General features: G+C 49.9%; 42 protein-coding genes, 3 tRNA genes, 1 other RNA gene and 1 pseudogene (2 of these 47 running past the window's edge). 19 read left to right on the top strand and 28 right to left on the bottom strand.

What is annotated here, in order from left to right; genetic code table 11:
- Together mfd and FM042_RS03815 are read left to right on the top strand one after the other, a co-directional pair.
- Positions 1-2240 carry the 3' portion of a transcription-repair coupling factor gene (mfd, locus tag FM042_RS03810; RefSeq protein ID WP_143234490.1) on the top strand. The gene continues 1252 nt to the left of window position 1, outside the view, so the window shows 2240 of its 3492 coding nt (coding positions 1253-3492); its start codon lies off the left edge, out of view; its stop codon occupies positions 2238-2240.
- Between the two features lie 51 nt (positions 2241-2291).
- Entirely contained in the window at positions 2292-3524 is a 1233-nt protein-coding gene (locus FM042_RS03815; RefSeq protein ID WP_143234493.1) for a CsiV family protein, read from the top strand.
- A 69-nt stretch (positions 3525-3593) separates the two neighbouring features.
- Here the strand turns inward: FM042_RS03815 and acnA are convergent, their stop codons facing one another.
- Entirely contained in the window at positions 3594-6308 is a 2715-nt protein-coding gene (gene acnA / locus FM042_RS03820) for an aconitate hydratase AcnA (protein WP_143234495.1), read from the bottom strand.
- Between the two features lie 230 nt (positions 6309-6538).
- Here acnA and tesB point away from each other — a divergent pair, with 230 nt between their 5' ends.
- Complete coding sequence (tesB, locus tag FM042_RS03825) at positions 6539-7399, top strand: acyl-CoA thioesterase II (RefSeq protein ID WP_143234498.1); 861 nt, start codon at positions 6539-6541, stop codon at positions 7397-7399.
- An 88-nt stretch (positions 7400-7487) separates the two neighbouring features.
- Positions 7488-8360, top strand: a complete 873-nt coding sequence (locus tag FM042_RS03830; RefSeq protein ID WP_185960689.1) for a DUF1028 domain-containing protein — start codon at positions 7488-7490, stop codon at positions 8358-8360.
- Here the strand turns inward: FM042_RS03830 and FM042_RS03835 are convergent.
- The 4 genes and pseudogenes from FM042_RS03835 to FM042_RS03845 form a co-directional block, all read right to left on the bottom strand.
- Entirely contained in the window at positions 8337-9263 is a 927-nt protein-coding gene (locus tag FM042_RS03835) for a hypothetical protein (protein WP_143234504.1), read from the bottom strand. The genes FM042_RS03830 and FM042_RS03835 overlap by 24 nt on opposite strands.
- Positions 9264-9350: 87 nt before the next feature.
- Complete coding sequence (locus tag FM042_RS03840) at positions 9351-10283, bottom strand: M14 family metallopeptidase (protein WP_232366380.1); 933 nt, start codon at positions 10281-10283, stop codon at positions 9351-9353.
- Positions 10284-10340: 57 nt separating this feature from the next.
- A pseudogene (locus tag FM042_RS11900) lies at positions 10341-10685 on the bottom strand (DUF2784 domain-containing protein); the annotation flags it as partial.
- Positions 10686-10835: 150 nt separating this feature from the next.
- Positions 10836-12239 carry a M20/M25/M40 family metallo-hydrolase gene (locus FM042_RS03845; RefSeq protein WP_143234509.1) on the bottom strand — a complete coding sequence of 468 codons (1404 nt, stop codon included), beginning with the start codon at positions 12237-12239 and terminating at the stop codon, positions 10836-10838.
- A gap of 198 nt (positions 12240-12437) precedes the next feature.
- On the opposite strand from FM042_RS03845, the gene ssrA reads away from it, so the two are divergent.
- Positions 12438-12792: a transfer-messenger RNA gene (ssrA, locus tag FM042_RS03850) on the top strand.
- 424 nt (positions 12793-13216) lie between these two features.
- Here the strand turns inward: ssrA and FM042_RS03855 are convergent.
- Together FM042_RS03855 and FM042_RS03860 are read right to left on the bottom strand one after the other, a co-directional pair.
- Complete coding sequence (locus tag FM042_RS03855; RefSeq protein ID WP_143234511.1) at positions 13217-13645, bottom strand: type II toxin-antitoxin system HicB family antitoxin; 429 nt, start codon at positions 13643-13645, stop codon at positions 13217-13219.
- 31 nt (positions 13646-13676) lie between these two features.
- Positions 13677-13859, bottom strand: a complete 183-nt coding sequence (locus FM042_RS03860) for a type II toxin-antitoxin system HicA family toxin (RefSeq protein WP_143234513.1) — start codon at positions 13857-13859, stop codon at positions 13677-13679.
- A 510-nt stretch (positions 13860-14369) separates the two neighbouring features.
- On the opposite strand from FM042_RS03860, the gene FM042_RS03865 reads away from it, so the two are divergent.
- The 3 genes from FM042_RS03865 to FM042_RS03875 all read left to right on the top strand — a co-directional run bounded on the left by FM042_RS03865 (position 14370) and on the right by FM042_RS03875 (position 16799).
- On the top strand, positions 14370-15137 hold the full coding sequence (locus FM042_RS03865; RefSeq protein WP_143234515.1) for an AbaSI family restriction endonuclease: 768 nt from the start codon (positions 14370-14372) through the stop codon (positions 15135-15137).
- Positions 15138-15252: 115 nt separating this feature from the next.
- Complete coding sequence (locus FM042_RS03870; protein ID WP_143234517.1) at positions 15253-16032, top strand: hypothetical protein; 780 nt, start codon at positions 15253-15255, stop codon at positions 16030-16032.
- 131 nt (positions 16033-16163) lie between these two features.
- Entirely contained in the window at positions 16164-16799 is a 636-nt protein-coding gene (locus tag FM042_RS03875; RefSeq protein WP_143234519.1) for a membrane-associated protein, read from the top strand.
- A 58-nt stretch (positions 16800-16857) separates the two neighbouring features.
- Here the strand turns inward: FM042_RS03875 and FM042_RS03880 are convergent, their stop codons facing one another.
- The 3 genes from FM042_RS03880 to FM042_RS03890 all read right to left on the bottom strand — a co-directional run bounded on the left by FM042_RS03880 (position 16858) and on the right by FM042_RS03890 (position 21862).
- A complete protein-coding gene (locus FM042_RS03880; protein WP_143234521.1) occupies positions 16858-19884 on the bottom strand; it encodes an ExeM/NucH family extracellular endonuclease in 3027 nt (1008 codons plus the stop codon).
- A gap of 162 nt (positions 19885-20046) precedes the next feature.
- On the bottom strand, positions 20047-20646 hold the full coding sequence (gene wrbA, locus FM042_RS03885; RefSeq protein WP_143234524.1) for an NAD(P)H:quinone oxidoreductase: 600 nt from the start codon (positions 20644-20646) through the stop codon (positions 20047-20049).
- Between the two features lie 19 nt (positions 20647-20665).
- Positions 20666-21862, bottom strand: coding sequence for a GNAT family N-acetyltransferase/peptidase C39 family protein (locus FM042_RS03890; RefSeq protein WP_143234526.1), 1197 nt, complete (start codon positions 21860-21862; stop codon positions 20666-20668).
- Positions 21863-22071: 209 nt separating this feature from the next.
- On the opposite strand from FM042_RS03890, the gene purM reads away from it, so the two are divergent.
- Positions 22072-23112 (top strand): phosphoribosylformylglycinamidine cyclo-ligase, encoded by a 1041-nt coding sequence (gene purM / locus FM042_RS03895; protein WP_143234528.1) that lies wholly within the window; start codon positions 22072-22074, stop codon positions 23110-23112.
- Positions 23112-23768, top strand: coding sequence for a phosphoribosylglycinamide formyltransferase (gene purN / locus FM042_RS03900; RefSeq protein WP_143234530.1), 657 nt, complete (start codon positions 23112-23114; stop codon positions 23766-23768). Before purM ends, purN begins: the two co-directional genes overlap by 1 nt.
- Here purN and FM042_RS03905 read toward each other — a convergent pair.
- Complete coding sequence (locus FM042_RS03905; protein ID WP_185960691.1) at positions 23765-24550, bottom strand: DUF3108 domain-containing protein; 786 nt, start codon at positions 24548-24550, stop codon at positions 23765-23767. The genes purN and FM042_RS03905 overlap by 4 nt on opposite strands.
- A 197-nt stretch (positions 24551-24747) precedes the next feature.
- On the opposite strand from FM042_RS03905, the gene fadE reads away from it, so the two are divergent.
- A complete protein-coding gene (gene fadE, locus FM042_RS03910) occupies positions 24748-27210 on the top strand; it encodes an acyl-CoA dehydrogenase FadE (protein WP_143234534.1) in 2463 nt (820 codons plus the stop codon).
- A gap of 352 nt (positions 27211-27562) precedes the next feature.
- Here fadE and FM042_RS03915 read toward each other — a convergent pair whose 3' ends face one another.
- On the bottom strand, positions 27563-28495 hold the full coding sequence (locus FM042_RS03915; RefSeq protein WP_143234536.1) for an isopenicillin N synthase family dioxygenase: 933 nt from the start codon (positions 28493-28495) through the stop codon (positions 27563-27565).
- Positions 28496-28770: 275 nt separating this feature from the next.
- On the opposite strand from FM042_RS03915, the gene FM042_RS03920 reads away from it, so the two are divergent.
- The gene (locus FM042_RS03920) at positions 28771-29253 is read left to right on the top strand and encodes a hypothetical protein (protein WP_143234539.1); all 483 of its coding nucleotides are present in this window, start codon (positions 28771-28773) and stop codon (positions 29251-29253) included.
- Positions 29254-29386: 133 nt separating this feature from the next.
- Here the strand turns inward: FM042_RS03920 and FM042_RS03925 are convergent, their stop codons facing one another.
- Positions 29387-31834, bottom strand: coding sequence for an alpha/beta hydrolase family protein (locus FM042_RS03925; RefSeq protein ID WP_143234541.1), 2448 nt, complete (start codon positions 31832-31834; stop codon positions 29387-29389).
- Positions 31835-32042: 208 nt separating this feature from the next.
- Between FM042_RS03925 and FM042_RS03930 the strand changes: the two genes are divergently transcribed.
- The 4 genes from FM042_RS03930 to FM042_RS03945 all read left to right on the top strand — a co-directional run bounded on the left by FM042_RS03930 (position 32043) and on the right by FM042_RS03945 (position 36588).
- Positions 32043-33599 (top strand): AbgT family transporter, encoded by a 1557-nt coding sequence (locus FM042_RS03930; RefSeq protein WP_143234543.1) that lies wholly within the window; start codon positions 32043-32045, stop codon positions 33597-33599.
- 121 nt (positions 33600-33720) lie between these two features.
- A complete protein-coding gene (gene argE, locus FM042_RS03935) occupies positions 33721-34887 on the top strand; it encodes an acetylornithine deacetylase (RefSeq protein ID WP_143234545.1) in 1167 nt (388 codons plus the stop codon).
- Positions 34887-35486, top strand: coding sequence for a ribonuclease HII (rnhB, locus tag FM042_RS03940; RefSeq protein WP_143234547.1), 600 nt, complete (start codon positions 34887-34889; stop codon positions 35484-35486). Before argE ends, rnhB begins: the two co-directional genes overlap by 1 nt.
- 82 nt (positions 35487-35568) lie before the next feature.
- Positions 35569-36588: a hypothetical protein gene (locus FM042_RS03945; protein WP_143234549.1), complete on the top strand. Its 1020-nt coding sequence runs from the start codon at positions 35569-35571 to the stop codon at positions 36586-36588.
- Positions 36589-36661: 73 nt separating this feature from the next.
- Here FM042_RS03945 and FM042_RS03950 read toward each other — a convergent pair whose 3' ends face one another.
- From FM042_RS03950 to dnaQ, 14 genes are all read right to left on the bottom strand, one after another.
- Positions 36662-38287: a dihydrolipoyllysine-residue acetyltransferase gene (locus FM042_RS03950; RefSeq protein WP_143234551.1), complete on the bottom strand. Its 1626-nt coding sequence runs from the start codon at positions 38285-38287 to the stop codon at positions 36662-36664.
- An 11-nt stretch (positions 38288-38298) separates the two neighbouring features.
- Positions 38299-39276, bottom strand: coding sequence for an alpha-ketoacid dehydrogenase subunit beta (locus FM042_RS03955; protein ID WP_143234553.1), 978 nt, complete (start codon positions 39274-39276; stop codon positions 38299-38301).
- Positions 39276-40469, bottom strand: a complete 1194-nt coding sequence (locus FM042_RS03960; RefSeq protein ID WP_408608839.1) for a thiamine pyrophosphate-dependent dehydrogenase E1 component subunit alpha — start codon at positions 40467-40469, stop codon at positions 39276-39278. Before FM042_RS03960 ends, FM042_RS03955 begins: the two co-directional genes overlap by 1 nt.
- Before the next feature lie 325 nt (positions 40470-40794).
- Positions 40795-41844, bottom strand: a complete 1050-nt coding sequence (gene astE, locus FM042_RS03965) for a succinylglutamate desuccinylase (protein WP_232366354.1) — start codon at positions 41842-41844, stop codon at positions 40795-40797.
- Between the two features lie 9 nt (positions 41845-41853).
- On the bottom strand, positions 41854-42582 hold the full coding sequence (locus tag FM042_RS03970; protein ID WP_143234555.1) for a DUF599 domain-containing protein: 729 nt from the start codon (positions 42580-42582) through the stop codon (positions 41854-41856).
- Positions 42583-42696: 114 nt separating this feature from the next.
- Positions 42697-45870 carry an efflux RND transporter permease subunit gene (locus FM042_RS03975; protein ID WP_185960692.1) on the bottom strand — a complete coding sequence of 1058 codons (3174 nt, stop codon included), beginning with the start codon at positions 45868-45870 and terminating at the stop codon, positions 42697-42699.
- Positions 45870-47084 (bottom strand): efflux RND transporter periplasmic adaptor subunit, encoded by a 1215-nt coding sequence (locus FM042_RS03980; RefSeq protein ID WP_143234559.1) that lies wholly within the window; start codon positions 47082-47084, stop codon positions 45870-45872. Before FM042_RS03980 ends, FM042_RS03975 begins: the two co-directional genes overlap by 1 nt.
- 150 nt (positions 47085-47234) lie before the next feature.
- The gene (gene tilS / locus FM042_RS03985) at positions 47235-48302 is read right to left on the bottom strand and encodes a tRNA lysidine(34) synthetase TilS (RefSeq protein ID WP_143234562.1); all 1068 of its coding nucleotides are present in this window, start codon (positions 48300-48302) and stop codon (positions 47235-47237) included.
- Positions 48289-49245: an acetyl-CoA carboxylase carboxyl transferase subunit alpha gene (gene accA, locus FM042_RS03990; protein ID WP_143234564.1), complete on the bottom strand. Its 957-nt coding sequence runs from the start codon at positions 49243-49245 to the stop codon at positions 48289-48291. The genes tilS and accA overlap by 14 nt, the downstream gene beginning before the upstream one ends.
- 15 nt (positions 49246-49260) lie before the next feature.
- Positions 49261-52740 carry a DNA polymerase III subunit alpha gene (gene dnaE / locus FM042_RS03995; RefSeq protein WP_143234565.1) on the bottom strand — a complete coding sequence of 1160 codons (3480 nt, stop codon included), beginning with the start codon at positions 52738-52740 and terminating at the stop codon, positions 49261-49263.
- Positions 52741-52994: 254 nt separating this feature from the next.
- A tRNA-Asp gene (locus tag FM042_RS04000) sits at positions 52995-53071 on the bottom strand.
- Between the two features lie 80 nt (positions 53072-53151).
- Positions 53152-53228 (bottom strand) — tRNA-Asp (locus FM042_RS04005).
- 35 nt (positions 53229-53263) lie between these two features.
- Positions 53264-53340: transfer RNA gene (locus FM042_RS04010), tRNA-Asp, on the bottom strand.
- 210 nt (positions 53341-53550) lie between these two features.
- Entirely contained in the window at positions 53551-54303 is a 753-nt protein-coding gene (gene dnaQ, locus FM042_RS04015; RefSeq protein ID WP_143234567.1) for a DNA polymerase III subunit epsilon, read from the bottom strand.
- Between the two features lie 91 nt (positions 54304-54394).
- On the opposite strand from dnaQ, the gene rnhA reads away from it, so the two are divergent.
- Complete coding sequence (rnhA, locus tag FM042_RS04020) at positions 54395-54874, top strand: ribonuclease HI (protein WP_143234569.1); 480 nt, start codon at positions 54395-54397, stop codon at positions 54872-54874.
- A gap of 24 nt (positions 54875-54898) precedes the next feature.
- Here the strand turns inward: rnhA and FM042_RS04025 are convergent, their stop codons facing one another.
- Positions 54899-55636, bottom strand: coding sequence for a class I SAM-dependent methyltransferase (locus FM042_RS04025; protein ID WP_185960693.1), 738 nt, complete (start codon positions 55634-55636; stop codon positions 54899-54901).
- Positions 55637-55687: 51 nt separating this feature from the next.
- Here FM042_RS04025 and gloB point away from each other — a divergent pair, with 51 nt between their 5' ends.
- Complete coding sequence (gene gloB, locus FM042_RS04030) at positions 55688-56467, top strand: hydroxyacylglutathione hydrolase (RefSeq protein ID WP_143234573.1); 780 nt, start codon at positions 55688-55690, stop codon at positions 56465-56467.
- A gap of 194 nt (positions 56468-56661) precedes the next feature.
- Positions 56662-57671: the 5' portion of a lytic transglycosylase gene (locus FM042_RS04035; RefSeq protein ID WP_143234575.1), read on the top strand. The gene runs 607 nt beyond the window's last position; 1010 of the gene's 1617 nt are visible here — the first part of the coding sequence; its start codon is at positions 56662-56664; its stop codon lies beyond the right edge, outside the window.

A 57671-nucleotide genomic window follows, 5' to 3' on the forward strand; every position in this document is an offset into this window, starting at 1 on the left:
ATCCGATTGAGCTAAACCATTTTGCCGATGCCCTCACTCACGAAGCCCCGATTACGATAATGGTCAGTCCGTTGGAGCACTCTTTCTACGCTGATCTGGGCGATCTGCCGGGTTTGTGGGTGATCACAGAATCTGATTTACTCGGCCACCGTGCGCCACAACGCCGCAGAGTTGATAAGAAGAACGCCCAACAAGCCGATGCCCTGATTAAAAACCTAGCCGAACTAAGTCTGGGTCAGTTGGTGGTACACATTGATCATGGTATTGGCCGCTACCAAGGATTAACCACATTAGAGGCGGGTGGAATTACCACCGAGTTTCTCACTCTGGATTATCACGGCAACACCAAGCTATTCGTACCTGTCGCCTCGTTGCATCTAATCAGCCGCTACAGTGGTGGCGACCAAGATAAAGTGCATCTTAGCAAGCTGGGTAACGATAGTTGGGAAAAAGCGCGTAAGAAGGCTGCGGAGAAAGTGCGCGATGTGGCGGCTGAGCTGCTTGAAGTATATGCCCAACGCGAAGCCAAGCCCGGTTATGCATTCCAAGTGAACGATGACGACCAAATACGCTTTGCTGCTGGCTTTCCGTTTACTGAAACCGATGATCAGCAGGAGGCCATCGCCGCAGTGCTGAATGACATGCAAACCCCGCGCGCGATGGACCGTCTGGTATGTGGTGATGTGGGCTTTGGAAAAACCGAAGTAGCCATGCGTGCAGCCTTTACTGCGGTAAACGATGGCAAACAAGTGGCGGTGCTGGTTCCTACCACGCTATTGGCGCAGCAGCATTTTGATAATTTCCAAAATCGTTTTGCTGATTGGCCTGTGCGCATTGAGCTGTTGTCCCGTTTTCGTACCGGAAAACAAACCACTTCAACGCTGGCTGCCCTCGAAGAAGGCAAAGTCGATATCGTGATTGGCACCCACAAACTACTGCAAAACGACATTAAATTTCATGATCTGGGCTTATTGATCGTGGATGAAGAACACCGCTTTGGGGTGCGTCAGAAGGAACAAATTAAACGCTTACGTGCCGATGTGGATATCTTAACCCTCACCGCCACACCCATTCCGCGCACCTTGAATATGGCCATGAACAATATTCGGGATTTATCTATTATTGCCACACCACCCGCCCGCCGCCTTGCGGTAAAAACCTTTGTTCGGGAGTACGACAAGGCGACCGTACGCGAAGCCGTGCTGCGAGAGATCCTGCGCGGTGGCCAAGTGTATTTCTTGCACAATAATGTAGACACCATTGAAAAAACCGCGCGCGAACTTTCTGAGCTGGTACCGGAAGCGCGAGTTCATGTGGCCCACGGCCAAATGGGCGAACGTGAACTTGAGCAGATCATGGCGGATTTCTATCACCAGCGCTTTAATGTGTTGGTTTGTACCACCATTATTGAAACCGGTATCGACGTGCCCACCGCCAACACCATCATTATGGACAGAGCCGATAATCTTGGCCTAGCCCAATTGCACCAATTGCGCGGTCGGGTTGGACGTTCACACCACCAGGCCTATGCCTATCTGCTCACCCCGCATCCACGCCGCATGACTAAAGATGCTGTAAAGCGCCTTGAAGCCATCTCGCAACTCGAGGATCTTGGCGCTGGCTTTGTATTGGCCACGCACGATTTAGAAATCCGTGGTGCCGGTGAATTGCTCGGCGACGAGCAAAGCGGGCAAATTGAAACCATTGGTTTTAGTTTGTATATGGAAATGTTGGAAGAAGCGGTACAAGCACTTCGGGAAGGCCGCGAGCCGTCGCTAGATCAGTTGCTGCGGCAACGCACTGAAGTGGATTTACGCATCCCAGCGCTACTGCCAGAAGCGTACATTCGCGATATTAATATTCGCTTATCGATGTATAAACGAATTGCTGGGGCTGATTCGACACACGCATTAGAGCAGTTGCAAGTGGAACTCATTGACCGCTTTGGACTCTTACCTGAGCCAGCAAAAAATCTGATTCGTGTGAGTGAAATTCGCTTACAGGCAGACCCTTTGGGTATTCGAAAAATCGAACTGGGACCACAAGGGGGTCATGTCGACTTTGCCGAGCGCACACCGGTGGAGCCCGCCACCATTATTCGCTTGATTCAGCAAGAGCCCACGGTGTACGGCATGGAAGGGGCGCAACGATTAAAAATCCGGCAAGCCACCAGTGATACACAGGAACGGATAAAACTGATACAGTCGCTGTTGAACACCCTCACAGCAGAACAACGATAACCCTACAGGTGCACTAACGGTTCGCCTGGTTAATTGTGGAGATGGAAATTGATGGTAGATGGCAGACGCATTCGTCAGAGTGCCGCGGTTCTATCCACAGGATTGGCACTGCTGTTTAGCACGCTCGCGTTCGCGCAAACAGGGTCTGAAACAATCCCCGATCGTGGCTATCGCTGGTTCGAAGTGGAAGTCTTGGTGTTTCGCTATACTGAGCCCGAAGCTACCGACCCAGAGCAATTTTCGCTGTCGGTCAATCCAATTCCGGTCGAAGGAAGTCGCGATCTATACACGCCACGTCTCACGCCAGATATTTCGCCCTTGTATTACGCGTTGCCTCAATGTGAGGATACCCGTGCACTGATCCGCCCTATTCGTCAGAAATTTCTCACCGCCGATGTATTGCGTGCAGAAATTCAACTCCCTCCCGAAGAACTTCTCGGCTGTCGTCGGTTACCGGATTTGCCCATCGTTTCGGAGTTTTATGACGACATTAATGAAACCATCGCCGTAGCGCCAAGTCGCCTACCGGTAGTTATCAGTGGCGATAAGCGGGGTACTCGAGAAGAAATGCTCGCAGCGGAAGCGCCCTTTCTCGTTCCCGAAGACCATTTCGCACTCAGCCCGTTGCGCCAACAACTGCAGCGTCGCCGAGATGCAGAGCCTATTTTACATACTGCATGGCGGCAACCGGTGTTTGCTCGCACCAGTGGGCGTAAACACCGGCTGATTGGCGGCCGCAACTTTACCGATGAGTTCGATTATTTTGGTTTTCCTAAGCCCTCAAACAAGGCCGATGTTATTGCGCAACTTGAATCGGGTTTTCAGCATCACGCACAAGGTGGCTTTAGCAATGATGAGCAAGTTGGCCCCGTCGCTAATGTAAAAAAGTTACTGGCTGCTATTGAACGTAACCAATTTAACTTTGCCGCTGACAGTACCCTTGAAGCACAAGTACCACGACGTCCAGAACGCATGCCGCGCGGACTACCGGAGCACGTATGGGAGTTTGATGGATTACTGCATATCTATTTGGTGGGTAACTTTTTGCACATCGATACCGACTTTAATTTACGCGATATTATTCAGCTAGATCCCGCTGCCCTCTCAGTGTCAGAGCAAGTCAGTGATTTCTTAGAACCGAATGCGCATAACTTGGAGTTTTTACGCGCCTATCCGTTTAAGCAGGTGCGACGGGTCATTTCCCATGAAACCCATTATTTTGACCATCCAAACTACGGTGTTGTAGTTCAAATTCGACGCACTGATTTGTCGAATCGTCGCTAGATAAACTTGCACAAGTAAACCGGCGGGCCAAAGGCGCGCCGGTTAACTCTCATGCACACTGAATCTACATTACGCGATGAGCTGTCGCAGCACGTGATGCAGAATCCCGCCACTGAGGAAGTAGCGCGCTTCATTCGCAGTATCAATACGACAGGTCACCACAAACTCTACGGTATCGCCATTGTCTTTCTCAGCGGTGACTTTAATTTGCTGTCCGGGCTTAATGTCGTTGCTGAGGCCTTTCAAGGTAAAGCGTTCCGTGCCTTTTAACCCCAGACTTTGGGCACTGTCGCCTTGATCAAACTGCAACGGCAACACACCCATACCTACTAAGTTTGAGCGGTGAATACGCTCAAAACTTTCTGCAATCACAGCTTTCACACCGAGTAAACGTGTGCCTTTCGCGGCCCAGTCACGGCTCGATCCGGTACCGTACTCTTTACCCGCCAATACAATCAGCGGCGTATCATCTTCTTGATAACGCATGGCGGCATCGTAAATCGACATGGATTCGCCACTGGGCACATGCACGGTGTAGCCACCCTCACGGCCATCGGCCATCAAGTTTTTAATACGAATATTGGCAAAGGTGCCGCGCATCATAACTTCATGGTTACCCCGGCGCGAGCCATAGGAGTTAAAGTCGCGTATATCCACTCCCTGTTCTTGCAGATATTTACCCGCAGGTGAGTCTGGCTTAATCGCACCTGCAGGCGAGATATGGTCAGTGGTAATAGTGTCGCCAAATATCGCCAACACATGAGCCCCTTCGATATCCTTCAGTTCCTCAGGCGCTTCATCAATACCCAAGAAGAACGGTGGATTTGCCACATAAGTAGAATCATCATTCCATTCGTAGGTTTGGCTATCTGGAATTTCCAGCGCCTGCCAGTGCTCATCCCCATCAAATACATTGGCGTATTGATGACGGAACATATCGCTCACCACTTTTTCTACTTCTGCTTTAATCTCTTTCGTGCTTGGCCAGATATCTTTTAGATACACAGGGTTTCCATTGCTATCTTCACCCAGTGGCTCTCTACTTAAATCAATCCGCGTGGTGCCGGCAAGCGCAAAGGCAACCACCAAGGGCGGCGACGCCAACCAGTTTGCTTTCACTTGTGGATGAATCCGCCCTTCGAAGTTTCGGTTTCCTGAGAGCACCGATGAAACCACGAGATCACCTTTATCAATGGCGGTGGATACATCATCAGGCAGCGGACCAGAATTACCGATACACGTGGTACATCCGTAACCGACCAAATCAAAACCGAGTTTATCCAAGTAGATGTTTAAGCCCGCAGCTTTAAGGTAATCGGTCACAACTTTTGAGCCTGGGGCCAATGATGATTTCACCCATGGCTTGCGTTGCAGCCCTTTCTCCAAGGCTTTCTTAGCGACCAAGCCCGCGGCCAACATGACGCTGGGGTTGGATGTGTTAGTACAAGAGGTGATCGCCGCGATCACCACATCGCCGTGGCGTAAGTGATGCTCAGTACCTTCTAGCGGCACTAGCGTATCGTCGCTCACTTCGGCACGACTGAAGGATTCTGGTGCGCCCATTTCTGGGTCTTCAGCCACACCAATGGAATCTAACAGCAAATCAAAGCTATCGGACAACTGACTTAAACTGACACGGTCTTGTGGGCGCTTAGGGCCCGCTAAAGACGGTACAACTGTGCTCATATTCAGTTCAAGCGTATCGGTAAACACAGGTTCCTTGGAGGCGTCGCCCCACATACCTTGGGCTTTCGCATAGGCCTCCACCAAGGCAATAGTGTCTTCATCCCGCCCCGACAGTTTTAAATAAGTAAGCGTTTCTTGGTCAACCGGGAAGAAACCACAGGTGGCACCATATTCTGGGGCCATATTGGCAATGGTTGCGCGGTCTGCCAGGGGTAAATTAGCCAACCCTGGGCCGTAAAACTCAACAAACTTGCCGACAACGCCTTTTTTGCGCAGCATTTGCGTAACCGTGAGCACTAAATCCGTTGCGGTGACGCCTTCGGGCAAGGCGCCATCGAGGCGAAAGCCCACCACTTCTGGGATCAACATGGAAATAGGCTGCCCTAACATGGCCGCTTCCGCTTCAATACCACCAACGCCCCAGCCCAACACACCCAGACCGTTAATCATGGTGGTGTGTGAGTCGGTTCCTACCAATGTATCTGGATAGGCATAGGTGTTGCCGTCTTCTTCGCTGGTCCAGACCACTTTGGCCAAATACTCCAAGTTTACCTGGTGGCAGATACCGGTACCCGGGGGCACAACGCGGAAATTATTAAACGCCTTTTGCCCCCAACGTAAGAACTCATAGCGTTCTTTATTGCGCTCCATTTCAATCTTCACGTTCTCTTCAAACGCTTGCGGAGAAGCAAATTTATCCACCATTACCGAGTGGTCAATCACCAAATCTACTGCGGATAAAGGGTTGATTTTATCCGCCGGTAAACCTGCTTTAGCTACCGCATCGCGCATGGCGGCAAGGTCAACTACTGCTGGAACCCCAGTGAAGTCTTGCATAAGCACGCGCGCTGGGCGATATTCAATTTCCTTGTCGGATTTACGTTCTTTGAGCCAATCCACAATGGCATTAAAATCTTCTTTCTTTACGGTACTGCCATCTTCATGGCGCAAAAGGTTTTCCAACAGCACCTTCATGGATACCGGCAAACGATCAATATCACCAAGGGATTCCGCTGCCTTTGGGAGACTATAGTAATGATAGGTGGCGCCATTCACCTCAAGTGAGGAACGGGTTTTAAGACTATCTTGGCTAGCCATGATTCTCTCCTGTCGTGACTGTATGCAATGTTCACGGGTGGCAACAATGCTTTATGATCCTATGCTCTTAAGCTTGGGCTGTTTTTGTAAAAATTCAAGCTATAACCGATATATAGGAAACGAATAGCGGTCAAAGCGTGCGGACTTTTTTCGCTAAGTTTCCTCAAAATCTAACAAATTCACGGTATACTAAACACGTGTTTGAAAACCTTTAGAGCGAAACCATTACTATGAGCCAGGTACTAAACGACTTATTGGAACTGTTACACCTCGAGTCGATTGAACAAGGAATTTATCGCGGACAAAGCCAAGATTTAGGCTTTCGCGCCGTGTTTGGCGGACAGGTCATGGGCCAAGCGCTCTCGGCAGCCAAAGATACCATCCCTGAAGATCGCGCTGTGCATTCGTTTCACAGCTACTTCTTACGCCCAGGCGACGCCAGCAAACCCATTATTTATGATGTAGAAAATGTTCGTGATGGCAAAAGCTTCTCCACTCGTCGGGTAAAAGCGATCCAATTCGGCAAGCCTATTTTTTACATGACCGCGAGCTACCAAACTCCCGAAGATGGTGTTGAGCATCAAGATACCATGCCTGAGGTTCCTGGACCGGAAGGCTTGCCATCGGATCTGGATATATATCGCGAACATGCAGAGCTCATCCCTGAGAGCATTCGCAATAAATTTATTAGCGAGAAGCCGATCTTGATGCGTTTTGTTACCGAGTATAACCCGTTTCGCCCAAAGGCCTGTGAGCCCAAGCGTTACGTTTGGTTAAAGTCGAATGGCGCCTTGCCCGACGACCAACGGGTCCATCAGTATTTGTTAGCCTATGCGTCAGATTTTAATTTTTTGCCGACATCTTTGCAGCCCCATGGCAAAACCTTTGCGGATCCGCGCATACAGATGGCCACCATTGATCATGCCATGTGGTTTCATCGCCCGTTTCGTATGGATGATTGGCTGTTGTATGCCATTGATAGTCCGTCGGCCCAAGGCGCCCGAGGCCTCGTTCGCGGACAAATATTTAGCCGCGATGGCACCTTAGTGGCCTCCACCATTCAAGAAGGGTTAATTCGCGAGCGTAAGTAGGCTATAACCTAAAGAGAACGTTAGATTCACTTGCATTGGCCCCCTAGCCTGCTAGGGTGAAAGACGCACACGCATGAGGAGCGAACCAATGATTGCCACTTTCACCATCGCGGCCCGCGATCCTGCCACCCAAACCTATGCCGTTTTAACCGCATCGAATTTTTTGGCAGTGGGCGCGCTTGTGCCTTGGATCGATGCTCGCGGCGGTATTGTGGTCACGCAATCCTTTGCGCATCCTGAATCAGCCGCTTTGGCGCTCGAAAATTTGCGCCACGACACCCCACTCAAGCGTGTTTTAGAATCTTTTTTGGAAGATGACCCCATCGCCAAGAAACGTCAGGTGGGCCTCATGAACCGCCATGGTGAATGCATGCTGTATGACGGTCCAGACTGCACCCCGGCCATCGAATCCATGCAAGGAGAGAACTTCTTTGTCTGTGGCAATATGTTGGTGGGCGGCACCATAGAGGCAATGGCCAAAGCTTATACCGATGCCTTGCGTCATGGTTTAGAACTCGGTGATGCCATGCTTCGAGCGATGCTGGCAGGCCAGCAACATGGTGGTGATTACCGCGGTAAATTAGCCGCTGCTATGTTGATGAAACGGCCAGGTGCCGGTTATATGGGCAGTTCAGATACGCTCGTGGATTTGCGGGTAGATGCCTCAGCCCACCCGTTGGCAGAACTGCGGGACCTGTACAGCTTATTTAAGCTCTACAACCCGCACCATTTCGACCATAGCATGATTCCCGAGGCCCAGCTCAGTCCTGCCGACAACAAATTATTGGCATCGTTGCTCGCGTTATTAAAACACTCGGATCAGATTCCCCACGAACCCGAGCAAGTATTAGAATTACTCGAACGGCACAACCTAGCGGGAAATTACGACATCAATAAACAACGGTTCAGTTCGCTGTTATTTAGTGAGGGGCACGCCCTACTTCGCTTGCTTCGTGTATAGGCGTTTTCGCATGCGTGCGCGCCAGGTCTTAAACCAACCTCGGCGCCGCTTCTCAGGTTCAAAATCGCCCCAGTTATCCACTTCAAACCGATTTTTATCGCGAATAAAACGCGTATACATTTGCGGCAGCGGTTTAAGCGACACATCTTCGGGCAGTCGATAGCGTTTCACTTCGTTAAAGCGGGCCTGTAAATCGGGTACCTGTCCGCGGGCAATGATATAGAGCTCGCAAAAATCCCCTTGCTTGGGATCAAGTCGCAAGGTTCTTTCTTTGGTAACGACCTCGATCACACCCCCCTTGAGAATATTTACTTCCGGCGAGGTAAAGCGCAGCCGAAAGCGGCTGGGCACATAGTTATATGGAAGCGGATACTGAGAGTCCTGTCCCAAGGTTAACGGGAAGGTATTCATGGGATAGAGCTTTTCGGAGTTATCTTCCCGCTTTTTCTCGTAAGTGCGGATAAACGCGGAGAACCTTAGGTTATACAAGCGCAGTGACGATGCGATATAGAAGTGAATATTTAAGTAACGATCATCACCATCCGTAAAAAAATCGGTTTTGCTGCGAAACACAATATTATCGCGGCTTAGAACGAAAAACTTATAAATGATGATGCCCAGAAAAATCGACGGCGAGAGCAGCGACAAAGTCGCCAAGAACGCGCGAATATTCTGGTACATAAACTGATCCGGCAAAGTCCAGCGCGGTTCTTTGCCAAATAGTTCCGTGTAGATATGGTAGAAATAGGAAATGGTGTTCTTGGCATCCCCGACCACAAAGCCGATGATAATCGCCAACAACATCGCTAGCACCGCATTGACGATGATGAAATCCACGGTGAGCCGCAGAATCGAGTGGGAGGCAATATACTGCCGAATCTTAAAATTCTTCCGTGGATGCATGGGTGCTTATTCTTTTTTTAGTCGTGGGGATCAGCGTTAGCCTACCCCACTTTATTCCCAAGAGCCACTTTCAGGGATATGCGCTGTTCACGAACGGGCATTCAGCGCAAAATCGATACCACCCACCACAGCAGCTACCTGCGCCTCCACACATTCCTCTGGTGTGGCTTGTGCGCTATCCGGATACACTTCCGTGGTCGATACATAGGGTGCGTCCGTTAAGCCCATACAGAGGCCATGTCGTTTGCCTGCGTAGTGAATCAGCCCTGGGTAATCAATCGGTGCCCCGATCAATTCATTGCGCTCATCTGCTTCAGCAATATGCGTCACCTTACGCACAGATTTGAGAATCGCTTTTTGGAAATCCAATGTCGGCCGTTCGCTGTCGCCGACCAAATAAAATCCATCCGGAATATTCCAATTCGTATTCACGGTGCCTTCACGAGCGGCGAGTGCCGGGCGAAATTCACTATTATCGGTATCAGTGGTTTCGTGCAAATCGATATGCATTAACACGTCGCCCTCAATCTTCGCCAAGGCTGCCATAGCCAACCCTGCTTCCTGTGCAGGCGCCTCCGGTAAAAACGAACGATTCGGATCCACTGCCAGCGGATTCCACCGGTTAATGGTTTCATAACCCCACGGGCTAATACATGGAAACACCAATACATTCACCGATGATTCATAGGCTTTGGCCTTTGTTTGCAAGAATCGAATCGCTCCGTGAACGCCTGAGGTTTCATAGCCATGCACACCACCGGTCACCACTAGAATCGGCTTATTCACATCCCATTTTCTTGACTTTACCAAGTACAGGGGGTAATCACGCCCCACCAAGCTGGCATAAGGCAAGGTTCCGTACGTCTCTACCGTGAAGTCGTCACGTAACCCATCAATGGCACTGAGCACATCTTTCTCATAGGAGCGGCGAACCCGTTGTCGCGTCAGCCAAGCGTTTAAGTCTGCTTCATCCCAAGGCTTCCCGGGCGTGCCAATCGGATAGGTTTCGTTGTGCTTCATATATAACCTCGATTCAAATTTACGACGATAGCCGACTACCCGCGGTGGCCAACGCCACCACGTGTACATCACGGCCAAACAAAAGAGAACGTAGGTGAGCATAAACACCCACGCAGGGAGATCAAAATAAATTAAACGCGACACCCACTGGTCGACAAAGGACGTGTCGTAGCTGGTTTGCCCTGCCGCTAAACGGAGATCCTGTTCTACGTAAGTAAGGGGACAATACCGCCCAGACAACGCTTGAATCACCACCACCAGAATAATGACCAGATGGGTTAATCGAAACCACGTATTGCGAATCCAGCGCCAGCGTTGAATCCCGCCAATAATCGTAAGAGGCAACGCAACGATCACAAACAGCACAATCAACGCGTGCAGAATCATCACGATATCCGCCATCAAGGAAGGATAAGGAATATGGGTTGCCCATTCTGGGATATACTGTTTATTCACGGCGGCTAACTACTCAGAATTATCGCGATACGCGTCCAATCTGTAAGGGAAACCCTGCCGCAGCAGGGTTTCTAAACATGCATTGCTAATACGCTATTAGGGTATCAGATTTGCTCCAGAGCCGAAATCAACCGGAGAGTTAGCGGCTAACCACGTAAACACCAGCCATGCGGCCACGTTTTGGTTGAGATCCGTACGGTCCACCTGATCTAGGGTATCGTTCATGGTGTGATGGTAATCAAAATAGTACGTACCATCTTGTGCTAAATCCACCACCGACATGCCTAACGAACGCATGGGTAACATATCTGGGCCACCACGGGCATCACGCTCACCAAGTTCAACGCCTAGCGGTTTCATCTCTTCAGCAATCGCTGCAATCACTGGCCAGGCATCGTCTTGAACGCGGGCGTTAAGTTGATACACACGACCTGCACCGAAATCAGACTCAGAGCCCACAAAATGCTGTGCTACCTGCTCGCCATGTTTTTCAGCATAGGCGCGGGCACCCAGCAAGCCGATTTCCTCGGCGGCAAACAGAATCACGCGAACTGTGCGCTTTGGCCGCTCTTCAAGGCCTAACAAACGCTTAGCTGTTTCCATCACAATGGCCACACCAACGCCGTCATCAAGCACACCCGGGGATAGATCCCAAGAGTCCAAGTGAGCCGAGATAATCACCACTTCTTCAGGCTTTTCTGAGCCTTTGATATCCGCAATCACGTTATGTGACGTGTACATATCACCATAGCGCGGTTGTAAATCTAAGTGCAGATATACTGGCTCGCCCAGATTCACTAAACGCTCCAGTTGATTTGCATCGGCATTGGCCAGCGCCGCGGCAGGCACTAGGTTGTTATCGCCATCCCAGTTGTAACGCACCATACCGGTATGGGCAAAACGGTGCTCCGAGGTACTAATAGAGCGAATCACAATAGCCGCAGCGCCCTTCTCTGCGGCAACCACTGGGCCCATACTCCGGGCTGATACCGCCGGGCCATAAGTAGAGCCATCTTTGCTGCGCTCCATCTCATTGCGAATAAATACAATTTTACCGCGCACTTCATCCGCCGACGCCGCCTCGAGCGCTGCTAGGTTATCAAACATGACTACTTGCGCTTCAATGCCGCCTGCCGGTGTGGCTGGCGAATAACCTAGGGTAGTTACAACCAATGGCTGAGAACTATCACCCAATACGCGCGCGGTTTCTACGCCGCGTGTCCAGGTCGGAAACGTAACCGGCTCGAGCCAGACCCGATCAAAATTCATGGCTTCTAAGGCATCTTTGGCCCACGCCACTCCACGTGCATCGCCTTCACTACCGGGCATACGAGGGCCAACGCGGGTGGTTAAATCTTTAACAATTTCAAACGCGCCTGTTTCTTGCATGGCTGCATCGCGCAATTCCCGTGCGGTTTCCAACTGAGATTGGGTAAAAACGCTCGCTTGCACAGCGAATCCAGCACTCAGGACCCACACTAATAAACCTAAAAAACGCATAATTGTTCTCCTTTACGTGAATCCACTAGTCTAAAGCCTTATTTTCTGGTGTCTATGGTAGGCCTTCAGAAAAGCGTTTAATCTCCATCTGGAATCGATATGTCGCAGCGCTTTTTTGTCCTTCAGGAACCTCCGTTTGCAAAGGTTGTCATAGCGTAAGCGCACCAACTTCGATATAATGGTGGTGTTCTAACATCTGGGGCTGATTAGGATTCGACGGGATATACAAAGCTCAAGGTGCATGCCGAGGTGAGGCTGGCCTCGTAAAAAGCCTCAACTTAATAGTTGCAAACGACGACAACTACGCTCTAGCGGCATAATAGCCCGCTAGCTATCCACTGGCGCTTAGTCTGAGAGACCAGGTCTGGATAGTCATCTAAATCAGACTCGCGTGGCGGCTTCGTCCGGAGCCAAAGCGTTAAAACTAATCGGACTCGCTGCTGAAAAGCCTGCCCCTCGGCGTTTCAGTAGTTAACTAAATGAGACGGCTAAGCATGTAGTACCGAGTGTGGCGATATTGCGGACGGGGGTTCAAATCCCCCCAGCTCCACCAATACAAAGAAAAAGGGCTCTCACATAGTGAGGGCCCTTTTTCTTTGTGTGGGGCTTGGGTGGACGCAGAACCTTCGTTCGGGTTCACCAAAACGCCGGGAGCGTTTTGGCATCGGTGCGTAGCGCCGACCCGCAGGGCGCAAGCCAGGGATGGCTTGCGTAAATCCCCCCAGTTAGGGCTCGCACACAGTGCGGGCCCTTTTTCTTTGTATGGAGTTTGGGTGGACGCAGAACCGCCGTTCGGGTTCACCAAAACGCCGGGAGCGTTTTGGCATCGGTGCGCAGCGCCGACCCGCAGGGCGCAAGCCAGGGATGGCTTGCGTAAATCCCCCCAGCTAGGGCTCGCACACAGTGCGGGCCCTTTTTCTTTGTGTGGAGCTTGGGTGGACGCAGAACCGTCGTAGGGGGTTCACACAGTGCATGCCCTACTTCACACCACGCGAACTCACTTCCGAACGCTGCAACTTATCCAATGCCGCTTCTGTAAGAAACGCAGAGCGACTGCGGTACGAAAGGTTTTTTACCGCCGCATCGACTTTACGGATGACTACACCGGGAATAGTCACATTGATCTTTTCGGTTCGTCCAAGATAGGGCGTAATATCGATATCAATGAGGCCCCAGCCCCACCCTTCAAATTCAGGATTTGCTTTATGTGCTTCGACAGAGCGTGGCATAGGCACCGCCTCACCCTGCTCAACGATTTCTGTAAGCATCAAGTGAGCAACTTCTTGGGCCATCTCATAAGCTTCGTCGTAGCTATCGCCAGCAGTTATAGCACCGGGAATATCTGGGATAACAATCCCTGTAGCTTGCTTCTCGTTACCCCATTCAATGGCGATCGGGTATTTCATGATTACCTCCGACATCCTTAATATGCCTGGATTAAATAAGTCCGGCCTGCTTTCTGATTTTCTGCACAAGCCCTTTACCGAGGTCCTTTTTCGGATGTGGTACGGGGATGGGTAACGGGCAATTTGGATGCCTAAAAATATGGTGGCTCCCTTTAACCCGATCCAACTCCCAGCCTGCGACCTCTAGTTCCTTGATAAGGTCTTTACTCTTCATCCCTGTCTCCATTCACGGACACACTCAAATCATAACCCTAGAGTTACAATTGTCAATTGATTTACCCCTCTAGACGCATACATTCTGTTTCAAGCTGAGTAAGTCTACCAAGGCTTTGTCATCACCTCTTCGTAGAACTCGGTACGATATTGCGGATATCGAATAGCCCTACCTCCCCCCACTCTTTACTAAACTAAAAAAGGGCTCGCACCTAAGTGCGGGCCCTTTTTTAGTTGTGCAACTCGCGGGGGATTCAGAAGCCCCGTAGGGGGTTCACCAAAACGCCGGGAGCGTTTTGGCATCGGTGCGCAGCGCCGACCCACTGGGCGCAATCTCGGCTCGCATACGCACTTATTTGAGCAGGTATTAACGTCTGATATGAATTTCGCAACACTCTGTCAAACGATGAATAATTCCAATGACCATGTTTATATTGTAATCGAGTTTATATAGAATTATAACTTCTTTATTATATAACAATCAGTTAGGTACAACGGAAGTAGAGCACCCATGGATTGGAAGTACAATTATCTCATCGAACAATTACACCGAACAGCATACAAACGACACGAAGCTTTTATAGTTAGCTCGCTTATCCATGATAGCTCACTCAGTAAACTAAAGCCTTGCACCCAATTTTACGTGCGCAGAACTGATTCGGGCTATGCTCTCGTCGACATTTACTACCCACAGTTGAACATCGCAATTGAAATTGACGAACCACACCATCTGAATAACAAAGAATCAGATCTATCTCGCCAGAGGCACATAGAGGAGCATTTAGCATGTGACTTTTATCGAATTTGCATCGCAAATGGTGACGTCTTAACGCAATTGAATGAGGTCAAAGAGCAATTGCGATTAGCCCTGAAAAAGCGAGTAATAAACAATTGCTTTGAGGAGTGGTGTGAGCCAACTAAAAGGTCGCTGGACGAGCTTAAGTCGTCATTGTCACAAACCTTGTTCGTTAAGATTAAAGGCGAGATACACCCAGATAAACTAATGGCACGACAAACTGGTTTTTGGCGTATTGCGAAAGATAAACAAAAGCACGTTAAGCAGGTAGTAGTCGTTCACGATGGAGTGATCAGTAGAGTGTTTAGTCATATCGAATGGAGAACATACGACAAAGAGCCGCACAAAGTTGGCTACCGAGGTATAGAGAATGATCAACACGAACTTGTTGGTACTGTGGTGACAGGTTGGTCATACCAACAAACTGTTACTTACTCTTCTGATCTATATACACTCAAACAGCTCGATACACTCCAGGCCTGACCTAACTTTTGTTGGTCACCTGATGGTCCTGTTTCAGTGCTTGTTCGACGATTTGACGAATGGGACTATCACGCAACCTATTAACTCAACAACAGAAAGACAATAAGGAAGTCACATGAGCATAGCGAGAACTGTTCCCAAAGTTATTGGAGGTTCAGCATTAGCTGGAATCGGCTTAAGTCTTGGTCGCGACATATACAAATCTTCAAAAAAGAGTTCTGGTTACATTTTATTAATAGCAATTTTTATTGCGGCAATGTGGCTGTATGTTCAATCCTGGACTTGGATCTTTAGAAATTATAGAAGCGTTCTAGGCCAGATATTCGCCAGAGTATTTTCAGTATTCACCCTAATAATAGGGCTAGCCCTGACCAGTGTCGCTGTACTCTTCCTCGCTATCGGTATTAGCGACTCTTTCATCGATCAAGAATCCATGGCTCCACTGTTTTTATACTCATCCGCTTATTGGGTTTCTGAAAATCTAGTTCTCCCTTGCTATAACTTTGTTGCTGGGCTCGCGGACTGGGAAGGTGTCGATCAGATAATGACTCCTCCTAACGATTTAACCTTTGCTGATAAATTTGTTATCTCGTCTACCCTAGCCACGCTAGTTCTATTTTCTATACTTGGCATATATAGAGGGATATCTCAGCGTCGTCGCAGAACTTTAGCCTGGGAGGCAGAGGAGCATAATTTAAAATTTATGACGGACATAGGGCTCCGTGAGGTTAGCAACAATCAGTTCGTCGACCAAGATAACAATCGTTACAGATTCGAAAAAGAATATGCAAATATGATTGAGCTATTTCCGATTGGGCGAAGAAATCGGCGAGCCTATATAGAGTTCGATGAGCATGGTAAATTCCAGAGTTGGAGTGGTATCGTTAAAATATAAAGCGATTGGCGCTGCCGAAAGCTAGCGTCCAGCGCCTCAAATCTATGTCAGTTCTCCCTGATGTTTTCTGCAGGAGTAATGGCAGAGCTCTCTTATCAAAAACCAAACTAAATAAAGCGAGGTGGCTGCTGATGGCGTTGCTGAACTTTAAGAGTGAGTATCAGCACTCGGGATCGGGAAAAGATATTCCGTTGTGGATGAAGCTGGGTTTTACCCTGATTGCTCTGGTCGTGCTGGTGGTGTGGTGGGATTACATGGGGCCGGCGAATTATCTGTGGTTCTCCGATGTTGCCTTGATTGTGATGGTCCCTGCCCTTTGGCTTGGCAATCGTTTGATTGCCAGCACCATGGCTGTGGCGGTGTTGATTCCAGAACTCGTTTGGGTGCTTGATTTTATTACCTTGAGTCATTTCACCGTGATTGCTAGCTACATGTTTAATCCCGAGATGGCACTGTATATTCGTTTTCTCTCAGCAACCTTCCATATAGCCCTGCCGATTGTGATGTTCTATATGCTTTATCGCCTTGGCTATGATCAGCGGGCACTGCCGCTGCAAAGCCTCATTGCCCTGATTGTGTTGCCGATCACTTATCTGGTTAGCGAGCCTTCAGCGAATATCAACTGGGTATATGGCCCTGGCGCACCACAAGACTTTATGAATCCCTGGTTATATTTGCTATTGCTGTGGGTGGCTTTTGTAGTCGTCATTTATATTCCTACTCACCTGCTACTAAAACGATTTTTTAGTAAATCCCGCGTGTCTTAAAACAAAAACCCCGCATGTCACCATGCAGGGTTTCCTTTAGTGGTTAAAGCTAATCCGCTTAAGGACGTCCGTTACCACCACGATTGCTGTTGCCACACTGTGGCACTGGCAATTGTTTATCACGCGGATGGGCTGGGCGATTGGTAATGCCCGGCGCACAGGTCGGTAGTAAGTTCAGTTCAATCACCAAGGGATCATGATCCGATGAACGATATGGGTCGGCATTATAGAAGCTCGCAGGCTTAAACCATGAACTAGAAGGTAAGCGCTCTTCATAATTAAACGCCGGTGTTTCATCGGAATTGATATGCCATGCCCGCGCATCCAAAACCCACTCAGAGAACGCATCGTTCGCAAAGGCATGGTCCAATGAACCGGCCTGGCCCATAAAGCTATAGCTATACACTTCTGGGCTACCGCCGTTGGCCGCGATGGCGAGGTTGGAATAGCCAGCATCCATCAAGGCTACCAGTGGGTCTTCCATACCGTAGGCATTGAAGTCACCTAACATCACTACTGCATCTGCGCCGGTGCCTGTTGGATCGTTTTCCATCCAACGCACCATGGCACCTGCCGACAGGGTCCGCCACTCGTTCCAACAACCTTGCCCGTCGCCAGAATCTGCATTCGGCCCGCTGCCACTTGGGCATGAGGCCTTCGCACGCAAGTGCACGGCTACTGCGGTAAACACCTGACCTGTTTCAGCACGGAAGCTTTGCGCTAATGCAGGACGCTGACGCGAATCATCAAAGTCGGGGTCAACGTCTGCCGTTAATACAGCCAGATCACCTTCCAGTGACAAGCGACCAGTACGGTAGATAAAGGCTGGTTTAATTGCATCGGTGCCGACATGGCCGGTTGGTACAAAGGCCCAATCACCACGATGGTCCGCAGCGTTGAGTGCCGAAACCAACATAGCCAAAGTGGCATCGTTAGCGTCATTCTCGATTTCAATCAGCGCCAGCATATCGGCGTCGATAGCAAGAATCGCTGAGGTCACTTTACCGAGCTGACGATCCAACTCGTTTTGATTGCGTGCACCACGGCAGCTTAGCGTACCTGGACCACAGGTATTGCCGGTTTGCTGGAAGGTGGCAAACAAGTTTTCTACGTTGTAGGTACCGATACGCAAGTTACCGGTTTGCTGCATCTGCGGTACTTCTGTGCGCGGGTTGGCACTGCTATCAAACTCAGGCGTTTGCTCACTGCGGATGCGATAGGCATTAAATGCGTATCCCATAATACCAGTGAAGCCCGGTTTCACGACGAAACCATTCCGAATTGGATTCGATGCAGACAACTCAGAGAAACCATCAGCTCCGGTCATGTAGGGCGTACGATAGGTACCGGTACGCGCATTATCGATTAACAGACGGTTACGGTTATTTTCTGCTTGCAAGGCCCGCGCATCATCGCCGCCGCGAACCACTTGCGTCGGCTGGTAGATACGGCCTTTAGAAACGCCGATTTCACCGAAACGTGCTACGTTAAATACATCGGTGACGGTGAGAGCTTGCGTCGTTTCAACCCACATCCCTTCGATGGACTCGAAATCAATAAAGTCTGCCGCTGGGAGTTCTACCGCCACAGGCGATACGCGACCTAATTGATTGCTTGCACATACGGCCACATCGGTTACGTCTTGAATCTGGGTATGGCCAAAGAATTCACCTACGGAACCAGCAACTCGGACTTTATCGCCCACATTCACATTCACGCCAAAGCCATCGTCGTAAACGAAGATACCTTCAGAAGTCAGTGGGTTGTTGTCGTGATTCTCATCCGCTTCTTGCAGATAGAAACCACCTAAGCCGCCATCAAACGTATCTTGGAACGACGCTGTCACAATCGCTTCCACTTGTACTTGAGCACCTTGCACTGGGCTTTGGAAGCCGAATCCTTGCACCCAATGAATCCGATCAGCGTCGGTACCACACTGGAACGGTGATTCGTTGTTCTGTACGTCTGCTTCGATGGTAAAGTTGGCAATCCGCCAGGTGCTGCAGTTGCCGCTATCGAACGCATAACGGAAAGCGATGTAGCCAAGACCGGAAGCGTTTTGCAGATCGTCGAACGGACCAAAGGTTACTGGAGCATTATTGGTCGAGAAGTCGCTGCCGGTAATCTCAGTCATTAACGTCCAATCAGCGGCATCAATCACGCCTGAGCCGTCATAGCTATTGGAGAAGTACACTTCAAGGCCGTTTGCGCCGTTAAAGCCGCGAGCAACATCAACCAGCATGCGCTCACCGGTTTGACGGTCTAGATCAAACGCAGGTGAAATCATCCAGCTATCGGCATCGCTGCAGGAGCCACCGCTAAAGGTGCTGTAGCTAACGTTTCCGAAATCTCCGTTCCAATCCCAAGGAACGTCGCCCACTACATTTACTTGCTGCCAACCGCGGGCAAATGGGTCATCCACAAAGTCACGGTCGTACACAGTCATGCGCGTGAGGCTATCTAAGCTCACACCAGACACGAGAATGTTATCGAAGCGGTTATTACCGTTGATGTGAGTCGCGCCATCAATGGTGATGCGAATATACACTTGGCTGTTATCGTTTAACTCACTTACATCCGACAAATCATACGAGCGCACAAACCAGCTACCGCGCCCTTCGTCGTGAGCAAACTCGGTGTAGTTCACGCCATCGGTCGACCACTCAAATACACGGCTGTCGAAACCGGTGGCCGTGGTATTGATGGCAAGGCTAAAACGAATGTCTTGAAAGCCAGTGGTGTCGACTTCCATGATGACCTGAGCACCGTTATTGCTAAAGCCTGTGCCTCCTTGAATCGACAGTGAGCCGCCTGCAGGATAGCTTGTGCTCAAGCGGTTTTGCGTGCTGCCTGCAAAACTTAAAATGCGTGAGTATGCACCTGAATCAGTCAGTGATTGATCATAGTTCTGCAGGTACAACAGGCCTGAACCCACATCCGCTTGCTGTGGAAAGGAGTCTGGGCTGAAGCCATTGGAGCCGTCAGCTAAGACATTATCGTTTTGTGCCCAATAGGCTATTGGTTCCTGCGCCCAAGTAGGCGCAACTGCGATAACCAATAAAATTACCGCAAGTATCATTCTCATGGTGGGAGTCCCCATTTTTATTTAGGTTTTAGTTCTGACGGATGCGGACAACGAGCTCGCACATAAAGCCGTAAAAATGCTAGGGGATCTTCGTTACATTTGCGTGACATTGAAATGAGGGAAAACCCCTATATTTGATCTGACAAAGATCATAGACAGGAGCTATTTGCTTAATTTTTGGGCGATTTTTGCCAAGTGTTCGCCTTGAAAAAATGCACCATTTATCTCATTTTCTGATGGTTGACGCGATCCATCACCGCCAACGATGGTGCTTGCACCATAAGGAGAGCAGCCAGTGATTTCATCTAAGGTCATTTGCCCTTGAAAGCTGTAAGGCAATCCCACAATCACAAAACCAAGGTGCAATAGTACCGTGTGGAAGTTCAATAAGGTGGCTTCTTGGCCGCCATGCTGAGTAGCAGACGCGGTAAATACGCCGGCAGCTTTGCCAATTAACTCCCCTTTCGCCCATTGGCCACCACATTGATCAAGAAAATTTTTCATTTGTGCCGCCATCATGCCAAAGCGTGTCGGCGTGCCGAAAATAATACCGTCGTAGCGGGCAAGATCCGTAGGCTTGGCCTCCGGAATGCTATCGTTTACTTTGTAGCCCGAGCGCTCCACCACTTCCGCCGGCACCAGTTCAGGCACGCGTTTGATATCCACATCAGCGCCTCCGGCTTGCGCCCCACGTGCTACCGCATGGGCTAGCGTTTCAACATGGCCGTAGCTGGAATAATACAACACCAATACTTTCGCCATTGGTTGGTACTCCTTGTTTTTATTTCTTAGTTGTCTGTGGATGATCATACATGGGCGTCGGCCGCGGGTGACTCAACACTACAGCGGCGCGCAAGCGCGAGCTGCCGTAAGAAAAGGCCTTTTCAAAAATAGCCCGGGGAATCGGCAAATACTGACGTTCCGTAATGGTCTGCCAGGGCAAAAGATCATCATCAGGGTCATTCAAATACACATATTCATTATCGACTGCGGTAAGCAACACCCAATGGGGTGCCCGCTGGCGATCAAATTGCCAGGTACTAATCAACGCAATGACTAACTTACCTGCATTTAAATCTTTTTCCAGTCGACTTAACGCATAATCCCGGTGATGGATACGTACACCCGCGGCTTTGAGTGCCGCGATATCCGCTTCTTGGATGCGCATCATCACATTGCGCTTTTGCTCATTGCGCACCGAGTCGAGCAACACTGGACCGGGCTTGCTCACATACACCTGCGCTTCTAGTCCACGCCGAATCGCTGCCCGCGCTAAGCCATGAGGGCCGCAGCCGCCGTGGCCTGAGGTCATATAAATGGTGGTGGCTTCACGCCAAATCTCGAGCTCTTCATGCTGGGGGTTCGCCACCGCCCGATCGAACCAGGCCAGCGCCATTAATAAACTTGCAGGGCCGCAGGTAAACTCAGTGCTTTGGGTCAATAAAGGCACTAAACGAGGCACCTTGGCAGAATCGAAATAATGCAATTGTTTTTGAAACACCAAGGCGTCGGCGTGGTCATCGTAGTAATCTGTGCGCAATCCGAGCTGCACAAAACCAAAGCGCTCAAAGAAGCTCACTGCGCGCTGCTGATCGGCACGTACTTCCGAGCGCAGAAACAGGCAATTCTCAGCGCGAGCCTGATCGATACAGTAATCCATTAATTGCTGACCATAACCCTCGCCTTGGGCTTCAGGTAATACCGCAAAAGAGTACAGCCGACACAATTTAGTGGCTTGTCGAAACAAGAGAATGGCGTAACCGAGCGCTTGGCCTGTGGCATTTTCCAATACCACCATGTGACCATGCTCATGCTGCACAAAGCGGCGGAAGCTGCGCCGGCTCATCGCATCATAAGGAAAACACGCTTTATCAATGCGCAACAGATCATCAAGATGATCGGCTGTGGCTAATTTGATTACAGCTGTGGGCACTGAATCGGTTTTCTTCGCTGTTCCAAACTGAGAGGAATTCGCCATAAACTCGTGACCTGTGCACGACGATCTGAAAATAAATAAGACTATGTAAGAGTAGAACATTGGACGCTGAAAAAAACCTTGGCACAAGCCCTAGGCGAAAAAATTTCCATAAAGCATTCAAGCGGAGGCCCGCTGCTGTTAAAATATGCGCCCGAGGAAGCCACTCACCCCGCCGACCACCTGAAATTCAGGTTATAAGAGGACTCGTCGTGAACGAACAAAAACCTTCGCTAAGTTACAAAGATGCCGGTGTTGATATCGATGCAGGCAACGCGCTCGTACAACGAATCAAGCATGTTACCAAGCGCACGACGCGCCCTGAGGTGATGGGCAGCATCGGAGGCTTTGGTGCCTTATGCGAAATTCCTGAAGGCTATAAGAAGCCTGTGCTTGTTTCTGGAACCGACGGCGTAGGCACCAAGTTGCGTCTTGCCATTGATTTAGGCAAGCATGACTCTGTGGGCATTGATTTGGTAGCCATGTGCGTGAACGACCTTATTGTGCAAGGCGCTGAGCCGCTGTTTTTCTTAGACTACTACGCCACTGGTAAGCTAGATGTTGATGTTGCCGCCGACGTGGTTGCAGGTATCGGCGAAGGCTGTGTGCAATCAGGCTGTGCCCTGATTGGTGGTGAAACCGCAGAAATGCCGGGGATGTACGAAGAAGGCGATTACGATCTCGCGGGATTCTGTGTGGGTGTGGTAGAGAAAGACGATATTATCGATGGCACGAAAGTTGCCGCCGGCGATGCTCTGATTGCGGTGGCATCCAGTGGCCCTCACTCCAATGGTTACTCTCTGATTCGCAAAGTTATTGAAGTAAGTGGTGCCGATTTAAATGAATCATTCCACGGACGCCCTCTGGCAGAGCATCTCATGGCACCCACCCGCATTTATGTGAAGCCTGTGTTGGCGTTAATTAAAGAAATCGATGTGCATGCTATTTCGCACATTACGGGCGGTGGTTTCCAAGAAAATATTCCACGGGTACTTCCAGATTCGTGCAAAGCAGTGGTGCAGCGTGATAGTTGGCAGTGGCCGGTAATCTTTAATTGGCTCCAAGAGAACGGCAATATTCAGCGCGACGAAATGTTCCGTACCTTTAATTGCGGTGTGGGCCTTGTGATTGCAGTACCAGCAGAACACGCCGCCACGGCTGTTGGCTTCTTGAAAAATCAAGGTGAAGATGCGTGGGTGATTGGCGCGGTTGCCGATCGTGAAGCCCATGAAGCCCAGGTCGAATTCGTCTAATGGGCATAGATACTCGTAAACGTATTGTGGTGCTCATCTCGGGATCGGGCACTAATATGCTGAATATCGCGCAGGCCTGCCAAAATAACCAAATGGCTGGCGATGTGGTGGCGGTGATTAGTAATCGCGCCAATGCTGGTGGCTTAGAGAAAGCCGCAAACCTCGGTATCCCCACGGAGGTTCTTGCGCATCAAGAGTTTGCTAGTCGGGAAGATTACGACGCTGCATTGGTGGCCTGTGTGCAAAGCTATCAGCCTGACTTAATTGTATTAGCAGGCTTTATGCGGGTACTCACTCCGGTGTTTGTAAGCGCCTTTGCAGATCGCATTCTCAATATTCACCCATCGTTGCTTCCGAAGTACAAAGGCTTACACACCCATCAACGTGCTTTGGATGCCGGTGACGAAGAGCATGGTGTGAGCGTACACTTTGTGACCGATGAGCTCGATGGTGGCCCGGTCGTGTTGCAGGCACGGGTGCCTATCTTTGACGGCGATGAAGTTGAAGACTTACAAGAACGGGTACACGAGCAAGAGTACCGGATTTACCCGTTAGTGATCCGTTGGTTCTGTGCCAACCGGCTAACCTTGACTCCGCAAGGGGCCATGCTTGACGGCACTCTGCTTGGTCCTCATGGTTATGCAGCCGACGATTAATCGTAAAATGTAAGTGACTTGAGGCTGATTAACGCGGCCTCACGTCCCCCTTCAATTTGTTGCATGCGAACCAACGTGTAGTTCCATTCCGGCGCAAACCAAAAGTAAGTTTCCCGACGATCGTGATCGCGCACGCGCGATACTCGAACGGTCTCCACCTGCTCATTATTCACCACGATGCGCTCTCGCTTATCTACGGCAAATTCATAGGTGGTCAACGAACCATCATCGTCGATTAAGTGGTATTCAAACGTCTCCGCTTTACCCAAGGCAACATCGATCTGTAGTTGGTGCAGTACTGCGTTGGCATCGAGCAAGTCATCGCGCCACTCGGCAGCGACAGGATCCCCATTCGTGGGGCGCAATGTCGCATTCTCGCGATCGAAAATAACGGAATAGTGGCGATTTGAACCGGTACCCCGCCGTTCATACTCGAACGACAAAGGCTGCACTTGTCCTTCGTGCAAACGGAAATAGGTCTCATTAAAGCGACGATCAGATAGAATAAATAAGGACGCACGGCTAAAGGTTTCGTAACGCCATTGTGGGCTTCCGTTCTTCTCTGTTTTGCTTAGTTCTCGTCCTGCACTACCATGACTACGTCCGCGCCGACTCAATTCATACTCAGCTTTATAGGGCCGCGTAATCGTACTAGCGACGCGTTCCCGTTCAGAGACCATCGCTGACTCCTCCGCTGTTACATGCCCCATACTTGCGCTTATCAGACCCACACACAACGTGCCTATCCATAGCCAACGGCTTGTAAATCTACGCGGCAACACCTGTAGAGACTCCTTTAACAGCATCACACTACCTTTTATTGGCGCCATCCTGTGGCGAATAAGTGATCGAATTCGGGAATTCAGACCTATGATCATAGAACAAGTTCATTGCATTTGCGTGTTGCATTGCTTGCATTAACGCATGATTTGAATTAGTTTAGAAGTACTGGTCAGACCTCAAAACTTAGGAGTTAAAGATGAGTGTCGCTATTTGGTGTATCGCAACCCTCGTAATACTGGGTGCGTTACTGTATCACCGCGCGTCTTTACGCGCATTTACCGCAGGTGTGGTTGTTATGTTGGCAATCGGCACCACCATTGGCCTATTTGCATGGGTACCTTGGGTTATCGCGGGTGTGTTGTTATTGCCATTAAATCTTGGCTTTATCCGCACCGGATTCCTTACTAAACCTATTTTGAAGGTCTATCGCACCATTATGCCGGAAATGTCACAAACCGAACGTGACGCAATTGAAGCCGGTACCGTCTGGTGGGATGGCGAAGTTTTCCGTGGCGAGCCCAATTGGAAAAAGCTACACAGCATTCCGGCCCCGAAACTAACCGCCGAAGAAGAGGCTTTTTTAAATGGTCCATGCGATGAAGTATGCACCATGCTTGATGATTGGGAAGCAACTCACGAGCTTGCAGATATGCCTGAGAACGTTTGGCAGTATCTGAAAGATAACAAATTCTTCGCCATGATCATCAAGAAGGAGTATGGCGGATTAGAATTCTCGGCGTATGCACAGTCGCGCATTTTGCAAAAGCTAGCCGGCCACTCAACGATTTTGGCAAGTACGGTAGGTGTACCTAATTCATTAGGTCCAGGTGAATTGCTTCAGCATTACGGCACCAAAGAGCAGCAAGATTATTACTTACCTCGATTGGCGACAGGCCAAGAGATTCCATGTTTTGCCCTAACGAGCCCAGAAGCAGGCTCAGATGCCGGTGCTATTCCTGATACAGGCGTGATCTGTAAAGGCCAATGGGAAGGCAAAGAAACCCTTGGGATTCGTTTGAATTTCAACAAACGCTATATCACCTTGGCACCTATCGCCACTGTGGTGGGCTTGGCGTTTAAACTATACGATCCAGACAATCTGATCGGCGAGAAAGAAGATCTGGGCATCACCTGTGCTTTATTACCTCGTGATCTCGAAGGCATGCAAATTGGCCGCCGTCACTTCCCATTAAACGTGCCATTCCACAATGGTCCGATTCTGGGTAAAGACGTGTTCATCCCGCTTGATTTCATTATCGGTGGCCAAGAGATGGCCGGGAAAGGCTGGCGCATGCTGGTGGAATGTTTGTCGGTGGGTCGTGCAATCACCTTGCCATCAAACAGTGCCGGTGGAGCAAAATCATTAGCATTGGTCACCGGTGCCTATTCGCGTATTCGTCGCCAGTTCAAATTGCCAATCGGTAAAATGGAAGGCGTTGAAGAAGCCATGGCTCGCATCGGTGGTAATGCCTATTTGATGGATGCGGTAACGCGTTTCTCAACCACGGGCATCGATTTAGGCGAAAAACCTTCGGTGATCTCTGCGATTGCCAAGTACCACATGACCGAAAAATTGCGTGAAGTAATGAACGACGCCATGGATATTCACGGTGGTAAAGGGATTTGTTTGGGTCCAAACAATTACCTAGGCCGAGGTTACCAAGGCACACCGATCGCAATTACCGTAGAAGGCGCCAACATTCTTACTCGCAGCATGATGATTTATGGCCAAGGTGCTATTCGTTGTCATCCGTTTGTATTAGAAGAAATGGAAGCTGCATCAATTAAAGGCAAAGAAGGTCTGATCCGTTTTGATAAAGCATTATTTGGTCATATTGGCTTTGTATTTAGCAACTTCGTACGCTCGTTCTGGTACGGATTAGGTGGTTCGCGCTTTGTAAGCGCGCCGGCCAACGACAGTACAGCCAAGTACTACCGTCAAATGACACGCTTTAGCACCAATCTCGCCCTCATGTCAGATGTAGCCATGGGTGTGTTAGGTGGTGAGCTGAAACGCCGTGAGCGCATTTCAGCGCGCCTTGGTGACATGCTGAGTTACCTCTTTATCGGTTCGGCCATTCTTAAACGTTTTGAAGATGAAGGCCGTCAGGCAGAAGATTTGCCCTTCGTACATTGGGCAATGCAAGACACCTTATACAAACTTCAGGAAAGTCAGCGAGCGATGCTTGAGAACTTTGGCGGTATCGGTAGCTTCCTGAACGTGCTGATGTTCCCGTTTGGCCGCATCACCAAAGCACCATCGGATAAGTTGGGCCATCAGGTGGCACGCTTGTTAATGTCACCAAATGCCGCGCGTGAGCGTTTGGGGGATGGTCAGTTCTTATCTGAAAAAGGTCCCTTTGGTTATGTAGAGCAAGTACTGCGGGATATTATCGCCATTGAGCCACTGTACGACAAAGTAGTGAAAGCCTCAGGCGAGAAGCTTCCGTTTATGCGCTTACACGAAGTGGGTCTCAAAGGGAAAGAGCTCGGTATTCTTACGGATGAAGAAGTGGCATTGTTTGCCCGCGCCGAAGAAGGCCGCTTGAAAGTCATCAATGTGGACGACTTCGATTCATCTGAGTTGATGGCAGGAAAAGCCGCGCGCGAGCAAGCACCACCGAAACCTGTAAAGGCCAAAGCGAAATCCGTCGCCTAACCCGTAGCCAACACACCGGGTAGGATAGAAAACAAAACGCCGCTGCAAAAATGCCGCGGCGTTTTTTATCCGTAAAGTTTGCGTAAACGGCGTCGATAATATCCGTGAATAGGTTATTTTTATCCCTGCCGATCGCAATCATCGTGCAACCCTGAGTCGCTTTTTCAGGTTTCATTGTGTCCTTGTGGGGGACCAGAAACTCGTGTGTGTAGATGGAAAAAGCGAACGTTGGCGCCCCATCCTCTGGGGCGCTTTTTTTTTGCCTACGCTCAAGCAACACCTCATTAAAAAAGCGGTTGCTCTTCCAAGCAACCGCCCTTTCATGATCGTACTCTACCCAAATATGGGTGGATTACTTTACCAAACCGATTTCACGTAAACGTTCCATCAGATAATCATCTGCGGTAATCGGTGGAAACTTCTTCGGATTCTCGTCGGTGACACACTGCGGTAATGCATCAATCACCACGTCAGGGTTGAAGTGCAAGAAGAACGGGATCGAATAACGCGATACTTCATTAAACAGTGCCGGCGGATTCACCACCCGGTGCGTCGTCGACGGCAATACGCCGTTAGTTAAACGCTGCAACATATCGCCCACGTTACAAATAATAGCGCCTTCAATAATAGTCACAGGCACCCATGCGCCTGATTTCGACAGTACTTCTAGTCCTGGCTCACGCGAGCCAATCAACAAGGTAATCACGTTGATATCTTCATGGGCCGCAGCGCGCACTGATGGCGTGCCTTTGTCGATAATCGGCGGATAGTGCAACGGACGTAAAATCGAATTACCTTTGTTCACTCGAGTACGGAAATAATCCCGTGGCTGCCCCAAATAAACCGCAATACCTTCCAGGACCTGGTTGCCTAATTCATCTAGAGAGTTAAACAAGGTTGTCATTTTTTCTTTAAACGATGGTAACTCTTCCGGCCAAATATTGGGGATGAGCTGAGGATAATCATCGGTATTATCCACTTCCCGTCCCACATGCCAAAACTCTTTCAAATCGACATGCTTGGCGTCTTTCGCAATTTCAGTTCCAAAAGGTGTATAACCACGCGCACCGCCAATGCCCGGACAGTGATATTTTAATTTCACCTCTTCAGGAAGTGCGAACAGTTCACGAGTCGTATCGAGTGCATCCAAAATAATATCGGTTTGAATGCCGTGATTGGTTAACGCTACAAAACCATTAACTTCATAGCCTTGTCCGATGGTTTGGACGAATCCGTCGAAATCTTTCGCAAACTCCGACATATCAACATGAGGAATTGAGCTCATTTAAATATCCTGCTTCTTCACTTTGCTTTAGCTTTCCCGCGGGCTCAGGGCAAAACACGGGCACAGATCCTTGATCTTAACCCTAGGCCATGTCCCACACAAGATCTATACGGCAGAGAGCGCAAGAAATCGCCTTGGGAGCAGTAAAGCAACCCTTGCACTTAACACGACCTTTGCAAACTAAATATGATTCCTAGATAAACTCATGCTAACGTCAATTGCACCATGTGCCGTTGAATGTGCCGTTGAATCACGTAAGAACAAGGACATTGATTATGCGTTACTCGAAATTTATGCCAACGTCGACTGCAATTGCCACCGTCGCCTTTGCGTTATTACTTGCCGGTTGTGCCCCAGATAACACGTACCACGGTGACGAGCCAGAAATCAAAATCGATCAGGATGAAGCCACGGAAGAGCAAGGCATAATCCGCGATGATTTCACGAAAGAAGAATTAGAAGCCTTGCGCACACAAGTGAAGTATATCATTGGGGTACCGGAAGCCAGCGATCCAAGCCAGTGCCGCGTCATGCCTTTTGGTGCCAAACCATGCGGGGGTCCAGCCCAATATTTGATTTACTCTACCAAAGTCACTGATCCCGATGTTATTGAGCCCTTAATCATGCGCTACAACGAATGGTCGGCTATTTATAATCAACGGGAAGGGTTAATGTCAGATTGCGCCATTGTGCCGCCGATTTCCGCAACCGTTGTTGATGGAGTGTGCGTCGCCAGCGGTGATACCGAGCTGCAATAAAGCAATCACGAGTTCCAAGCACGCCTCATGGCTGTTCTACTCATCCACACAAAAAAGCTGAGGCCCAAGGGCCTCAGCTTTTTAATACGTGACTATGTCTTCAAGCGCTGCAAGCAACTTATCTGCTCACACGTTAATCGCGCTCTGGGTACAGGTGATTCCACCACTCAGGCTGATCTTTAAGATGTTTATCAAAGAACGCCATATAAGTATCCCACCAATGAAAACGCGCATCACGCCCCAAGATATGGTGGTCTTGTCCCATATATTCTACGAGTTCAACATCACGGCCGAGTAATTTAAGAGCCGTGTACATATTATGGCTCTCACCCGGTGGCACGTTAGTATCCGCGTCACCATGAATCAATAGCATCGGGTTGGTCACTTTGTCTGCGCGATATACAGGGCTTTGACCCACGTAGAGATCGCGGTTATTCCATGGAAAACTATTTTTACTGGCTTCACCAGAATACAAGAAGCCCCACCACCCTTGGCCCCAGTACGAGGTGATCGCACTGATACCCGCGTGCGACATAGACGCGGCGTAGATGTCTGTCATGGTTGCCAAGAGCATGGTCATAAAGCCACCATAGCTAGCCCCCAAATGGCCTACCCGATCCGCATCTACAAATGAATGGGCGGCAAGAAACTCATTAGTTCCCTGAATAATATCTTCGGCAGTGTACTCACCCCATGCGTTAACGTGGCGCGCCGAAAAATGTTGACCATAACCAATCGCACCCGTCGGTTGCAGCACATACACTACGTAGCCTTGGGCAGCCCATTGATTGAACGGATAACGTCCAGTGAAGCCGCGTTGCACCGGCGTGGTTCCACCATAGTAATACACCAGCGCAGGATAGCTGTTGTTGGCATCAAAGTTTGGTGGGTAGTACACGCGCCCTTCGATGGTATCGCCATGTTTATTGGTAAAGTTCCACGGCTCCACAGGCACGATCACATTGTGCCCAAAATACTTCTCTTTGCTATCCCATAAGGTTTGCAAGCGGCCTTCCGCCACATCCAGTTGCACAACTTTTTGCGGGGCAGTGACGCTTGAACCTGAAAACACGATACGCGGGAGTGGACCCGTGCTAGCCGCTACCTGCTCGACGACTTCAATATCACTGCTAACGCCCATAAAGCGTTCGCGCTGTGGGTTATAGCGATACAGTTGAGTGCCATCACGTTCGGTAACACGCAGCAAAATATCGCCATTTCCTAAGGCCATGGCACCATTGATAGCTGGGTCAAAAGAACGACTCAAGCCACGGATGCTGCCATCGCGACCTACCTGATACAGTTGGCCGTCGTAATTATTACTGAGTTTGTCTTCCGGTAAACGTGGATCGCGACCTGCGCCATCACCAAACTCTGGGCCAGCAACCATATACACATCGTTGTTTACGTAAAAAGCGCTATTAAACGTACGATGAGAACCGAAATCATGGCGTTCACCGGTGTTAAGGTTGAGCTCGAACACATCCACAATAAAGTGCGGTGGTGCCGCGTAATCGACTTGGCGTTGAGACAGCAAAATACGCTCACCCGATTCGTGCACATCGAGTAAACCAATAGAGTTGGCTGCCGAGGTTAATTGCCGTAACGCCTTAGTTTCGGTATTCAGGGCAAACACTTGGCTATTGTTTCTAAATGCGCTCCAGCGATCCTCTAACGCCTGATAACGCTTGCTCAGCTCGTTATCTTTCTCACCCGTTTTGCTCCAGTTAAACACCAGCTGGGTGTCGTTCAACCAACGCAAACCATTCACGCCTGTGAGTTCATCAGATACCGTGCGTAAGGATAAATCTTCCAGTGATAACACCTGAATACGTTGCCCACTCACATAAGCCACGCTGTGCTCATGTGGATGCCACGCGAATTGACTTGCACTCGGATCGGTAACACGAAACGCGATGCGGCCCTCATTGAGGTCGCGAATCACTAAATTGCGCTCCGCAGTATTGCCCGTCGCTGGGCTATAACCACTTTCACGCCAGACTAAAAATCGACCATCAGCGGACAGTTCAAGGCTGTTTACGGTGGTAGCGTCAAACATCTGCTGCTGCGACAAACGCCATTGCTCCGGCCAACTACTATCGATCAGATCGTGATCGGCTTTACCCGACCAGCTAAAATCAACACCCGACCAATCCGATACATTCTCGGCCAGCACAACGAGTTTGTGATCACCGGTTTGGATATTCAGCTCAAGTTTGCCACCGGACACATTCACACGCTTGCCATTGAGATAGGCAGTCACTTGCTCGAGTTCATTGAATTCCAAAGTGCCTTGGGTAAAGCGATCCACGCGCAACGGTACGCGCAATACATAGGCAGGCGCTTCACTACCTACTGCAGTTAAGGTGTAGCCGCCGTCGCTAAAATCATTCAGCCACGGCTGAACTAGACTATCGCGCACGCTATCTTGCTGTTGCGAATCTTGAATCGTAATTAAACTGTTGCCTTGGTCTACTGCGTGCACACGAATGTGACCTTTATCTACTGCCAACGCTGCCGAACTTCCAAGAACGGCCACAAGCGCAGCTGCAACCACGTGTAACTGGGATCGCTTCATCATGAATGTGTTCCTATCATTGTTATCATCATTGCGCCCTATATTACCTAATTGAGACAAGAAGCGAACCCTTGTTCGACGATGCGCCTAGAACAGGCGTTAAAACTCCCTAAACACAACCTATTCAAACGAAGTTGAACCATGTATGCTAACTCGGTTTTAGTTGAATCTAACCTTATAAAAACAGTGGATAACCACGGGGAACTCATCTATGAGCGCAGATAATAAGGCTCCAGAAGCCAATAGCGGTTTGCTCAACCGCATCCTCAATAAAGTAGAGGTCATCGGCAACAAACTGCCCGATCCAGCCGTTATGTTCGCGGGTCTTCTCGTGATCGTTTGGTTCTTAAGTTTAATTTTTGCCCAATTTTCGTATAGCGAATTAGATCCTCGTTCAGGCAACCCGGTTGTTGTGAACAACCTACTTGCCCCTGATGCGATGGCTAATTTCCTTGCCACCATGGTCACAACCTTCACCTCATTTGCACCGCTTGGCGTAGTCCTCGTGGCGATGTTAGGTATCGGGGTGGCAGAGCGCAGTGGCTTTATCAATGTGGGCATTAAGCTGTTGTTGAACAACACCGCTAAATTCATGCTAACGCCCATTCTTATTTTGGTTGCCATTGTCAGCCACACTGCGGTAGATGCAGGTTACGTGTTGGTAATTCCACTCGGTGGTATTATTTTCTACGCCGCTGGACGTCATCCATTGGCCGGTATCGCGGCTGCTTTTGCAGGTGTGTCCGGTGGTTTCAGTGCCAACTTTGTTCCCAGTGCAATCGACCCGATGTTACAAGGGATTACTCAAGAAGCGGCGCGTTTATACGACCCGACGATCATCTTGAATCCGCTGAACAACTGGTACTTTACCGCTGCGTCCACGTTGGTGGTGGTGTTGGTGGGCTGGTATCTTACCGACCGTGTTATTGAGCCGCGTTTAAAAGGCACCGAAGTTGATGGTGATCCAGCAGAAATGCCGAAAATAGAGGAAGTTCAGCCTCGAGATCGGAAAGCATTTAGCGCCGGTAGCTTAACCATGATTTTAGGTATCGCTTTCCTGGTAGCCGCAGTATGGCCTGAAAGCTCGGCATTACGGAGCCCCGACGGCGAAATTGCAGCCTTTGATGCGCCATTAATGCAATCCATCGTCCCCATTATCTTTTTATTATTCTGGTTACCTGGGATTGTTCACGGCTTTGTTGCAGGAACGTTCACTGAATCCAAAGATGTGATCATGGCGATGTCGAAGACCATGGAAACCATGGCCTATTACTTGGTCATGGCGTTTTTCTGTGCATTGTTCATTAAAGCATTCGGCGATTCAAATCTGGGTATTTTGTTAGCGATGAAAGGAGCAAGTTTCCTGCAATCTCTGGCCGTACCCGGACCAGTCACCTTGGTTGGGATTATCATCTTGGTGGCAATTATCAACATTTTTGTTGGTTCAGCCAGCGCCAAATGGTTACTGATTTCGCCAATCTTCGTACCTATGCTGATGCAACTCGGTATCTCGCCCGACTTAACCCAGGCGGCCTATCGTGTGGGTGACTCGGTGAGTAACATTATCACGCCATTGTTACCGTATTTCCCATTGGTTGTGGTGTACTGTCAACGGTATGTGAAGGGCACTGGTATCGGTACCTTAGTATCAATGATGCTGCCGTACAGTGTTGCGCTCGGTATTATCTGGACCGCATTCCTATTGCTCTACTGGGCCATTGGAATCCCTCTGGGTGTACAAGCCAACTATGTGTATCCCGCCGGCTAATTCAGCCAACGGAACCACCTTTAAAAACGGGAGTTGCCAACAGCAACTCCCGTTTTTCTTTGCTCCCGCATCACCGCGAAGCATGATAGGATAAACTCAGTTCGTTTCATCGGAGTTTTGTATGTCGGCCAACACCCCGCCAGGTTTTATTGAAATGTATCGGCAACTTATTGCCGCCCCTTCTGTATCGTGCCTTGAACCGCAATGGGATATTTCCAATCGTCAAGTGATCGAATTACTCGGCATGTGGTTAACCACGATGGGCTTTCAAGTGGAAATTCAGGAGCTTGAACGACAAGCGGGGAAATTTAATCTACTCGCTACCATGAATCCCATTGATGGACCACGGGAAGGTGGCTTATTACTATCGGGGCACACAGACACCGTGCCTTGGGATGAAGGACGTTGGAGTCGCGATCCCTTTACGCTCACAGAAGCAGATAACAAGCTTTATGGTCTCGGCAGTGCTGACATGAAAGGCTTTTTTGCCTTTGTGATCGAAGCCATTCGCGATCTCGATTTTCGCCGCCTAAAGAAACCATTGATGATTCTCGCTACTGCCGACGAAGAAACCTCCATGGCTGGGGCTCGGGAACTACGTCGGTTTCCTAATTTGCGACCCGACTATGCGGTCATTGGCGAACCGACCATGATGGTGCCAGTACGTATGCATAAAGGCCATACTACCGACTGCATCAGAGTAACGGGGCGCTCTGGACACAGTTCAAATCCAGCCGCCGGCGTAAACGCCATTAGCATCATGCACGACGCCATTGGCTATTTAAAACAACTCGAGCAGGATATGCGTGATAGGTTTCACGAGCCTGCGTTTGAAGTCCCCTACCCAACACTGAATTTCGGTCATATTCATGGGGGCGATGCCGCCAATCGAATTTGTGCCTGTTGTGAACTTCACATGGACATGCGCCCCCTTCCCGGCATGCACGTGGATACCTTGAATGAAATGTTGTCGCAGTGTTTAGCACCACTACAGGCACGGCACCCCGGGGCGTTGGAAATTATTGCAATGCATGAGCCGATTCCAGGTTACGAAACCAAAGCGGATGCCGCCCTTGTGCGCATGGCTGAAGCCATTAGTGGCCACCCTGCGGAACCCGCCAATTACTGTACTGAAGCGCCATTTATCCATGGATTAGGTTGTGAAACTATTGTGATGGGCCCAGGCTCAATTCAACAGGCACACCAACCCGACGAGTTTATTAGCCTCTCACAAATCCGCCCAGGACAGGAAAAGATTCGAGCGCTCATCGAGAAGGCGTGTTGCTGATGCCAGGAAAACCTCTGCTTGCTGCTGAGCTGTTGATATGTGGTGCCGACGAAGCAGGTCGCGGTCCTATTGCCGGGCCTGTGGTTGCCGCTGCGGTTATTCTGGATCCGAACAATCCTATCGAGGGCATTGGTGACTCGAAAAAACTCAGTGAAAAAAAACGAGACAAACTGAGCATCGAAATAAAAGAAAAAGCCTATTGCTGGGCGATAGCCCAATGTGACCCGGAAGAAATTGACGAACTCAATATCTTACACGCCTCTATGCTGGCCATGAAGCGTGCCATTGAAGCCCTGCCGGTCACCCCAACAAAAGCGCTTATCGATGGCAACCGTGTGCCACGCTTATCCATGCCTGCTGAAGCTATCGTACAAGGCGACGCACGCGAAGCCTGCATTGGCGCGGCATCGATATTGGCAAAAGTGGAGCGGGATCGACAAATGCTCGCTTGGCATGACACCTACCCCCATTACAATTTTGCGCAACACAAAGCCTATCCAACGCCCGCTCATTTAGCCGCGCTGCGTGAACATGGTGTAAGCCCGATACATCGAAAAAGTTTTCGCCCAGTGCGCGAGCGCCTTGACGAAAGCGAATGATTTTCGCATGTTGTGGTCATAACAACGCGCACTCATGTGGGCCACACAAATAAAACAATAAAGATTAAAAGAGGAATGACTGATGTTATTGAAGGATCTCACTCGGTTCAGCCAATTTGCACTGGGTGCCGTGTTAGCAGGCGGTTTATTCAGCGTAGTAACCAGCGCTACCGCCGTCGCTGATGAACAGCGGCGCTCACAACATACACTAGCCTGCGTGCAAGAAGCCCAGGAAGCACAACCTTATGTACTTGGCGGTTTTGCGTTGCAAGAGATCGTTGATGCAATTCGCGACTACGATGAACAGTTTGGTGACAGTGCAGAAGGTCGCGAGCAATTAGTTCATATGGTCGCCATGTTTAATAAATGGGAAGAAATCTCACAAACCCACACCCAAGAGGAATTCCTTGCCGAGGGCACGTGCAGTTTTACTGGCGGATTTGGATTGATTTCGGCACCCGCCGTGGCTGAGCATTGCTCAGGCGACCGTTTTAATTTCTGGTGTGCCAGCATGATCACCGAATATCAGTTTTCTGCACCGATGGCGCAAAATGACCCAGCGCAACTTATGTTTGGTGACCGTGACCTACAATGCCAAGCCTACAACCAAGAATATGCAAACTTAATTCAAGCGGCTAAAGAATCAGGCCCTGAACATGAAGCCCGCATTGCCACGTTACAAAATGATATGTTTATTATGTTCGAACGCGCCTTTCAGCGCCGTTTATATACAAACGACGAAGAAGCTGAGCGCACGTTCTTAAACTTCGCCCGCCGAGCTGTTGAATTAGAAGAGTCGCGGGTGAGCTTGGTATACGGTAGTGTTGAAGCCGGTATGCGCGCACTTATGCTTGAGAATACCTACCAATGGGACAGCTGCTTACGCACTGGCGCAGGCCCTATTCCACAAGAAAGTGATGAACTCCACAAACTACGTTTTGCCAATGAAATGCAATGGTGTGTAAACGCTTCGCAAGCGGACGAACGCCCAAGTAACTACGCGCAACGCTGCGAAGATATTGTGTTTTTCGAAAATGAGTTTATCCAAGTATGCGCCGAAGCTCAGGACACACCGTTCTGTGCCGCTTATATCGACGATTAAGCGCTCGTATCCAACGCAACGCGTGAGCTACGATGTTCACGGGGCCGGAAAGGCCCCGTGAACTAGCGGTCGGTTAACGCATCACCGTTAACATTTGCATAGGATCTTCGAGAAATTGCTGCCAGCGTTTGTTGAAGTTGGCAATGGTCGCACCATCAATAATACGATGATCACCCGACCAACTCGCTGTCATCATATCCCGCGCCACAACGGCCCCATTGGCATCAAACCGTGGCAAGCTTTGCACTTTACCCAACGCTACAATCGCCGCTTCTGGTTTGTTGATAATCGGCGTAGTTACCGTGCCGCCAACAACACCGATATTCGAGATGGTAATAGTGCCACCCTTCATATCCGCTTGCGCGACTTTACCTTCACGAGCCGAAGCAGTCAGACGATTCACTTCTTCCGCCACTTCCAACAATGATTTCTGGTTTACCTGCTTAATGTTTGGCACCATCAATCCCACTTTCGTGGCCACAGCCATACCAATATTGTGGTCGTCAAAGTAGGTAATCTCAGTGGCATCGTCGTTCAACTGAGCGTTCATAATCGGGAATTCAGTTAACGCCAACGACATCGCCTTAATAAAGAATGGCATCAAGGTCAGACGAATACCCTGCTCTGCATACTGGGCTTTTAAACGCGCATGCATCGCTCGCAATTCCGTAAGATCAAATTCTTCAGCATAGGTAAAGTGCGGAATTGTACGCACTGACTCGGCCATTTGCCGCGCCATGGCCGCTCTTACGCCACGCATCGGCTCGGTGCGCTTGCCACCGACCACGGATGCTTGTGCCGCCGATGATGACTTAGACACGCTCTCAGAAGCTGTAGCGCCCGCTTTCGCTTGGCTCAAGTCTTCTTTGAGAATCCGACCTTTCTTCCCACTACCTTGCACTTGACTGAGATCAATTCCTTGCTCACGGGCACGACGACGTACTGCCGGACTCGCTAAGGCTTTTCCTGGTGCTGCCGCCTGCGGGGCTTCAAACTCACCGCCGGCTGCACGGGCAGGCTCATTCGCTGCTGGCTTGCTTTCGCTAGGTGCAGATGCATTGGCTGGCTCAGACGCACTGCTAGCAGCACTTGCGCCACCCGCTTCCGCGAGGGCAAACAAGGGCTCACCGACTTTGGCAATTTCGCCTTTCGCATAGTAAAGCTTGGCAACGGTACCATCCGACTTCGCTGGGATTTCAACAACGGCCTTATCCGTCATCACTTCCACCACCACTTGGTCTTCTTCCACCGTATCGCCTTCGCTCACGCGCCAATCAACGATTTCGCATTCAACGATGCCTTCGCCAATATCCGGTAAGATAAAGTCGTTGAGCGCACCGCTAGATGCTGCGGCGCTCGACTTGGATTCAGGCTGCTTTACTTGCTTGGTTTCTTCAGTAGAAGAATCCGCAGGCGCTTTCGGTTGTGGTTTACTTTCTGCAGTTTTACCTGCATCGCCGCCTTCCGCATCAATGGCAAACAATGGTTCGCCAACTTTAGCAATATCACCCTTGGCGTAATACAGTTTGGTCACAATACCGTCGAACTTGGCAGGAATTTCCACCACAGCCTTATCGGTCATGACTTCCACCACCACCTGATCTTCTTTCACTGAATCGCCTTCTTGGACCTGCCATTCGACGATTTCACACTCTACGATACCTTCACCGATATCTGGCAAAATGAAATCCGTGCTCATGTCTGCTCCTATTAGTAGTTCAGTGACCGTTTAATGGCTTCATAGGTCTTCAGGTGGTCTGAGAAATACTCTTTCTCATGGGCCAACGGATACGGCGTATCCAATCCTGATGCCCGCATAACCGGCGACTCTAAGTATAAGAAACATTGTTCTTGAATCGTCGCAGCAACTTCACTACCGAACGCCATGGTATGTGGCGCTTCTTGGCTCACTACCGCACGACCGGTTTTCATCACCGATTTGGCGACCGTATCGGCATCCCATGGCAAAATGCTGCGCAAGTCGATAATTTCGACGCTGACGCCGTCTTTTGCGGCTAATTCAGCGGCACGCTCGATCACTTCAACCTGAGCACCCCAACCGACGACTGTGACATCGGTACCTTCCTGCACTACTTCTGCTTTACCCAGCGGAATGGTGTAGTCGTCTTCTGGTACTTCACCAACAGCGGCTCGATAGAGGCGTTTGGGCTCCATGAATAACACAGGGTTTGGATCAAAAATCGCGCTTAATAACAGACCCTTGGCTTGATACGGATTCCGTGGGATCACGATTTTCAATCCTGGGGTATGAGCAAAATAAGCTTCTGGTGACTGCGAATGATAGTGACCGCCATGGATACCGCCGCCGTATGGCGTACGAATTGTCAATCCGCCGACGTTAAACTCATTACCTGAACGATAACGGAATTTAGCGGTTTCATTCACGATCTGATCAAAAGCTGGGAAAATGTAATCCCCAAATTGAATCTCAGCGACCGGGAAACTACCTTGCGCGGCAAGACCATTGGCAAAACCAATAATCCCTTGCTCCACCAATGGGGTGTTGAAACAGCGGTTACGCCCGTATTTCTCTTGCAAGCCACTGGTGGCACGGAAAACACCACCGAAGTGGCCTACGTCCTCACCAAAAACACTGACTTTATCATTCTTGGCCATGGCCACATCAAGGGCACTATTAATGGCCTGGAGTAAATTCATCTTCGCCATTACTTCACGCCTCCTGACGTCTTCGGATAGGCATCCGGGTATTTCTTAATATGTGCTTTGAGTGATTCAAGCTGCTCCTGAAGCGCTTGCGTCGGCGTGTCATATACGTCCACGATAATCTCTTCGAGCGCGGGTACAGGAACGGTCTCTGCTTCTTTCAGAGCGGCCAACACAGTTTCTTTATGCGACTGCTGCTGCGCATCCGCTTCTTCTTCGGTAATCCAGCCTTTCTTAAGCAACCAATTGCGGAACCGCACCATTGGTTCCCGCACACGGCGTGCATCTTCTTCTTCACGTGTCCGATATCCGGTTGGATCGTCGGAAGTGGAGTGACCTGCCATCCGGTACGACATCGCTTCGATAAGCACCGGCTCGTTCTCTTCAACCGCCAGCCGGCGTGCTTCTTGAGTGGCCGCGTAGACAGCAAAAATATCGTTACCATCCACCCGAATCGCCTTCATCCCGTAACCGGTTGCCCGCGGAGCAATACCATCGCCAGCAAATTGCTCGGAAGCTGGGGTAGAAATCGCGTAGCCGTTGTTACGACAGAAGAAAATGACCGGAACTTTATATACCGCAGCCATGTTTAAGCCAGCGTGGAAATCGCCCTCTGAAGCAGCGCCTTCCCCGAAATAACACAAGGTACAGGTTTTCTCACCGCTTTGTTTCTGACCAAACGCATAGCCTGTCGCTTGCGGGATTTGCGTGCCAAGTGGCGACGAGATCGTCATAAAGTTTAATGCAGCACAACCGTAGTGCACGGGCATCTGACGGCCTTTGCCTAAATCTTTGGCGTTGGAAAAAAGTTGGTTCATAAATTGTTCAATGGTAAAACCACGGAACGCCAACGCGCCTTGCTCACGGTATTGACCCATGATCATATCTTCAAACTGCAGCGCCGCGGCCGAACCAATTGCCGCCGCTTCCTCGCCTAATGAAGACAAGTAAAAGCTAATCCGTCCCTGCCGTTGAGCCGCAATCATGCGCTCATCGAGTACACGAATAAACTGCATCGTGCTAAACATTTTCAGGGCTAATTCTTTATTGATATCTGGCAGCTTCGCGCCTTTATGCACGGTGCCATCTTCTTTGAGTACCTGAAACATGGGGATATCCAGTGCATTCGCTGGAATCACCTCAAGCGTGGTAGTGACCGCAGTTTTCTGTGGGTCTTTTGCCATTTGCTTTGCCATAGCTTTCTCTCGTGGGCTGACCATGTCAGCTCGGTTCTGGAAATAAACTTCTGATACTTGGATCGTTTTTCAGCAATGTAGCGCTGCCGAGATGCATGTGACGACAATCACACCACGCGCGAAACGCCCAAGAAAAATTATTTGGGGCAACTTTACCTTTACGTAAACGGCGATGCAAATACCCGATGTAAGAATCCCTTTTCCATTCCGGATTCTTGCGTACAAAAGATGATACACCCACGCTTACTTTTTTCTGTTGTGCCGCGACTAAAAGCCCTCTAGTTTCTCATACCCCGAGGGCATTCGCCTAAAGTTGAGGCGCTGCTCAGACCAGATCTAATTGCGTTACGGGAATAGCCATCACCGTAAGTAAGGCTCGCTGCCCAAGGGCAACTTTTGCGTTCGGAAAGATAATGGACTCCCCCGTTTTCTCAGCATAATAGGTTCTGTCGCCATCACGGGCGAGCAAGTCGCCTTGGTTGAACGCTGTGAAATTCGCCACGTCATCTGGAAAATTTAACGAGAAATCTTCTTGGGTACGGTTAATCACCCGCAGCACTTGGTAGATCTTGTAGTCATCTTCGACAAACTCACCATCCACCATGCTCCCCTCAGTTAGGAGACGCACTAATTGCGACTTAGTTTGTGCAAAGCGCGTCATATCATTCTGACCAAACGGGCGAACTTTACCGAGTTCCACGGTAAACCCGTGTGCCTGAAAGCGATTCACAGAGAAGTAGGAAAACGTGGTTGTTGGCCCATCGTTTAATAGCACGGTAGGTACATCGAGCTGCTTGAGTAGTTGCAGCTGTTTTTTGCTGTAAGGGCGACCATCTTGATAAGGATATACCGCAAACTTTTCATGGGCGGAATCACGAATTGCGGTATGCATATCATAGTGTATACGCTCGCGCTCTCCTTTAGGAGCACCTTGGAAAAAACGCCCGACGTACTCTTCAATTTTCTTTGTCCGTTCCCGCTCTCGATTCACTAATCCCGGTCCTTTACTATGGGCGCCGGAAAACAATCGGTTCATGTTTTCTTCAATAAAACGGGTGCCGTTATTCACAGCGGCGGGATTGGCAATAAGGAACAACACCCGACACGTGGGGACAAGGTCGCCGGCTAAAATCTCTGTTATCAGGTCATCGACAATTTCAATGGGGGCAGTTTCATCACCGTGAACCGCACAGCTAAGCACCAAATCTAGTGTCGTCGTCTGCGCAGGGCTAAAGCTAATGACACCACTATCCCATACTTCAGCGGTCACGCCATTCGCCAGTATTTGTTTTGCCTCTATGGCCAGGCCCCATTCGTGAGTTCGGGTAAACTCCAGAAAATTACCACCTGGAATTTCACGTAAAACGTCTGTCACATTCACTCCTTATAAATCACCTTTTTGTTTCGGTCCGGGCTCATAACCATGGGTGGCTAATAGCGCCCGTAATACCCGCGAGTTGTATTCGCGCCGATACAACACCGCAACCACAATAATGCTTGAGGCAATAAGTACCCAAGGTGAAACAAACCAACATAGATACGCTAGCGCAAAGTAATAGGCGCGTAAGCCGTAATTATATTCATGTCCTGCTTGATCGAGCACTTTAGCGGCATTAAGGGAAAAGGCATCACGCTGGGCTTTTTCTATGGTAGGGCGGGAAATGGACGGGGCCATGCCTAGCAAAATAGACACAAAACCAAATTGCCGTACCGCCCAGGTAAATTTAAAAAACGCAAACACCATAATGCTGGCGATGCCAGCAAGCTTCAGAAGCACTAAACCATGGCTTTGTTCATAGGTAAATGGCAGCTGCTCGAGCACGCGCACAAAGGCGTCGTTCGATGCAATCACCGTAAGTACACCGGCAAGTACAAATATCGTCGAGGAGGCAAAGAAGGTAACCGTGCGCTCAACGTTCCCGACTAACGCAGCATCGGCTATATGATGTTCTTTATGAACCACTGCATCCATCCACTCCACCCGTAAGGTACACAAAATACTTGAGAGGGAATGTTGGGTTTTGGCACGACGACGCGCAAAAAGTGAATACCCAATCCAACACACTAAAAACCAGAGAAAGGCAATCAAGTCGAGCAAGGGAATTGTGAACATGAAAATATTTCCTTTGAATGGTTCAGCATCCTGAACAACGCTGTGCCTTAGTGTAGCTTTTTTCCCATAAGAAAAAAGGGGCAATGCCCCTTTCTTCATCGAACTTTCATTTATTTAGCGTGGTTGCGTCACACTGCCATTTTCTGTTTGCATGCTAGCAAGCTGCTCGGCACTGAGCACTTCCGGGCGGCCGAAACCGAAGTACCGTTTGATATCGTTTTGCACCAGATACAAACACGGAATAAGCAGCAAGGTAATCACAGTGGCAAACAGAATACCAAACGCCAAGGATACCGCCATAGGGATGACCATTTGTGCCTGTAACGAGCGTTCTAGCACAATAGGTGTGAGTCCTAAAAAGGTGGTCAGTGAGGTAAGCACAATGGCTCTAAAGCGGGCACAACCTGCATTTACCACCGCTTCCCTTAAATCAGTAAACTGATTCTTGGTTTTATTCACATAGTCCACCAGGATCAAGCTGTCGTTAACCACAACCCCCGCCAGCGCAATAATACCGAACAAGCTCAACAGGCTTAGGGGCATCCCTAATACAAAGTGCCCAAAGATCGCGCCGATAATCCCAAATGGTATCACCGACATGATCATCAGCGGTTGCCCATACGACTTCAACGGAATGGCCATAAGCGCATAAATACCGATCAGCGCGATAAGTGCACCTAAGCCTAAGGAACGCATGGCTTGTTGCTGATCCAAGCTGGCTCCTTCAAGACCAAAGCGCACATTAGGGTACTGTTCGAGAATATTCGGTAGATAATTTTCACGAATATCGCGCACAATAGCGCCAGGCTCAACCCGATCTTTGTCCACGCGCGCCCGCACTGTTACGGCGCGTACGCCATTGATGCGGTTAATGGTACCAAAGCCCTCACCCATGCTCGCCGACGCCACTTCCCGGAATGGAATTTCGCGACCATCGGCTGTGCGCAGCATCATGTTTTCAAGGTTACCGATAGAACGTCGTTCCGCGATGGGATAACGCACCATCACCCGTACTTCTTCGTCGTTTCGGGGGAGACGTTGGGCCTCAGCGCCATAAAAAGCAAACCGAACTTGCGTGGCGACATCTTGCAAAGTTAAGCCCAATGCATCGGCCTGTGGAAGTAGGCTCAGTTGCACTTCTTCACGGGAAATGCCAAAGGTATCAGAGATATCAAATACGCCGCCATACTCGTTCAAGGCGCTGCGCAGGTCGCGAGCGGCACCAGACAGTTCGTCAAGATTCGTGCCGCTAAGAAGGAACTCCACATCATAGCCTGGACCACCGCCAATACTTCCAGAGAAATTTAAGTCGCGTGCCCCTGCCAATTCAGGCACCCGCTCTCGCCACTGATTAATCACCGCGAAACCATCCACTTCGCGGCGCTCCCCTTTTTCCATTTCCACTAAAATCGTGCCCGTTTCTGGGCTGTTTAAAAAGACGTTAACGTGACGCACCATCGGGCTGCCATAGCGCTCTTCATATTCGTCATTCATTTCTAACAGCACGTTTCGAATCGTGCGCAAGTTTTCAATGGTCCGGGTTTCATTCGTGCCCGGCTGCATTTCTAAATTCGCTTGTACAAAGTCGATTGGAATATTTGGGAAAAAGACAAAGCGAACATGACCACCGGCCAGTAAGCCAAACATCAAAATCATCAGCGCAATAAAGGTAGAAATGGTGGTGTAGCGATGACGAATGCAGAGCTCTGCAAAGGGCTTGTAGCGCTTTTGTACAAAGCGTTTAAGGCCGTCCGCGAAGTTATTCCGAAAACGTTGAAACGCGTTTTGTTTGCTCTCAGCAGTTTTCGAGTATTTCATACCATTAATGTGCGCCGGCAATATCCACTTCGATTCGATCAGCGAGAAAATCAAACAAAAGATCACCACATAGGCAATGGATTCCCAAATCGCCGACATAGTGCCACCCACAAACAACATGGGTAAAAATGCCACTATGGTGGTAAGCACACCAAAGGTTGCAGGCACCGCAACACGCTTTGCCCCTCGGATAACGTTATCTTCAGACTTTCCGTATTCTTCTATCTCCGAATAAGCGCTCTCACCGATGATGATGGCATCATCCACCACGATCCCCAGCACTAAGATAAAGCCAAATAGAGAGATCATATTGATCGACACATCAAACATGGGCAGATTCATCATTGCCAAGGCGCCCAGGAAACACACAGGCAAGCCGATCATGACCCAGAATGCGAGGCGTAATTGCAAAAATAAGGTGAGGGCGATAAACACCAATGCAATCCCGAAATACATGTTTTTCAACATTAAATCGAGACGTCCTTGCAGGTAATACGAGGAGTCGCCCCAATGTGCTAAATGCACGCCCTGTGGCATGGTATGAACGCGGGCATCCACATATTCTTTCACTACACGGGCAATCGCCAGTTGATCTTGATCGCCCACTGAGTCCACCCGAACAAATGTGGAACGGCTACCATCAAATTCGGCAAAAGAACGACTTTCCACAAAACCATCAGACACCACGGCAACGTCACCCAATCGCACACGGGTGCCATCGTCCCGGCGGAGTAAGATAATGTCCTCAAAGTCGCGACCGGTATAGCCCTGACCTTTCGCACGCAACAGAATATCGCCGTTAGGAGTACGAATTGTGCCTCCAGGAATATCTATTGAGGTGCCACGCACAGCTTGCACTACGTCTTGAAACGACAAGCCGAACTGGCGCAAATTGTATTCTGATATCTCAATCGCAATCTCATCGTTACGAGCGCCCACCACAGTGGCCCGCGTCACCCCCGGCAGTGAACGGATGTCATCACGTATCGATTTTGCCAGATTCTTACGGGATCGCTCGTCGATATCACCAAACACCGACACCCAAATCACTTGTTGTTGTGGCCGCATACGGTACACCATAGGCGGTTCTATTTGAGCCGGGAAGCTGGCGATACCGTCCACGCTCATGCGAACTTCATCCATCACTTCCTGTACGCTGTAGCCGCTCTCTACTTCAACAGTGACTGTACCCATGCCTTCTCGGGCTAAGCTGCGAATGGATTTAATTCCTTGAACCTCATCGATGGCATCTTCAATGCGAATAATAACCCCTTGCTCTACTTCTTGTGGCGCAGCACCAGGATAAATCACCCGCACGGTAATGGTATTTAAATCAATGGTGGGAAAGATTTGCTTTCGAATGGCAAATACAGAAATGATTCCTGCCACAATAATCAGAATCATCAATAGGTTGGCGGCAACCCGATTGCGCGTAAACCACGCGATAATGCCTGTTTCCCGGGTCTCCATTATTCGTCACCCCGGTTCTGAGCTTGGGCGGTATCGATCTCGCGATCACGTGGCTCGATATCATCCGTGATGCGAACCCGGTGACCCGGAAGTGGTGTATCGAGCTGGGTGAGCATGACACGCTCTCCTTCCGCTAAGCCGTCACGCACGTAGGCATAATCACGATCCAAACGGAAAACATCGATATTGCGCAGTTCGAGAATGCGCTCATCGGTAATGACCCAAACCTGATTGTTTGAATTAATGGCGTAACGCGGAAGACGAACTAAATCACTCATCTCAATGCCTTCGACAAAGGCGCGAACATAGCGACCAAAAGTAAGGGGCACCGGATGTACATCACCCGATCGATTATAGGGATCATCAATTTGAACAACGCCGAAGGTCACCCGGGTGCCCATATCCACGACACCCTCGGTACGTACCAAGGAGCCCAGCCATTCATAGGTGCGGCCAGCAACTTCCGCTCGAATGCGAACGCGCGGGCCTGGAAAGCTCTCCTCGCTCGCCACTGGAATATCCAAAATCGAGAGATCAAAATCCGTCAGCGGTAAACGCACTTCAGCGATATCTGTACCAAATAAGGTACCCACGTTGGCATTCACCGACACAAATTGCCCCAAATTGACATTGCGGCTTTGCAACACGCCAGCAAAGGGCGCCCGCACTTGAGTCCGCTCGAGATTGCGCTGTGCTTGAGCCAAACGGGCTTGCGCACTTTGCAAATTAGCGAGTTCGCTCGCCAACTGAGGGCGACGCAGCCCTAATTCAGGAATATCACCAGCTTGTATGGAGCGCCACTCACTCTCGGCAACTTGCCCTCGGGCGCGCTCTTCTGCCACCGATGCTTGTGCACGAGCGACATTTGCTTTGGCTTCCTCCAACGCGGTTTCATAATCAAACTCTTCGATGCGCAGCATCACTTCGCCTGCGTCGAAGTAGCCGCCAGCCACCAATTTCGGCGACATCCAAGCGACGCGCCCGCTCACTTCTGTGGTAATTTGTGTAGCAAAACGAGGACTCACATTGCCTTGACTAGGCACTTCAAAGCGCACCGTTTCCCGCTCAATTAACTGATAATCGACCAAAGCCGGCAAGCGCTCAGAAGGACTCCGATCAGGCCCCGCGCGCGTGATCACAAGAACAATCACGACCAAAATCGCAGCAACGATGATAAGAAACGGTAAAAGACGTCGGGTAATCTTTGATGCCATGGTGGCGAATCCCTTTATTAGCGCAAAACGTTGTTAGTATAGGAAAGTAATTACAGCATTATCCGCAATTTGGAGCTTTGCGTCAGCGCAACAATTGAGGATATTTTGTGAAGTTCTGCAAGTAAAGTGTAAGCGAGTATTTCAGAGATTCTATAACGCTTTGTTATTCCTATCCAATTTTACTTTAAGCCACTTACGTTGCCGATACACGGTTACCCCCGACCAGGTGATTTTCACCTGCTTCCCACCGCTACTCCGTTGTATTTGCGTTTGTAATTCATGCAGAACAGCTTGTGATGGCATCGTTAGCGCTTTGTGTGCAAACCAAGATCGCAGCAACGCGCGCTGTAAGGCCTCATCAAGATCCCACCAGTCTGGTTGCAAGCGAAAGCCTTCAGGCTCAAGACGAACACGCAGTTGATCGCTTAACAGCCGCTCCAATAACGCCGTCTGCTCGGCACATAAGCTCGCTGAGCGCGCCACTGTGTGCTGAATCGCTGGCCAACGTTGTTCCAATACCGGCAACACCTCGTGGCGAATAAAATTCCGATCAATATCGGTGTCTGTATTGGTGTCATCTTCAATCCACGGCACCTGACGGCTTCGCGCATAGGCATAAATCTGCGCTTTAGTAACATCTAACAACGGACGCACTAACCGACGTTCATTCCGAATGGTCTTGCTCGCTGATTCTGGCTGAGTGTTGCGCATAGCGGCCACAGGTGCCATGGCTGCTAGCCCTTTCGGCCCTGATCCGCGCTTCATTTGCAAAAAGAAGGTTTCTACTTGGTCGGTACGATGCTGCCCCAATAGGATCACCGCATTCGGCTCTGTAAGCTCGCCTAAGCGTCTATAACGCGCATTGCGCCCTTGCTCTTCTTTACTTTGTCGCGGACCGCTAGGCACTGTCAGCGGCTCCACAATGGCGTCAATGCCCACCTGCTCGCAGTGTTCCCGCAAAAATGCAGCCCACTGCGGCGAATCGGGATGAAAGAAGTGATCAAGATGAATGGCTAAGTAGCGAAATTCAGGGTGGGCTTGCCGATAGCGCAAGGTTAAATCAAGTACACTTTGAGAATCAGCACCGCCGCCGAGGGCGACAACAATTTGTTGACCCGCTTGCAAAGCAAGCGAGTCGAGCATCGTAACGAAGGTAGGGTATAAATCTTCGGGAACCTCAGATTCCCGCTGTGTCGATTCAGGTTTAACAGTAGCCAAAAGACATAAGTTTCCGGTAACGTTTTTCCAGTAACTCGTCTTTTGATAAACCCGACAACGATTCTAGGTCATCAATCAAACGACGCTTTAACCGTACTGCAATTTCTTGATAGTCTCGATGGGCGCCACCTAATGGCTCAGGAATGATTTCATCAATCAGTCCCAGTTCTAGCGAACGTTGCGCCGTTACACCCATCGCTTCAGCGGCCAACTCTGCTTTAGTCGCGCTTTTCCACAAAATTGACGCACAGCCTTCCGGTGAAATGACCGAGTAGGTACTGTATTGCAACATATTGACCCGATCGCCAACACCAATTGCTAAGGCGCCACCAGAGCCGCCTTCACCAATCACGGTACAGACCGTAGGCACTTTCAAACGTGACATCACTTTGAGATTACGTGCAATGGCTTCACTTTGTCCGCGTTCTTCCGCGCCGATGCCAGGATACGCGCCTGGAGTATCAATAAAGGTGACCACAGGCATATTAAAGCGCTCTGCCATTTGCATTAAACGCATGGCCTTGCGGTACCCTTCCGGTTTCGGCATACCGAAATTACGGCGCACCTTTTCTTTGGTTTCCCGGCCTTTCTGCTGGCCAATAACCATTACCGGCATTCCGTCTAAACGGGCAATACCGCCAACAATAGCTTTGTCATCCGCAAACGCACGATCACCCGCAAGTTCGTCGAACTCGGTAAAAATAAGATCGATGTAATCGAGGGTATAGGGACGCAACGGATGACGCGCTAATTGCGCCACTTGCCATGCCCCAAGATCAGAGAAAATTTTCTCGGTCAGTTCCAGCTTCTTTTTCTGAAGCTGTTTGACTTCGGATTCGAGATCGATATCAAGGCCGCCCTTTGCACCTACGGCTCGTAGCTCATCAATTTGCGCTTGTAGCTCTGCAATTGGTTGTTCGAACTCTAAAAAATTCAAATTCATCAGTGCTTCCAGATGTTAATCAAAGTTCAGTCGTACGTTTTCCTCGCCCAACTGAATCCGTAATTGATAAATTAGGTCATCGCCAGGTTCAACGTACCATTCGGCACCTGTCTCTAGCGTCGCGCTCGCTCCATCGATCGCACAAAAAAATCTGACCGGGCATGTACCACGGGGCGCATCCCGGAGTTTTTCAATCAGCGCTGCTGTGGTGGGCGTTTCTTCCCCACGTAAATCCAAAGACACGTCCAACGATCGAACATATTGCGCACGTGCTTGTTCCAGCGTCATAATTTCACTGACGGTCATTGTATTGCCCCCGCTGAAAGAATCAAAGCGGACCTCTCCTTTTAACCAAAGAATCTGGTCCTTTTCTAGCAGCGGCGCATAGCGCTCATATTCCTGATTAAATAAGCGTACATCAATTCGCGCACTTTTGTCGTCTAAGGTAACAATAGCCCATCGTTGGCCTTTTTTGTTCATCATACTACGAACGTCAAGTACCAAGCCCGCTACCGACATGGTTTCCGCTTTGCGTCGATCGGCAATATCGCAGAGACGACCAGTGGTGTAATTCGACAGTTCCTTGCGGTAACGGTTCAGCGGATGCCCTGTAAGGTACAAGCCGAGAGTTTCTCGTTCCCCTTCTAACCACACCCCTTCTGGCCAAGGCGTTACCTGCTCAAACTTGTGTTCGAGGTTATCGTTTGACGACGCTAACACCCCAAATAAGTCGTTTTGGCCCATGGCTTCTGCGTGTGCATGCTGCTCGGCCTGACGCATCGCCTTCTCAAGCGTTGCCAGTAAAGCCGCCCGATGTGGACCAAGTGAGTCCATAGCACCCGCTTTGATCAGCTTTTCCATTACGCGACGATTTAATTTCTTTAAATCGACTCGGCAGCAGAAATCAAAAATATCAGTAAAAGGCCCGCCCGCTTGGCGAGCCGCAATAATGGATTCTATGGGTCCCTCACCCACGCCTTTAATGGCACCAATCCCGTATACCACGCGCTGCTCATCATCTACAGTGAACTTGTAACGGCCTACGTTGACGTCTGGTGGCAATATCTTCAGACCCATGCGTTCGCATTCGTCTACCAGCGTCACAATCTTATCGGTATTGTCCATATCCGCCGACATCACTGCCGCCATAAATTCCGCCGGATAATGCACTTTCATCCACAGCGTTTGGTAACTCACTAGCGCGTAAGCGGCAGAGTGCGATTTGTTGAAGCCGTAACCGGCAAACTTCTCTACTAAATCGAAGATTTTCATTGCCAATTCAGGATCGATATTGTTTTTCGCAGCCCCTTCACGGAAAACTTCCCGCTGTTTGACCATTTCTTCGGGCTTTTTCTTACCCATGGCGCGCCGCAACAAATCGGCGCCACCGAGTGTATATCCTGCCATCACCTGAGCAATCTGCATAACCTGCTCTTGGTACAAAATAACCCCGTAAGTCGGCTCAAGAATCGGCCGTAAACTTTCGTGTTGCCAAGTGGAGTCAGGATAAGAAATTTCCTCGCGGCCATGTTTACGGTCGATAAAGTTATCCACCATGCCCGATTGCAATGGGCCCGGACGGAATAATGCCACCAATGCGATGATATCTTCGAAGCTATCGGGCAACAGGCGCTTAATCAGCTCCTTCATGCCACGAGATTCCAACTGGAACACCGCAGTGGTGTCGGCTTTTTTCAGTAAATCAAAGCAGCGCTTATCGGTAAGCGGGATCGATTCAATATAGATAGGATCTTGATTCACTTGACGTCGACGCGCATTCACCATATCCAACGCCCATTGGATAATGGTTAGGGTCCGCAATCCCAAGAAATCGAACTTCACTAAACCAGCGGTTTCCACATCGTTTTTATCAAACTGGGTGACTGGAAAGCGCCCTTCCGAGTCACAATAAAGGGGTGTAAAGTCGGTAATTTTAGTTGGGGCAATCACCACCCCACCCGCATGCTTACCAGCGTTGCGCGTCACCCCTTCCAGACGACGAGCCATATCGATAACTTCTTTTACTTCACTGTCGTCGTCATACAGCTCTTGCAAGCGTGGCTCTTCTTCAAATGCCACTTTTAGCGTCATTCCCGGAGTAGGAGGAATCAATTTGGAGATCCGATCCACGAAGCCATAGGGGTGCCCAAGAACGCGACCAACATCACGCACCACCGCTTTTGCGGCCATGGTCCCAAAGGTAATAATCTGTGAGACCGCTTCACGACCATATAGCTCCGCGACATGGTCAATCACTTCGTCACGACGGTCCATACAGAAATCGACGTCGAAATCTGGCATGGAGACCCGCTCTGGGTTCAGGAATCGCTCGAAGAGCAGATCAAATTCGAGAGGGTCGAGATCGGTAATTTTAAGTGCATAAGCAACCAATGAACCGGCACCGGATCCGCGCCCAGGCCCCACGGGGATCCCGTTATCTTTACTCCATTGGATAAACTCCATCACGATCAAGAAGTATCCTGGGAACCCCATTTCGTTGATCACATCCAGTTCGATCTGCAGCCGCTCATCATATTCACCGCGGCGCTGGGATCGTACCTCAGGATCGGGAAATAAGAAGTTAAGTCGCGCTTCCAGCCCTTCTTGGGATTTCTTAACTAAGTATTCTTGCTCGGTGAGTCCGCCGGTTGGGAAGCTGGGCAAGAAGTACTCGTTTAAGCGCACACTCACATTACAGCGACGGGCAATCTCAACGGTGTTCGCTAAGGCTTCGGGAATATCGGCAAAAAGCGCCTGCATTTCTTCAGTGGTTCGCAAATACTGCTGGTCACTGTATTTTTGCGGCCGCCGTGTATCGGCGAGGGTATAGCCATCATGAATCGCCACGCGAATTTCATGGGCTTCAAAATCTTCAGGTTTAATAAAAACCACTTCGTTCGTGGCCACCACCGGCAGTTCATATTCCTGCGCTAACGTAACCGCGCCGTGCAAGTAGCGTTCTTCATTAGGTCGCCCGGTGCGCACTAGTTCAAGATAAAAACGGTCTTGAAAATGGGTTTGGTAGAACTGCAAAGCACGTTCCAACGGCTTCTGCTGATTGCGCAGTAGCGCCCGCCCAATATCTCCATCCTTGGCCCCAGACAACAAAATCAAGCCTTCTCCATGCTCAGCTAACCATGCTTGGTCGATACAGGGTTTGTCGAACTGATGGCCGCGCAGATAGGCTTCGGAAATCAAAATAGTGAGGTTTTTATAGCCGGTATCGTTCATCGCCAAGGCGGTCAGGCGGAATGGCTCGTCGGCGAAGTCTTCACTGAGCACATTGAAATCGCAACCAATAATAGGCTTCAAACCCAGACTACGTGCGGTTTGGTAATAACGTACTAAACCACAGAGATTCATTTCATCGGTGAGAGCCATAGCGGGCATATCCAGATCTGCCACATGCTGACACAAAGGTTTCACCTTCTGCAGGCCATCAACCATTGAGAAATCGCTGTGTATACGCAGGTGGACAAAGGACGCTGCCGTCATAAACTCCGCTCATTTATATTGATTTTTATAGAGCCGATTATTGTGCCCCTTCCAGCGCCGAGCTGCAACAGAAGGAATGGATTCTTGCGCAATGAATTTTCTTTCGTTGCACAGTGCACAACTGATGATTCAAATACGCCTTCCGAACACAGAAAACATAAATGCACCATGGCAAAGCCAAGTGTATCTATAGGTGTTTTTTTAGAGATTTAGAGATTTAGAGATTTAGAGATTTAGAGATTTAGAGAGGGAAGTGGCGGAGCGGACGGGACTCGAACCCGCGACCCCCGGCGTGACAGGCCGGTATTCTAACCAACTGAACTACCGCTCCATTGTAGATGTCGCTGCAGCGGGTAGTTCGACACGTGCGGCGATGTGATATCAGGTCGGCGATTTTGCAAGGCTGCAAAATGGCGGAGCGGACGGGACTCGAACCCGCGACCCCCGGCGTGACAGGCCGGTATTCTAACCAACTGAACTACCGCTCCTGACCTGAAATCTAGTTGAGTACGTTTTTGCAAAGTGGCGGAGCGGACGGGACTCGAACCCGCGACCCCCGGCGTGACAGGCCGGTATTCTAACCAACTGAACTACCGCTCCACTGGGACTTGCAATCAACGTGATGTGATACCTGTCGGGCATCCCCTCAACGCGGCGAGGATAATACGAGTCAGACCGCGCGGAGTCAACCCCTTTTTTTACACTTTCGCGACTGATTGCTCAGGAAAAAACCAATCGCACAAATTAGCATCTTAATTTGCTGCTAATTGCAGCAATTCCCACTGCATGTGGCTACGCCAGCTGATTGCGTTAGTGTTTCGGTTCGCTCCACTTAAGCACACCACTTTCTTTTTTAATATCCGCCAAATAGGCGTCATGGGCGGCTTGTTCAGCGGCACTTGCTTGAACGACGCGCAGCGGCAGACGATCCTGCCCTAAGCGCTTAATGCCTTTTTCGTGGTCACTGCCTTTTTGATTCTGGGTCGGCACAAATAGCTTGCGTTGCCCCCCTGTCATCATCAAGTACACGTCCGCCAAAATTTCAGCATCGAGCAATGCACCGTGCAAAGTACGATGGGCGTTATCAACGTCAAATCGCTTACACAGCGCATCCAAGCTATTGCGCTGACCGGGGAATTTCTCCCGAGCGTAAGGCAAAGTATCAAACACTGTGGCGATGTCTTCTATACGCCCTTTATGCGAGCCAATCAGTGCCAATTCGTTATTCAAAAAGCCAACATCGAACGGGGCATTGTGAATCACCAGTTCGGCGCCCCGAATATACTCCAGAAAGTCATCCACCACCTGAGCAAACACCGGCTTATCTTGCAGGAATTCGTTGGTGATTCCGTGAACGCGGATCGCCTCCTCTTCTACCAGACGCTCTGGGTTCAGGTACACATGAAAATGATTACCCGTGAGTTTGCGCCCAATCATTTCTACACAACCAATTTCGATAATACGATGGCCCTTGCTCGGGTCGATTCCGGTGGTTTCTGTATCCAGAATTATTTGGCGTTTGGTTTTTGGGTCTTGTTGGTGCTCTGTTTGTGTCTGATCCATTTTTTTACGCTGCTCAGTTTGTGCCGCTATCATCGGGCACGTATACTCGCGAAGAATTCACTTATCTTAAAGCATCCACGATACAGAACAAATGACTAAGAAAAAAGAAGTGGTGATCTATACAGACGGTTCGTGCCTGGGTAATCCGGGACCCGGTGGCTATGGCATTGTGATGCGCTACGGCAAACATCGCAAAGAATTGGCTAAAGGCTATGCACTGACGACCAATAATCGCATGGAGCTCCTTGCCGCCGCGGTGGCTTTAGAAACCCTATCGCGCCCGTGCAACGTCGATTTATATACGGATAGCGAGTACGTGCGCCAAGGTATTTTAAGCTGGCTGGCAGGGTGGAAACAAAAAGGTTGGAGAACCAGTCAGAAAAAACCAGTGAAGAATGTTGATTTATGGCAGCGCCTCGATGCCGCTCAAGCGCGCCACAGCATTCAGTGGCACTGGGTGAAGGGTCACTCCGGTGATATTGAAAATGAGCGCTGCGATGTGCTTGCCCGTGACGCCGCTACACATCAAGCGACCCATACCGATAACGGCTACTTAGCACAAGAAAGCTAATCAGCCCTTGGGCTCAGGCTTAACTTAATCCGAAGTGCGGGTAGATACACCGCTCGCACCGAGCGCAATCCGCTGTTTTTGATGATTACTCGCACCTAATCGTACCGGTGTAATAGGCCACTCCCGTTTTCGAGCCACCATGTAATATCCCGCTTGTAGGCTAGGCCATTGACGCATCAACCAGCCCCAGCCTTTTTCTGGATCATTGATTGCAGGGATTGGCGCACCCGCAGCAAAATAGCCCTGATGAATTACTTCGTAATGCATAAGATTCAGCCAATCACTTACCCGCGCTGGTCCAAACAAACGTGTATTTAACAACGGGGATTTACGCCAAGCTGGCCAAACACGCGCAAACGTGGTTGGACTCCATGGGTTCGTTAACGCGAGCAACACATGTCCATCAGCGCGTAATACGCGATCTACTTCACGCAAAATACTATGCGGGTCCGATGCATATTCGAGCACATGAGCCATAAGTACGGCATCAACGGTATTTTCGCTAAAAGGCAACGCGTTGTAATTTGCATGTACATGAGCGGCGGTGCCCGGCCCTACCCGATACTGTTCACGAATACGGCAGCTATTAGGGAGGGTATGACTGAGCGGACCGAGCGACAACATGTAATGGCCAAACAAGGTTTCCCAATGGGGCTCTAAAGCGCGCGCCAGCGCATCCCGCCACCAGCCACCGTGTGGAATCTCTTGCCAGTGCTTGGGTGCTTTAGGCGCATTATCGATACGCGCCGGTTTTAACCACATAGAAAATCCCATTATACTGGTACTGAATTCTTGAGTTGGTTAAGGAATGATATGCGAATCCATCCCGTTCCCGCGTTTACAGACAATTATATATGGGTCATCGACCAGCACCAGTCTGAGCAGGATACTCGTGCCTGTATCATTGTCGATCCCGGTGATGCTGTACCGGTGTTTGCATACCTAGAACAAGAAAACCTTGTTCCCGAAGCCATCCTTCTCACCCATCACCACTGGGACCACACCGGCGGCGTTCAGGATTTGCTGAAGCGATACCCTTGCCCAGTATATGGCCCTCACAGCACCCAGATTGACAGCGTAACGCACCCATTGCGTGAGGGCGAGGAAATTCAGCTGCTCAACGGTAGCTTGCAATTGCGCGTGCTTGAATGCCCAGGGCATACCCTCGACCATATTGCGTTTTATAACGACACCCATTTATTCTGTGGTGACACCCTATTTGCTGCCGGGTGCGGACGCATGTTTGAAGGGCAACCCGCCCAGTTTTACCAATCTTTGCAAAAACTAGCCGCACTTCCGGCAAGAATAAAGGTATATTGTGCTCACGAATACACTGCCGCTAATTTGCGTTTTGCAGCAGCAGTAGAGCCTGAAAATCAGGCAATTCATGAACGCGCACAACAGGTTGCGCGTTTACGTTCGGAAAACAAGGTTTCCCTGCCGTCGCGTATGGCCGAGGAACTGGCCACGAATCCGTTTTTACGGGTAGAAAAATCTTTCGTGCGTAACGCAGCGGAATTAAAAGAAAAACGCGCGTTAAATACACCCGAAGAGGTGTTTGCCAGCATTCGTCGCTGGAAAGATACGTTCTGATTGATTAAAATATGCGCACTTTTAAGCCGCTTTCGGGTCGCGCTCGATTGTCATGTGCGACCGAACGAGAGCTTATGCGCTACACATACAGAAGGTGTTGCTTAGAAAGTAGTCAAGACAGCACACGGTGATCATAACGACCCTAGAAGTCGTTCGATCATGCGTTATACCATCAATAAGTTTTAGGGGATTTCATGAAGCGAGCCATTCTCGCCGCATCTATTGTGCTTGGTTTATCAGGCTGTCAACTTACCGGTACGTCGGATCGCGACGTTGAGCCAGAAGTTGCGAGCAAAGCCGAGTACCCACTGCAAGAAGGGCTACAGCGCTATGCGTTAGTCCATCCAGTGCAAGCCGATGTGGTACGTCAGGAAAAAGAGTTACCGCCACAACTTCAGGCAGATATTTGGGACCGCGTACGCATGCAAATGGTCATCGAGGTACCCGATAATAGCGCAGTACAAAGCCATCGTGATTGGTATTTACGCCATCCAGGCTATATCGATCGCGTCGCACAGCGGGCCGCACCCTTTTTACATCTGATTGTTGAAGAAATTGAAAAGCGCGATCTCCCCCTCGAGCTTGTTCTCGTGCCCGTGGTTGAAAGTGCCTACGATACCTTTGCATATTCCCATGGTCGCGCCAGTGGTATTTGGCAGTTTATCCCCAGTACGGCCCGTCATTATGGCCTCGACATCAACTGGTGGTACGACGGCCGCCGCGATGTCATGGCAGCGACCACGACCGCCCTCGATTATTTCGATCGACTCGGCCAAACCTTTAATGGTGATTGGCTCCTCGCTCTCGCTGCCTATAACGGCGGGCAAGGCCGTGTGCTTGGCGCCATGCGCCGTAATGAACAAGCGGGCAAAGGCACCGATTTCTGGTCGCTAGATAACTTGCCACGGGAAACTCGAAACTATGTACCTAAGATTCTTGCTCTCGCTGAACTCCTGAAAGAAAGTGAGACATGGGCAGTAACCTGGCCCTATATTCCAAATCAGCCGGTGACTGAGATTGTTGATGTGGGTCAGCAAATTGACCTTGCTTTAGCGGCAGAAATGGCCGGTATGAGTTTAGAAGAACTGCACCGTTACAATTCTGGCTACAACCGGTGGGCAACTGCTCCAGATGGCCCACATACCTTACTGTTGCCGTCTGAGCGGGCGCGTGATTTTCGCACGGCTATGGCGAACTCGGATCC

This window comes from Aliidiomarina halalkaliphila (assembly GCF_007096385.1).
Taxonomy (GTDB): Bacteria; Pseudomonadota; Gammaproteobacteria; order Enterobacterales; family Alteromonadaceae; genus Aliidiomarina; species Aliidiomarina halalkaliphila.

Bases quoted from the DNA above. Each gene is read 5' to 3' on its own strand.
- FM042_RS03880 (WP_143234521.1), bottom strand. From the start codon at position 19,884: ATGAGAATGATACTTGCGGTAATTTTATTGGTTATCGCAGTTGCGCCT.
- tesB (WP_143234498.1), top strand. From the start codon at position 6,539: ATGAGCCAGGTACTAAACGACTTATTGGAACTGTTACACCTCGAGTCG.
- dnaQ (WP_143234567.1), bottom strand. From the start codon at position 54,303: ATGGATCAGACACAAACAGAGCACCAACAAGACCCAAAAACCAAACGC.
- rnhA (WP_143234569.1), top strand. From the start codon at position 54,395: ATGACTAAGAAAAAAGAAGTGGTGATCTATACAGACGGTTCGTGCCTG.
- argE (WP_143234545.1), top strand. From the start codon at position 33,721: ATGTCGGCCAACACCCCGCCAGGTTTTATTGAAATGTATCGGCAACTT.
- FM042_RS03815 (WP_143234493.1), top strand. From the start codon at position 2,292: ATGGTAGATGGCAGACGCATTCGTCAGAGTGCCGCGGTTCTATCCACA.
- FM042_RS03980 (WP_143234559.1), bottom strand. From the start codon at position 47,084: ATGGCATCAAAGATTACCCGACGTCTTTTACCGTTTCTTATCATCGTT.
- purN (WP_143234530.1), top strand. From the start codon at position 23,112: ATGGGCATAGATACTCGTAAACGTATTGTGGTGCTCATCTCGGGATCG.
- rnhB (WP_143234547.1), top strand. From the start codon at position 34,887: ATGCCAGGAAAACCTCTGCTTGCTGCTGAGCTGTTGATATGTGGTGCC.
- wrbA (WP_143234524.1), bottom strand. From the start codon at position 20,646: ATGGCGAAAGTATTGGTGTTGTATTATTCCAGCTACGGCCATGTTGAA.
- dnaE (WP_143234565.1), bottom strand. From the start codon at position 52,740: ATGACGGCAGCGTCCTTTGTCCACCTGCGTATACACAGCGATTTCTCA.
- FM042_RS03975 (WP_185960692.1), bottom strand. From the start codon at position 45,870: ATGGAGACCCGGGAAACAGGCATTATCGCGTGGTTTACGCGCAATCGG.
- FM042_RS03920 (WP_143234539.1), top strand. From the start codon at position 28,771: ATGCGTTACTCGAAATTTATGCCAACGTCGACTGCAATTGCCACCGTC.
- FM042_RS03955 (WP_143234553.1), bottom strand. From the start codon at position 39,276: ATGGCGAAGATGAATTTACTCCAGGCCATTAATAGTGCCCTTGATGTG.
- acnA (WP_143234495.1), bottom strand. From the start codon at position 6,308: ATGGCTAGCCAAGATAGTCTTAAAACCCGTTCCTCACTTGAGGTGAAT.
- FM042_RS03915 (WP_143234536.1), bottom strand. From the start codon at position 28,495: ATGAGCTCAATTCCTCATGTTGATATGTCGGAGTTTGCGAAAGATTTC.
- accA (WP_143234564.1), bottom strand. From the start codon at position 49,245: ATGAATTTGAATTTTTTAGAGTTCGAACAACCAATTGCAGAGCTACAA.
- FM042_RS03925 (WP_143234541.1), bottom strand. From the start codon at position 31,834: ATGATGAAGCGATCCCAGTTACACGTGGTTGCAGCTGCGCTTGTGGCC.
- FM042_RS03830 (WP_185960689.1), top strand. From the start codon at position 7,488: ATGATTGCCACTTTCACCATCGCGGCCCGCGATCCTGCCACCCAAACC.
- FM042_RS03960 (WP_408608839.1), bottom strand. From the start codon at position 40,469: ATGGCAAAGCAAATGGCAAAAGACCCACAGAAAACTGCGGTCACTACC.
- FM042_RS03840 (WP_232366380.1), bottom strand. From the start codon at position 10,283: ATGAAGCACAACGAAACCTATCCGATTGGCACGCCCGGGAAGCCTTGG.
- FM042_RS03875 (WP_143234519.1), top strand. From the start codon at position 16,164: ATGGCGTTGCTGAACTTTAAGAGTGAGTATCAGCACTCGGGATCGGGA.
- FM042_RS03945 (WP_143234549.1), top strand. From the start codon at position 35,569: ATGTTATTGAAGGATCTCACTCGGTTCAGCCAATTTGCACTGGGTGCC.
- FM042_RS04025 (WP_185960693.1), bottom strand. From the start codon at position 55,636: ATGTGGTTAAAACCGGCGCGTATCGATAATGCGCCTAAAGCACCCAAG.
- FM042_RS03865 (WP_143234515.1), top strand. From the start codon at position 14,370: ATGGATTGGAAGTACAATTATCTCATCGAACAATTACACCGAACAGCA.
- FM042_RS03890 (WP_143234526.1), bottom strand. From the start codon at position 21,862: ATGGCGAATTCCTCTCAGTTTGGAACAGCGAAGAAAACCGATTCAGTG.
- FM042_RS03930 (WP_143234543.1), top strand. From the start codon at position 32,043: ATGAGCGCAGATAATAAGGCTCCAGAAGCCAATAGCGGTTTGCTCAAC.
- FM042_RS03855 (WP_143234511.1), bottom strand. From the start codon at position 13,645: ATGAAATACCCGATCGCCATTGAATGGGGTAACGAGAAGCAAGCTACA.
- FM042_RS03870 (WP_143234517.1), top strand. From the start codon at position 15,253: ATGAGCATAGCGAGAACTGTTCCCAAAGTTATTGGAGGTTCAGCATTA.
- FM042_RS03970 (WP_143234555.1), bottom strand. From the start codon at position 42,582: ATGTTCACAATTCCCTTGCTCGACTTGATTGCCTTTCTCTGGTTTTTA.
- FM042_RS03950 (WP_143234551.1), bottom strand. From the start codon at position 38,287: ATGAGCACGGATTTCATTTTGCCAGATATCGGTGAAGGTATCGTAGAG.
- fadE (WP_143234534.1), top strand. From the start codon at position 24,748: ATGAGTGTCGCTATTTGGTGTATCGCAACCCTCGTAATACTGGGTGCG.
- FM042_RS03860 (WP_143234513.1), bottom strand. From the start codon at position 13,859: ATGAAGAGTAAAGACCTTATCAAGGAACTAGAGGTCGCAGGCTGGGAG.
- FM042_RS03845 (WP_143234509.1), bottom strand. From the start codon at position 12,239: ATGCGTTTTTTAGGTTTATTAGTGTGGGTCCTGAGTGCTGGATTCGCT.
- FM042_RS03835 (WP_143234504.1), bottom strand. From the start codon at position 9,263: ATGCATCCACGGAAGAATTTTAAGATTCGGCAGTATATTGCCTCCCAC.
- gloB (WP_143234573.1), top strand. From the start codon at position 55,688: ATGCGAATCCATCCCGTTCCCGCGTTTACAGACAATTATATATGGGTC.